This is a genomic window from Flavobacterium aureirubrum (assembly GCF_038739835.1).
GTDB classification, from domain to species: Bacteria; Bacteroidota; Bacteroidia; order Flavobacteriales; family Flavobacteriaceae; genus Flavobacterium; species Flavobacterium aureirubrum.
Genome location: NZ_JBCGDO010000005.1, coordinates 57,672 through 115,342, shown reverse-complemented (window position 1 = coordinate 115,342; position 57,671 = coordinate 57,672). Strand labels below are relative to the sequence as shown.

The 57,671-nt window shown below is 32.4% G+C and carries 63 protein-coding genes and 1 tRNA gene (2 of these 64 cut by a window edge); 32 read left to right on the top strand and 32 right to left on the bottom strand.

What is annotated here, in order from left to right:
* A protein-coding gene (locus WFZ85_RS05960) for an NAD(P)/FAD-dependent oxidoreductase (RefSeq protein WP_342695374.1) crosses the window boundary here: on the bottom strand, positions 1–408 show its 5' portion. It extends 897 nt beyond the left edge of the window; the window shows 408 of its 1,305 coding nt (coding positions 1–408); the start codon lies at positions 406–408; the stop codon falls past the left edge of the window.
* 7 nt (positions 409–415) lie between these two features.
* Entirely contained in the window at positions 416–736 is a 321-nt protein-coding gene (locus tag WFZ85_RS05955) for a rhodanese-like domain-containing protein (RefSeq protein ID WP_342695373.1), read from the bottom strand.
* Positions 737–901: 165 nt separating this feature from the next.
* On the opposite strand from WFZ85_RS05955, the gene WFZ85_RS05950 reads away from it, so the two are divergent.
* From WFZ85_RS05950 to WFZ85_RS05900, 11 genes are all read left to right on the top strand, one after another.
* Positions 902–1,366 (top strand): MarR family winged helix-turn-helix transcriptional regulator, encoded by a 465-nt coding sequence (locus WFZ85_RS05950; RefSeq protein ID WP_342695372.1) that lies wholly within the window; start codon positions 902–904, stop codon positions 1,364–1,366.
* 6 nt (positions 1,367–1,372) lie between these two features.
* The gene (locus tag WFZ85_RS05945; protein WP_342695371.1) at positions 1,373–2,005 is read left to right on the top strand and encodes an NAD(P)H-dependent oxidoreductase; all 633 of its coding nucleotides are present in this window, start codon (positions 1,373–1,375) and stop codon (positions 2,003–2,005) included.
* A 25-nt stretch (positions 2,006–2,030) separates the two neighbouring features.
* Complete coding sequence (locus WFZ85_RS05940; RefSeq protein WP_342695370.1) at positions 2,031–2,600, top strand: YceI family protein; 570 nt, start codon at positions 2,031–2,033, stop codon at positions 2,598–2,600.
* Positions 2,601–2,884: 284 nt separating this feature from the next.
* Positions 2,885–4,279 (top strand): anthranilate synthase component I family protein, encoded by a 1,395-nt coding sequence (locus WFZ85_RS05935; RefSeq protein ID WP_342695369.1) that lies wholly within the window; start codon positions 2,885–2,887, stop codon positions 4,277–4,279.
* 42 nt (positions 4,280–4,321) lie between these two features.
* Positions 4,322–4,891, top strand: a complete 570-nt coding sequence (locus WFZ85_RS05930; RefSeq protein WP_342695368.1) for an anthranilate synthase component II — start codon at positions 4,322–4,324, stop codon at positions 4,889–4,891.
* A 51-nt stretch (positions 4,892–4,942) separates the two neighbouring features.
* Positions 4,943–5,941, top strand: coding sequence for an anthranilate phosphoribosyltransferase (gene trpD / locus WFZ85_RS05925; protein ID WP_342695367.1), 999 nt, complete (start codon positions 4,943–4,945; stop codon positions 5,939–5,941).
* Positions 5,938–6,732, top strand: a complete 795-nt coding sequence (gene trpC, locus WFZ85_RS05920) for an indole-3-glycerol phosphate synthase TrpC (protein ID WP_342695366.1) — start codon at positions 5,938–5,940, stop codon at positions 6,730–6,732. The genes trpD and trpC overlap by 4 nt, the downstream gene beginning before the upstream one ends.
* A complete protein-coding gene (locus WFZ85_RS05915) occupies positions 6,722–7,348 on the top strand; it encodes a phosphoribosylanthranilate isomerase (protein ID WP_342695365.1) in 627 nt (208 codons plus the stop codon). Before trpC ends, WFZ85_RS05915 begins: the two co-directional genes overlap by 11 nt.
* Before the next feature lie 3 nt (positions 7,349–7,351).
* Entirely contained in the window at positions 7,352–8,539 is a 1,188-nt protein-coding gene (trpB, locus tag WFZ85_RS05910; protein ID WP_342695364.1) for a tryptophan synthase subunit beta, read from the top strand.
* A gap of 2 nt (positions 8,540–8,541) precedes the next feature.
* A complete protein-coding gene (trpA, locus tag WFZ85_RS05905; RefSeq protein WP_342695363.1) occupies positions 8,542–9,303 on the top strand; it encodes a tryptophan synthase subunit alpha in 762 nt (253 codons plus the stop codon).
* A gap of 186 nt (positions 9,304–9,489) precedes the next feature.
* Positions 9,490–9,837: a hypothetical protein gene (locus WFZ85_RS05900; RefSeq protein WP_342695362.1), complete on the top strand. Its 348-nt coding sequence runs from the start codon at positions 9,490–9,492 to the stop codon at positions 9,835–9,837.
* Position 9,838: 1 nt separating this feature from the next.
* Here the strand turns inward: WFZ85_RS05900 and yaaA are convergent, their stop codons facing one another.
* Positions 9,839–10,597: a peroxide stress protein YaaA gene (gene yaaA / locus WFZ85_RS05895; RefSeq protein WP_342695361.1), complete on the bottom strand. Its 759-nt coding sequence runs from the start codon at positions 10,595–10,597 to the stop codon at positions 9,839–9,841.
* A gap of 101 nt (positions 10,598–10,698) precedes the next feature.
* Between yaaA and WFZ85_RS05890 the strand changes: the two genes are divergently transcribed.
* Complete coding sequence (locus tag WFZ85_RS05890) at positions 10,699–12,126, top strand: L-serine ammonia-lyase (protein WP_342695360.1); 1,428 nt, start codon at positions 10,699–10,701, stop codon at positions 12,124–12,126.
* Between the two features lie 103 nt (positions 12,127–12,229).
* On the opposite strand, the gene WFZ85_RS05885 is transcribed toward WFZ85_RS05890, so the two are convergent.
* From WFZ85_RS05885 to WFZ85_RS05865, 5 genes are all read right to left on the bottom strand, one after another.
* Positions 12,230–12,667, bottom strand: a complete 438-nt coding sequence (locus tag WFZ85_RS05885) for a hypothetical protein (RefSeq protein WP_342695359.1) — start codon at positions 12,665–12,667, stop codon at positions 12,230–12,232.
* Between the two features lie 110 nt (positions 12,668–12,777).
* Positions 12,778–13,809 carry a porin gene (locus WFZ85_RS05880; RefSeq protein ID WP_342695358.1) on the bottom strand — a complete coding sequence of 344 codons (1,032 nt, stop codon included), beginning with the start codon at positions 13,807–13,809 and terminating at the stop codon, positions 12,778–12,780.
* A gap of 178 nt (positions 13,810–13,987) precedes the next feature.
* On the bottom strand, positions 13,988–14,530 hold the full coding sequence (locus WFZ85_RS05875) for a hypothetical protein (RefSeq protein WP_342695357.1): 543 nt from the start codon (positions 14,528–14,530) through the stop codon (positions 13,988–13,990).
* 134 nt (positions 14,531–14,664) lie between these two features.
* Positions 14,665–15,363, bottom strand: coding sequence for a hypothetical protein (locus WFZ85_RS05870; protein ID WP_342695356.1), 699 nt, complete (start codon positions 15,361–15,363; stop codon positions 14,665–14,667).
* A gap of 280 nt (positions 15,364–15,643) precedes the next feature.
* Positions 15,644–16,291 carry a hypothetical protein gene (locus tag WFZ85_RS05865; protein WP_342695355.1) on the bottom strand — a complete coding sequence of 216 codons (648 nt, stop codon included), beginning with the start codon at positions 16,289–16,291 and terminating at the stop codon, positions 15,644–15,646.
* A 35-nt stretch (positions 16,292–16,326) separates the two neighbouring features.
* Between WFZ85_RS05865 and WFZ85_RS05860 the strand changes: the two genes are divergently transcribed.
* Complete coding sequence (locus WFZ85_RS05860; RefSeq protein ID WP_342695354.1) at positions 16,327–16,683, top strand: hypothetical protein; 357 nt, start codon at positions 16,327–16,329, stop codon at positions 16,681–16,683.
* A gap of 14 nt (positions 16,684–16,697) precedes the next feature.
* On the opposite strand, the gene WFZ85_RS05855 is transcribed toward WFZ85_RS05860, so the two are convergent.
* The 11 genes from WFZ85_RS05855 to WFZ85_RS05805 form a co-directional block, all read right to left on the bottom strand.
* Positions 16,698–16,874: a hypothetical protein gene (locus WFZ85_RS05855; RefSeq protein WP_342695353.1), complete on the bottom strand. Its 177-nt coding sequence runs from the start codon at positions 16,872–16,874 to the stop codon at positions 16,698–16,700.
* Positions 16,875–17,122: 248 nt separating this feature from the next.
* Positions 17,123–17,332, bottom strand: coding sequence for a hypothetical protein (locus WFZ85_RS05850; protein ID WP_342695352.1), 210 nt, complete (start codon positions 17,330–17,332; stop codon positions 17,123–17,125).
* Between the two features lie 37 nt (positions 17,333–17,369).
* Positions 17,370–17,708, bottom strand: a complete 339-nt coding sequence (locus WFZ85_RS05845) for a hypothetical protein (protein ID WP_342695351.1) — start codon at positions 17,706–17,708, stop codon at positions 17,370–17,372.
* Positions 17,709–17,860: 152 nt separating this feature from the next.
* Complete coding sequence (locus WFZ85_RS05840) at positions 17,861–19,555, bottom strand: DUF262 domain-containing protein (protein ID WP_342695350.1); 1,695 nt, start codon at positions 19,553–19,555, stop codon at positions 17,861–17,863.
* A gap of 923 nt (positions 19,556–20,478) precedes the next feature.
* Positions 20,479–20,922: a nuclear transport factor 2 family protein gene (locus tag WFZ85_RS05835; RefSeq protein WP_342695349.1), complete on the bottom strand. Its 444-nt coding sequence runs from the start codon at positions 20,920–20,922 to the stop codon at positions 20,479–20,481.
* A 3-nt stretch (positions 20,923–20,925) separates the two neighbouring features.
* Positions 20,926–22,230 (bottom strand): ABC transporter permease, encoded by a 1,305-nt coding sequence (locus tag WFZ85_RS05830; RefSeq protein WP_342695348.1) that lies wholly within the window; start codon positions 22,228–22,230, stop codon positions 20,926–20,928.
* Positions 22,230–23,153: an ABC transporter ATP-binding protein gene (locus WFZ85_RS05825; protein ID WP_342695347.1), complete on the bottom strand. Its 924-nt coding sequence runs from the start codon at positions 23,151–23,153 to the stop codon at positions 22,230–22,232. The genes WFZ85_RS05830 and WFZ85_RS05825 overlap by 1 nt, the downstream gene beginning before the upstream one ends.
* Positions 23,154–23,427: 274 nt before the next feature.
* Positions 23,428–24,552 (bottom strand): molecular chaperone DnaJ, encoded by a 1,125-nt coding sequence (gene dnaJ / locus WFZ85_RS05820; RefSeq protein ID WP_342695346.1) that lies wholly within the window; start codon positions 24,550–24,552, stop codon positions 23,428–23,430.
* A 9-nt stretch (positions 24,553–24,561) separates the two neighbouring features.
* Complete coding sequence (locus tag WFZ85_RS05815) at positions 24,562–25,131, bottom strand: nucleotide exchange factor GrpE (RefSeq protein WP_342695345.1); 570 nt, start codon at positions 25,129–25,131, stop codon at positions 24,562–24,564.
* Between the two features lie 286 nt (positions 25,132–25,417).
* Positions 25,418–26,320: a TIGR01777 family oxidoreductase gene (locus tag WFZ85_RS05810; protein WP_342695344.1), complete on the bottom strand. Its 903-nt coding sequence runs from the start codon at positions 26,318–26,320 to the stop codon at positions 25,418–25,420.
* Positions 26,321–26,395: 75 nt separating this feature from the next.
* On the bottom strand, positions 26,396–26,848 hold the full coding sequence (locus tag WFZ85_RS05805; protein ID WP_342695343.1) for a DUF4442 domain-containing protein: 453 nt from the start codon (positions 26,846–26,848) through the stop codon (positions 26,396–26,398).
* Between the two features lie 221 nt (positions 26,849–27,069).
* Between WFZ85_RS05805 and WFZ85_RS05800 the strand changes: the two genes are divergently transcribed.
* From WFZ85_RS05800 to WFZ85_RS05785, 4 genes are all read left to right on the top strand, one after another.
* Entirely contained in the window at positions 27,070–27,399 is a 330-nt protein-coding gene (locus tag WFZ85_RS05800; protein WP_342695342.1) for a PadR family transcriptional regulator, read from the top strand.
* 5 nt (positions 27,400–27,404) lie between these two features.
* A complete protein-coding gene (locus tag WFZ85_RS05795) occupies positions 27,405–29,171 on the top strand; it encodes a PspC domain-containing protein (protein ID WP_342695341.1) in 1,767 nt (588 codons plus the stop codon).
* 2 nt (positions 29,172–29,173) lie between these two features.
* The gene (locus WFZ85_RS05790) at positions 29,174–29,914 is read left to right on the top strand and encodes a head GIN domain-containing protein (RefSeq protein ID WP_342695340.1); all 741 of its coding nucleotides are present in this window, start codon (positions 29,174–29,176) and stop codon (positions 29,912–29,914) included.
* Between the two features lie 114 nt (positions 29,915–30,028).
* Positions 30,029–30,868, top strand: a complete 840-nt coding sequence (locus WFZ85_RS05785; RefSeq protein WP_342695339.1) for a GIN domain-containing protein — start codon at positions 30,029–30,031, stop codon at positions 30,866–30,868.
* Between the two features lie 91 nt (positions 30,869–30,959).
* On the opposite strand, the gene WFZ85_RS05780 is transcribed toward WFZ85_RS05785, so the two are convergent.
* From WFZ85_RS05780 to trxB, 8 genes are all read right to left on the bottom strand, one after another.
* Positions 30,960–31,550 (bottom strand): tetratricopeptide repeat protein, encoded by a 591-nt coding sequence (locus WFZ85_RS05780; RefSeq protein WP_342695338.1) that lies wholly within the window; start codon positions 31,548–31,550, stop codon positions 30,960–30,962.
* Between the two features lie 11 nt (positions 31,551–31,561).
* On the bottom strand, positions 31,562–32,803 hold the full coding sequence (locus WFZ85_RS05775; protein ID WP_342695337.1) for a tetratricopeptide repeat protein: 1,242 nt from the start codon (positions 32,801–32,803) through the stop codon (positions 31,562–31,564).
* The gene (locus WFZ85_RS05770) at positions 32,776–34,971 is read right to left on the bottom strand and encodes an urea transporter (protein ID WP_342695336.1); all 2,196 of its coding nucleotides are present in this window, start codon (positions 34,969–34,971) and stop codon (positions 32,776–32,778) included. The genes WFZ85_RS05775 and WFZ85_RS05770 overlap by 28 nt, the downstream gene beginning before the upstream one ends.
* Positions 34,964–36,325 (bottom strand): type III PLP-dependent enzyme domain-containing protein, encoded by a 1,362-nt coding sequence (locus tag WFZ85_RS05765; RefSeq protein ID WP_342695335.1) that lies wholly within the window; start codon positions 36,323–36,325, stop codon positions 34,964–34,966. The genes WFZ85_RS05770 and WFZ85_RS05765 overlap by 8 nt, the downstream gene beginning before the upstream one ends.
* A gap of 10 nt (positions 36,326–36,335) precedes the next feature.
* Positions 36,336–37,397: an ATP-grasp domain-containing protein gene (locus WFZ85_RS05760; protein WP_342695334.1), complete on the bottom strand. Its 1,062-nt coding sequence runs from the start codon at positions 37,395–37,397 to the stop codon at positions 36,336–36,338.
* Positions 37,397–37,636 carry a PqqD family protein gene (locus WFZ85_RS05755; RefSeq protein WP_342695333.1) on the bottom strand — a complete coding sequence of 80 codons (240 nt, stop codon included), beginning with the start codon at positions 37,634–37,636 and terminating at the stop codon, positions 37,397–37,399. Before WFZ85_RS05755 ends, WFZ85_RS05760 begins: the two co-directional genes overlap by 1 nt.
* Positions 37,637–37,724: 88 nt before the next feature.
* Entirely contained in the window at positions 37,725–38,306 is a 582-nt protein-coding gene (locus tag WFZ85_RS05750) for a helix-turn-helix domain-containing protein (protein WP_342695332.1), read from the bottom strand.
* Positions 38,307–38,469: 163 nt separating this feature from the next.
* On the bottom strand, positions 38,470–39,414 hold the full coding sequence (gene trxB, locus WFZ85_RS05745; protein ID WP_342695331.1) for a thioredoxin-disulfide reductase: 945 nt from the start codon (positions 39,412–39,414) through the stop codon (positions 38,470–38,472).
* A 149-nt stretch (positions 39,415–39,563) separates the two neighbouring features.
* Between trxB and WFZ85_RS05740 the strand changes: the two genes are divergently transcribed.
* From WFZ85_RS05740 to WFZ85_RS05670, 15 genes are all read left to right on the top strand, one after another.
* Positions 39,564–39,638 (top strand) — tRNA-Pro (locus tag WFZ85_RS05740).
* A 120-nt stretch (positions 39,639–39,758) separates the two neighbouring features.
* The gene (udk, locus tag WFZ85_RS05735) at positions 39,759–40,367 is read left to right on the top strand and encodes a uridine kinase (protein WP_342695330.1); all 609 of its coding nucleotides are present in this window, start codon (positions 39,759–39,761) and stop codon (positions 40,365–40,367) included.
* A gap of 10 nt (positions 40,368–40,377) precedes the next feature.
* On the top strand, positions 40,378–40,725 hold the full coding sequence (locus tag WFZ85_RS05730; RefSeq protein ID WP_342695329.1) for an FtsB family cell division protein: 348 nt from the start codon (positions 40,378–40,380) through the stop codon (positions 40,723–40,725).
* 4 nt (positions 40,726–40,729) lie between these two features.
* Complete coding sequence (locus WFZ85_RS05725; RefSeq protein WP_342695328.1) at positions 40,730–42,088, top strand: methylmalonyl-CoA mutase subunit beta; 1,359 nt, start codon at positions 40,730–40,732, stop codon at positions 42,086–42,088.
* Positions 42,089–42,125: 37 nt separating this feature from the next.
* Positions 42,126–42,401, top strand: coding sequence for a hypothetical protein (locus WFZ85_RS05720; RefSeq protein WP_342695327.1), 276 nt, complete (start codon positions 42,126–42,128; stop codon positions 42,399–42,401).
* A 22-nt stretch (positions 42,402–42,423) separates the two neighbouring features.
* A complete protein-coding gene (gene scpA, locus WFZ85_RS05715; protein ID WP_342695326.1) occupies positions 42,424–44,577 on the top strand; it encodes a methylmalonyl-CoA mutase in 2,154 nt (717 codons plus the stop codon).
* 105 nt (positions 44,578–44,682) lie between these two features.
* Entirely contained in the window at positions 44,683–45,198 is a 516-nt protein-coding gene (locus WFZ85_RS05710; protein ID WP_342695325.1) for a YybH family protein, read from the top strand.
* 103 nt (positions 45,199–45,301) lie between these two features.
* Entirely contained in the window at positions 45,302–46,429 is a 1,128-nt protein-coding gene (locus WFZ85_RS05705) for a methionine aminotransferase (protein WP_342695324.1), read from the top strand.
* A 65-nt stretch (positions 46,430–46,494) separates the two neighbouring features.
* Positions 46,495–47,376: an SDR family oxidoreductase gene (locus WFZ85_RS05700; RefSeq protein WP_342695323.1), complete on the top strand. Its 882-nt coding sequence runs from the start codon at positions 46,495–46,497 to the stop codon at positions 47,374–47,376.
* A 149-nt stretch (positions 47,377–47,525) separates the two neighbouring features.
* Positions 47,526–48,293, top strand: a complete 768-nt coding sequence (locus WFZ85_RS05695) for a ParA family protein (protein WP_342695322.1) — start codon at positions 47,526–47,528, stop codon at positions 48,291–48,293.
* A 3-nt stretch (positions 48,294–48,296) separates the two neighbouring features.
* Complete coding sequence (locus WFZ85_RS05690; protein ID WP_342695321.1) at positions 48,297–49,196, top strand: ParB/RepB/Spo0J family partition protein; 900 nt, start codon at positions 48,297–48,299, stop codon at positions 49,194–49,196.
* Entirely contained in the window at positions 49,196–49,756 is a 561-nt protein-coding gene (locus WFZ85_RS05685) for a DUF5683 domain-containing protein (RefSeq protein WP_342695320.1), read from the top strand. The genes WFZ85_RS05690 and WFZ85_RS05685 overlap by 1 nt, the downstream gene beginning before the upstream one ends.
* On the top strand, positions 49,757–50,464 hold the full coding sequence (gene dapB, locus WFZ85_RS05680; RefSeq protein ID WP_342695319.1) for a 4-hydroxy-tetrahydrodipicolinate reductase: 708 nt from the start codon (positions 49,757–49,759) through the stop codon (positions 50,462–50,464). It begins immediately after the preceding gene.
* An 87-nt stretch (positions 50,465–50,551) separates the two neighbouring features.
* The gene (lepB, locus tag WFZ85_RS05675; RefSeq protein WP_342695318.1) at positions 50,552–52,099 is read left to right on the top strand and encodes a signal peptidase I; all 1,548 of its coding nucleotides are present in this window, start codon (positions 50,552–50,554) and stop codon (positions 52,097–52,099) included.
* 103 nt (positions 52,100–52,202) lie between these two features.
* Positions 52,203–52,823 carry a WbqC family protein gene (locus WFZ85_RS05670; protein ID WP_342695317.1) on the top strand — a complete coding sequence of 207 codons (621 nt, stop codon included), beginning with the start codon at positions 52,203–52,205 and terminating at the stop codon, positions 52,821–52,823.
* On the opposite strand, the gene WFZ85_RS05665 is transcribed toward WFZ85_RS05670, so the two are convergent.
* From WFZ85_RS05665 to ribH, 5 genes are all read right to left on the bottom strand, one after another.
* Positions 52,813–53,862 carry an endonuclease/exonuclease/phosphatase family protein gene (locus tag WFZ85_RS05665; RefSeq protein ID WP_342695316.1) on the bottom strand — a complete coding sequence of 350 codons (1,050 nt, stop codon included), beginning with the start codon at positions 53,860–53,862 and terminating at the stop codon, positions 52,813–52,815. The two genes, WFZ85_RS05670 and WFZ85_RS05665, sit on opposite strands and share 11 nt — an antisense overlap.
* Positions 53,863–53,907: 45 nt before the next feature.
* Positions 53,908–54,771: a rhomboid family intramembrane serine protease gene (locus WFZ85_RS05660; protein ID WP_342695315.1), complete on the bottom strand. Its 864-nt coding sequence runs from the start codon at positions 54,769–54,771 to the stop codon at positions 53,908–53,910.
* Positions 54,772–54,882: 111 nt separating this feature from the next.
* The gene (locus tag WFZ85_RS05655; RefSeq protein ID WP_342695314.1) at positions 54,883–55,644 is read right to left on the bottom strand and encodes a rhomboid family intramembrane serine protease; all 762 of its coding nucleotides are present in this window, start codon (positions 55,642–55,644) and stop codon (positions 54,883–54,885) included.
* Positions 55,641–57,491, bottom strand: a complete 1,851-nt coding sequence (mutL, locus tag WFZ85_RS05650; RefSeq protein WP_342695313.1) for a DNA mismatch repair endonuclease MutL — start codon at positions 57,489–57,491, stop codon at positions 55,641–55,643. Before mutL ends, WFZ85_RS05655 begins: the two co-directional genes overlap by 4 nt.
* A gap of 168 nt (positions 57,492–57,659) precedes the next feature.
* Positions 57,660–57,671, bottom strand: partial view of a 6,7-dimethyl-8-ribityllumazine synthase gene (gene ribH, locus WFZ85_RS05645; RefSeq protein ID WP_342695312.1) — the end only. 471 nt of this gene lie beyond the right edge of the window; the window shows 12 of its 483 coding nt (coding positions 472–483); its start codon lies beyond the right edge, outside the window; the stop codon is at positions 57,660–57,662.

Sequence of the window (57,671 nt, the reverse complement as noted above, 5' to 3'; positions counted from 1 at the left end):
GTTCAATGATTGCGGTATTGTTTTCATTGACATGGCATTTCGTTCTATTTCTTTATTACCAAAATAATTGGTTTTAGAACCAGTGGCAATGACTAAATAATCATAGTGCAAATCACCTATTTCAGAAATAACTTTTTGATTTACGGTATCAATTTCCTTAACCGATGTCAATCTAAAATAGAAATCTTTGTATTCCTGTATCACTTTCCTTATTGGATAAGCAATAGAACCAGCTTCTAATCCGCCAGTAGCCACTTGATACAACAAGGGTTGAAACGTATGATAGTTATGTTTATCCAGTAAAACTACCTGCAGATTTTTATTCCGTAGCTTTTTGGCTATTGCAATACCAGCAAAACCAGCACCAATGATTACAACGCGCGGATGATTTGAAGTGGGAATATTCATTTTTAAATTATTCTTCGCTTGAAAAAGCAACATCGCCTTTCCAATTCATAAAACCACCTTCGAGATTATAGGTGGTTTCAAAGCCCAATTGATTCATAATAGCACAAGCTTGAGCACTTCGTCCACCGGCTTTACAGTAAACGTAGTAATTTTTTGTTTTATCTAATTCCTCCAAAGCATAAATAAAACCTTGTCCTTTATAAATATCTATATTTATTGCTTTAGGAATAAAACCTTCGTCACATTCATCTGGCGTTCTTACATCAAGAATAACAGCATTTGAGTCTCTATCTAATTTTGATTTCCAATCTTCTTGTGATAAATTCATATTCATATAATTTGATTAACAAATATAGCGATTTTCAAAATGCTACAACTCATTTAAATTCGTCAAAAACTCGTAAGGAAAGATTAACAAAAAAATAACAGTTCATTTGTATATACAAATAAAAAATAAAATAAATTTGTATCTACAAATATTGTAAATGTAATTATGAAGATTGAGGAAATTATAAAATCAAATGTTGCTTTAAAGGATAGCAAAAAAGTAATGCTTAACATCTTCTATGCACAAAATGTGATTAATGATAAATTCAATGAGATATTGAAACCTTATGATTTATCAGGTGAGCAATACAATGTTTTGAGAATTTTAAGAGGTCAGAAAGGAAATCCTGCTAACATGTGCGTAATCCAAGAGCGAATGTTAGCCAAAAACAGCAATACAACTCGATTGATAGATAAATTGTTGCTTAAAGATTTAGTAACAAGAGATGTTTGCCCTGTGAATAGAAGAAAAATTGAAGTGCTTATTACGGCAAAAGGACTGGAGATTTTGGCAATTTTAGATCCTAAAGTAGAAGAACACGAACTTTTTTTCGCTCAAAATTTGAATGCAAAGGAATTAGAAAATTTAAATACATTATTGGAAAAATATAGAAACACAAATAAAAATTAATATACTATGAGTAATTTTATTAAAGATGCCAATTGGCGTTATGCCACAAAAAAGTTCGATGCCACAAAAAAAGTATCTGATGAAGATTTCAATACTTTGAAAGAAGCTATTAGATTAAGCGCTTCCTCTTATGGGTTACAACCATACAAAGTTTTTATTATTGAAAATCCAGAGCTGAGAGCAAAAATTCAGCCAGTTGCGTGGGGACAATCACAAATTATTGATGCTTCTCATCTTATCGTTTTTGCTAATATCACTAATTTTGGTGATGCAGAAATCGATGCAAGTTTAGCATTAACGGCTGAAACTAGAGGTTTACCATCTGATGCATTGAAGGGTTATGGCGACTTCATGAAATCTAAAATTTCAACACTTCCTGAAGAAACAAGGAATGTTTGGACCGCAAAACAAACCTATTTAGCGTTGGGCAATTTATTGAATGCTGCAGCAGAATTAAGAATTGACGTAACTCCAATGGAAGGTTTTGAGCCTGAAAAAGTAAATGAAATCTTGGGATTAAATAAACAAGGATTGAATGCCACATTACTTGCAACAGTAGGATATCGTCATGAAGATGATGCCACACAACACTATATTAAAGTAAGAAAATCAAACGACGAATTATTTATCACTTTATAATCTAATAACTAAAAACAAAGAAAAAATGAAAAATTTAAAGACAATTGCTTTAGCATTATTAGTAGTTTTAGCAACAACTTCCGCTACTGCACAGAACAAAAAAATCAACGTTGAAAAAAGTAAAATTAACTGGGTTGGAGAAAAAGTTACAGGAAAACACTCAGGTACTCTCGACTTCAAAGATGGTGTAATCATTTTCCAAAAGAACAAATTAGCTGGTGGAATTTTTACAGTAAACATGACATCTTTAACCGTAACGGATATCAAAGCAGGTGAAGGAAAAGAAAAATTAGAAGGCCACTTAAAAGCTGATGATTTTTTTGGTACTGAAAAGTTTCCAACTGCGAAATTGGAATTCAAAACTATTGCCACAAAATCTGCTGAACTATACACCGTAACTGCTGATTTAACAATCAAAGGAATTACAAAACCGATAACTTTTGACTTAAATGTTAAAGGAAATTCAGCAACCACTACGTTAAAAGTAGATAGAACTAAATATGATATTAAATATAATTCAAAAAGTTTCTTCGAAAGCATTGGAGACAAAGCAATCTACGATGAATTCGAATTATCAGTTGCTTTACAGTTCTAATAAATTGGGAAAAATTTTTATGAAAAAGCTAACCTCGAAAAAAAATTCGAGGTTTTTTTATTTTTTTATTTGATAATCAAAAACACTTGGTTACATTTGTATCAAGAACAAAAAAATGAATTCAAATTTAAATACAACTTGGTGGTGGAACATTTTACGTCAATCGTCGTGAACTGAACTGCTATAAGTATATTTTAAAACTAAATATCCAAAAGGCTTGTCAATCACGACAAGCCTTTTTTTTATGCTGCATTTATTTCAGCATCTTAATTAAAATTCAAACTATGAAAATATATCAATTACGTACACACTTTAAACAAATTCTAGCAGATACGATCACACCTGTCAGCATTTATTTAAAACTTAGGGATAAATTCCCAAATAGTATTTTGCTCGAAAGTAGTGATTATCATACCGCAGACAACAGTTTTTCATACATCTGTTGCAATCCAATAGCTACTATAAAAATCGAAAACGGAAAGCTGTCTAAAACATATCCTGATAATACCGGTGATGAAATCAAAATCGATTCTACTTGTAATATAGCCAATAGTATTCAAGAATTTGCCTCTCAATTTCAACCTAAAAAGTTAGATTTTAAGTTCATCAATAACGGATTATTTGGCTATATGGGTTACGATGCTGTCCAATATTTTGAAAAAATTACCATTTCAAAAAAAGAAAATGATCTTGCCATTCCAGAACTATTTTATGCAGTATACCAAAATATAATTGCTATCAATCATTTTAAAAACGAGGCATATATTTTTTGTCACAGCATCAACAATACCAATAACATCCAAGAAATTGAGCAATTATTGCAAACCAAAACATTTGCTAGCTATTCTTTTACCAAAGAAAATAAACCTATTTCCAATTTAACCGATGACGAATTTAAAACCCATGTTTCGTTGGCAAAAAAGCATTGTCATCGTGGTGATGTTTTTCAGCTAGTTTTGTCACGACGATTTACACAATCTTTCAAAGGCGACGAATTTAACGTTTACCGAGCGTTAAGAAGCATCAATCCTTCACCCTATTTGTTCTTTTTTGATTATGGAAATTTCAAAATATTTGGTTCTTCTCCAGAAGCACAATTGATTATTAAAAATAACCATGCCGAAATTCATCCTATTGCTGGAACTTTCAAAAGAACAGGAAATGATGAGCAAGATGCTGAATTAGCTAAAAAAATAGCAGAAGACGTTAAAGAAAACAGCGAACATGTAATGTTGGTTGATTTAGCTAGAAACGATTTAAGCCGAAATTGCACTGATGTCAAAGTGGAAAAATATAAAGAAGTACAATTCTTTTCCCATGTCATTCATTTGGTTTCTAAAGTAACCGGAAAACTTGTTGGAAGTTCAATGAAATTAGTTGCTAATACTTTTCCTGCTGGAACGTTAAGTGGCGCACCAAAACATAAAGCCATGCAATTAATCGAAAGTATAGAAAACAGAAACCGAACCTTTTATGGCGGTGCCATTGGTTTCATGGATTTTAAAGGCAATTTTAATCATGCGATAATGATAAGAACTTTTTTGTCTAAAAACCATCAACTACACTATCAAGCTGGCGCCGGAATTGTAGAAAGTTCCAAGGAAGAAAATGAAATGCAAGAAGTGTATAATAAATTGGGTGCACTAAATAAAGCATTGGATTTAGCAGAAACAGTTTAGTGTTCAGTGTTAAGAAATTAGTATTCAGCAATATAAAATACCATGAAAAAAATAGCAGTTATCGATAATTACGACAGTTTCACGTATAACTTAGTACATTACTTGGAAGATTTAGATGCAAAAGTAACCGTGTTTAGAAACGATGAATTCGAGTTAGAAGAATTACAATCATTTGAGAAAATAGTTCTTTCGCCTGGACCAGGAATTCCGAACGAAGCAGGTTTGCTTTTGGAAGTTATAAAAAAATACGCAGAAAGCAAGAGTATTTTGGGTGTTTGTTTAGGTCAGCAAGCCATCGGAGAAGTTTTTGGAGGTCATTTGATAAACTTAGAAAAAGTATATCATGGCGTGGCAAAACCTGTAACACAAACTGTAAAAGACGAAATACTTTTTAAGGGTTTACCGCAAATTTTTGATGTAGGACGATATCATTCTTGGGTGGTTTCAAATGACAAATTTCCCGAAGTTTTAGAGATAACTTCGGTGGATGAAAACGGACAAATAATGTCTTTACGTCACAAAACACTAGATATCAAAGGAGTTCAATTTCATCCCGAAAGCGTTTTGACACCTTTTGGTAAACAAATTTTGGAGAATTGGGTTACTAGTTAGTGTTCAGTCGTAGTTTGCATAATTCAGTTACCTTTTAAAATAATTTACAAAATGAAAACAATTTTAAATAGATTAATCAATCACGAAACGCTTTCACAAGACGAAGCGAAAGCAGTTTTGGTCAATATTTCCGCAGGTCAATACAATCCAAGTCAAATTTCGGCATTTCTAACTGTGTACATGATGCGAAACATCACTATTGAAGAGCTTTCGGGTTTTCGTGAGGCGCTTTTGGAACTTTGTATTCCAATTGATTTTTCTGCATACAACACCATCGATTTATGTGGCACTGGTGGTGACGGTAAAGACACGTTCAATATTTCTACTTTGGCGTCATTTATTACTGCTGGCGCTGGCATAAAGGTTGCTAAACACGGAAATTATGGCGTTTCATCTATTTCTGGTTCTAGTAATGTAATGGAAAGTCTGGGCGTGAAATTCAGTAATGACAGTAGTTTTTTGACGAAGTGCATTGAAGAAGCCAATATTGCGATTCTTCATGCACCACTATTTCATCCAGCTATGAAAAATGTGGGACCAATCCGAAGAGAATTAGGAGTAAAAACCTTTTTCAATATGCTTGGTCCGATGGTTAATCCTTCGTTTCCTAAAAACCAATTGGTTGGTGTTTTTAGTTTGGAATTAGCGCGAATGTACGCTTACTTATACCAAAATACGGATGTAAACTACGCCATTCTGCATGCTTTGGATGGTTATGACGAAATTTCGTTAACTGGCGATGCCAAAATGATTAGCCGCAATGCCGAAAACATTATCAACCCGTATGATTTTGAACTTTCCAAATTGCAATACGAAGACATTAAAGGTGGAGAAACCATTGCGAGTTCTGCAAATATTTTTATGGAAATTATCTCTGGAAAAGGCACCGATGCACAGCAAAATGTTGTTTGCGCCAATGCAGCTTTAGCCATCGCAACGGTGGAAAATTCACCAATTATTCATGCTTTCGCTAAAGCACAAGAAAGTTTACAATCGGGAAAAGCCCTAGAAAAATTACAAAAATTACAACAAATCAGCCAAGCATCATGACAATTTTAGATCAAATAATCGCTAGTAAAAAGAAAGAAATCGCTCTAAAAAAAGCAGTTGTTTCAACTCAACAATTGGAAAATAATGACTTATTCAATTCAAAAACTGTTTCTTTAAGCAAATCGATATTGAATTCACCATTCGGAATTATTGCCGAACACAAGCGTCGTTCTCCTTCAAAAGACATTATAAACACTAGTTTATCGGTTGAAGAAGTAGTTACAGGATATGAAAGTTCTGGTGCAAGTGGAATTTCTATATTAACAGATAATCAATATTTTGGAGGTTCATTAGATGATTTACTTTTAGCAAAAGCTTCAGTAAAAACACCTTTACTACGCAAAGAATTTATCATCGATGAATTTCAAATTTTAGAAGCCAAAGCGCATGGTGCCGATGCTATTCTATTAATAGCTGCAGTTTTAACGCCAACAGAAATCAAAATACTTTCTGAATTTGCACAATCGCTTGCTTTAGAAGTTTTATTGGAAGTTCACAGTTTAGAAGAACTGCTAAATAGCAGCATGCCAAGTCTTGATATCATTGGAGTAAACAATAGAAACTTAAAAACCTTCGAGCTAGATTTAAAAACCAGTATTGATTTGTTTGAACACATTCCGCAAGACTTTGTTGCCATTTCAGAAAGTGGAATTAACAATCCTAAAGATGTTTGGCAATTAAAAAATGTGGGTTTTCAAGGCTTTTTAATTGGAGAAAACTTCATGAAAACAAACAATCCTGGCGAGAGTTTGGGTCAATTCATCAATCAATTGAAAACAAATGGACATTAAAATTAAAATATGTGGGATGAAGTTTGATGAAAATACGCAACAAATAGCAGCTTTACAACCTGATTATTTAGGGTTTATTTTTTATGAAAACTCGCCTAGAAATAAGAAAAACAACATCCCAACTTTGGATAAAGCCATCCAAAAAGTAGGCGTTTTTGTGAACGCTTCTTATGACGAAATTGAAGTAATAGTAAAACAACACGAACTCAATTTGGTACAATTACACGGTGATGAAACGCCAGAACTATGTCAAGAAGTTGAAAATAATTTAGCTAAAGTAATCAAAGCATTTTCAATAGATAAACAATTTAATTTCAATATCTTAAATACTTACAACAAATCGTGTACTTACTTTTTATTTGATACTAAAGGTGATCATTATGGTGGAAACGGATTTACCTTTGATTGGACTATTTTAGCTAACTACCATTTGGACAAGTCCTATTTTTTAAGCGGTGGTATCGGACTAGAAAATACAAATGAAGTCAAAGAGTTTCTTAGCCAAAACTACGCCAAAAACTGTGTAGCCATTGATTGCAACAGTCAACTTGAAATTTTACCAGGTTTGAAATCGATTGAAAAAACAAAACAGTTAATCCACACTTTTAAAAAATAAAATATGCAAACGAGTTACAATGTAGATGAAAAAGGCTTTTATGGCGAATTTGGCGGCGCATTTATCCCAGAAATGCTTTATCCTAATGTAGAAGAACTTCGCCAACAGTACTTAAAAATTTCTGCAGAAGATAGCTTTCAAAAGGAGTTTCATTTTTTGCTACAAGAATATGTAGGAAGACCAACACCACTCTATTATGCGGAACGTTTATCAAAGCAATTCAATACTAAAATCTATTTGAAACGCGAAGATTTGTGTCATACTGGTGCGCACAAAATCAACAATACTATTGGTCAAATTCTTCTAGCGAAAAGACTAGGAAAAACCAGAATCATCGCAGAAACAGGCGCAGGTCAACACGGCGTTGCAACAGCTACTGTTTGTGCGTTAATGGGTTTAGAATGTATTGTTTATATGGGAGAAGTTGACATTGAACGTCAAGCGCCAAATGTAGCGCGAATGAAAATGCTCGGTGCCGAAGTTCGTCCGGCGACATCAGGTTCCAAAACCTTAAAAGATGCCACAAACGAAGCCATTCGTGATTGGATTAGCAATCCTATTGACACTTTTTACATCATCGGTTCGGTAGTTGGACCTCATCCTTATCCTGATATGGTTGCGCGATTTCAAAGTGTGATTTCGCAAGAGATTAAACACCAACTTCTTGAAAAAGAAAATCGCGAAAACCCTGATTATGTAATTGCCTGTGTTGGCGGCGGAAGCAATGCTGCTGGTGCTTTTTATCATTTTTTGGATGATGAAAATGTGAAGTTAATTGCAGTAGAAGCAGCAGGAAAAGGGATTGATACTGGTGAAAGTGCCGCAACTTCGGTTTTGGGCAAAATTGGAATCATTCATGGAAGCAAAACGCTTTTGATGCAAACACAGGACGGACAAATCACAGAACCCTACTCTATTTCTGCAGGATTGGATTATCCTGGTGTTGGTCCGATGCATGCTAACTTATATCAAACACAAAGAGCGGAATTCATCGCCATTACCGATGAAGATGCCATGCAAGCTGGGATTGATTTAGCAAAAACCGAAGGAATTATTCCAGCGATAGAAACCGCGCACGCTTTTGCTGTTTTTCATTATAAAAAGTTTAAGCCAAATGATGTTGTCGTTGTCAATTTATCTGGTCGTGGTGATAAAGATTTGAATACCTATATTAATTATTTTAAACTATAAAAATGGATCGAATTCAACAGGTGTTTTCAAAAAACAAAAAAATACTATCTATCTATTTTACAGCAGGTTTTCCGAAACTAAATGATACAAAAAGTTTAATAGAAAATTTAGCAAAAAAGAACGTTGACATCATCGAAATAGGCTTGCCGTTTAGCGATCCTTTGGCTGATGGACCTATTATTCAAGCCAGTTCAACACAAGCCTTGGAAAACGGCATGACATCAGAATTGCTTTTTGAACAATTAAAAGATATCCGTAAAACGGTAACTATTCCATTAATTATTATGGGATATTTTAATCCGATGCTGCAATTTGGAATAGATTCATTTTTAAAAAAATGCCAAGAAACTGGGATTGACGGCTTGATTATCCCCGATTTACCGCTAGAAATCTACCTATCGGAATACAAAGAACGATTTGAACATTATGGTATCGCATTGATATTTCTCATCACACCTCAAACCTCAAAGGAGCGAATTCGATTGATTGACGACAACTCTAATGCTTTTATCTACATGGTGAGTACAGCAAGTGTTACGGGAAGTAGAGAACGATTTGATGAAAACCAAATGAATTACTTTGAACGAATTTCAAATATGAATTTAAAAAACCCACAACTAGTTGGCTTCGGCATCAGTAATAAAACCACTTTTGAACAAGCTACAAGACATCAAAAAGGTGCAATTATCGGCAGTAGTTTTATTCAATTTGTGACTAAAAATGGAGTTGATACAGTTGATAATTTTATCGAAACTATTATTTAATTAAAATAGCATATACAATTGGAAACAAATATTTTAACTATTTGATATAGATTTTACTTATACTGCTTGAATTATGGCACTTTTTAACTTTAACCATTTAATTATTAACAATTTACATCATAAGAAGAACAATTTGTTAAATTTGTCTCATTCAAGTTAAAATTAGGAACTTAAAATCGGATAGATATGAGACTTTTTACTTCGCATGAAAAAAAAGTAATTGCCGAGCTTTGTAGAAAAAGTGAAGACATCGGCAACGACATTAACAAAGAAATTAATGAACTTTTTGAGGACTTAAAAACGGATTATGAGGAGAACAAAATGGTCTTACAAGAGTTTAGTGAATTTGTTGCCGAACTAGAAACCAAACTTTCTCCACAAGATATTGAAAAACTCCACTCCTTCTCGTCACGATTATATAAAGTAAAACGGTGCGCTAAAAAAGGTGTGGAAGCCGTTCGCGAAATAGCTAGAGATCAAAAGAGAGCAACAATCGAAACCGTTAGAGAATATCAGGAATATCTTTATGTATAAACTACCTTGTAAAAACTAACGAATTCCCTTTGCTTAAATTTGCATCAAATGAATAACCTTCGTAATTAAATCCTTTTAAATCGTCCATTGTTTCTGCATTAGTGTCTAAAATATAACGCACCATCATACCTCTTGCTTTTTTAGCAAAGAAACTAATCATTTTGAGCTTTCCGTCTTTGAAGTCCTTAAATTCGGGAGTAATTACTGGAACTTTTAATTTTTTAGTATCAACCGCACTAAAATATTCATTACTGGCGAGGTTTAAAAACAATTCGCCATTTTCCAATTCTGAATTCAAGGTTTCGGTTATAGTACTCTTCCAAAACTCATATAGATTTTTGTTTTTACCAATCGCTATAGCGGTTCCCATTTCTAATCGATAGGCCTGCATTAAATCCAATGGTTTTAACAAGCCATACAATCCTGATAAAATTCGCAGTTTGTTCTGCAAAACGGCTAATTTGCCTTCAGGCAAAGTATATACATCCAATCCGGTATAAACATCGCCATCAAAAGCGTAAACTGCTTGTCGAGCATTTTCTATAGTAAATGGCGTTTGCCATTCTTGATTGCGTTGCCAATTCAGTGTAGCCAATTTATCTGAAATAGCCATCAAAGCGGATAAATCACTGGGCTTTTTCTTTTTTAAGGTATTCTGAATAGTACTTGCTTCCTTTAAAAACTGTGGTTCAGTATAGGTGTTCGTTGGCACTACTTTTTCAAAATTCAAAGATTTAGCAGGCGAAATGACGATTTTCATAACTTTAATTTTAATAAGTCAAAAATACGATTAATTGTGATAACAAAAAACGATAGCAAAATCTTAATTCTATATATTTGCTTGATTAAATCGATATAGTAATGGAAGAATGCATCTCTGTTTTTGATATGCTTAAAATTGGTGTTGGACCATCAAGCTCACACACACTTGGACCATGGCGCGCCGCAGAACGATTTCTATCGGAATTAAAACTAGAAAATATACTTAAAAGTACAACTCGAGTTAAAGTTGATTTGTATGGTTCATTATCTTTAACTGGAAAAGGTCATGCTACTGATTTGGCAGTAATGCTTGGATTAGCAGGTCAAGATCCTGAATACATTCCTATTGTGAATATTGCTTCGATAATCAAAGAAATCGAAGATAAAAACGAAATCAATTTAGGCAATGAGATAGTAATTCCGTTTTACTTTTTACAGGACATCGTTTTCAACAAAAACTTCTTGCCTTTTCATGCCAATGGAATAAAATTTACTGCTTTCCTCGATGACAATAGCGAATATGAGTCTACCTTCTACTCTATTGGCGGCGGATTTGTAGTAAAAGAAGAACGCATTAATGCAAAGAAAAAACACCAAATAAAATGTGCATTTCCTCATCCAATTCAAAACGCTGCAGAATTATTGCAGTATACAATCAAGGAAAATAAATCAATTTCAGAAATTGTTTATGTCAATGAAATTTCGATGCGTCCTGAAGCAGAAGTGCACAGCGAATTAATGCGAATTTGGAATACGATGCTTGAATGCATGTTCATTGGTTGCCACAGCGAAGGAATACTTCCCGGCGGATTAAATGTGCGTCGACGCGCTTTTGATATGCACCAAGGATTAATAGGACTGGCGAATTATAATTCTCCTCAAGAATGGTTAGAAACAATTAGAAAAACAGAAGTTAAATTTCGACAAATCTTGAAATGGGTTTCCTGTTTTGCATTGGCTGTAAACGAAGTAAACGCAGCCCTAGGTCGTGTTGTAACCGCACCAACCAACGGAAGTGCTGGTGTTATTCCTGCGGTTTTAATGTATTATTTGGTTATTGAAAATCATAATGCGGGCGAAAAAGAAATCAAACAATTCTTGATGGTTGCTGGAGAAATTGGTAGTATTTTCAAAAAAGGTTCGACGATTTCTGCTGCAATGGGTGGATGCCAAGCCGAGATTGGGGTTTCCTCTGCCATGGCTGCCGCAGCACTTTGTGAAGTTATGGGCGGAACAACAGAGCAAGTTTTAATGGCAGCTGAAATAGCTATGGAACATCATTTAGGTTTAACTTGTGACCCTATTGGTGGTTTGGTTCAAATTCCGTGTATTGAACGCAATACTATGGGTGCCATCAAAGCCATTAATGCTGCCGAACTCGCCATGGAAACTGATGCCAAGAATGCCAAAGTTCCTTTAGACAAAGTAATTGACACCATGTGGCAAACGGCAAAAGACATGAATTCTAAATACAAAGAAACCAGCGAAGGCGGATTAGCCCTTTCTGTAAACATGGCCGACTGTTAATTAATTTTACACAAAAAGAAACGGAGACAACTGTTAAAGTTATCTCCGTGTCCAACTGAATAATTAAAAACCTTTTATCGTTCCGGTTTTGAAATATACTTCCTTATCGGGTGTATAATTCAATATTTCCGTTGGCATCTTTTAATTTTAGCTCATTAAGCGTTAAATTCATAATATCCTGCGTTGTAGATACGCCTTCAATAACCTTTGTTAAATTATTATTTGACCTAGAATTAATCCCTAAGTCAGTGAACAACGCACAAGGGTCAAGCGTTGAGTCATAGTTTCCTTCTTCTACCGTGTTATCCGATTTTAATCGCATGAAATCTTTTTCACAACCCGATTGATTTTGTGGCGCATCAATTAATGTTTCTGTTTCACCAATTAATGTTCCTACTTTACTAATCTCCCATTTGCCCGCCAAAGGAACCAATGTTTCCCCTTCGTTGTCGTCATCACTACATGAAGTAGCCAGTAATCCTAAACCACCAATTAATAAAGCAGCTAGTATACTTCTACTTTTAATGTTTACATTTTTCATAATTCCCTTTGTTATTTTGTTAGATACAAAGTTACTTGGGAAGCCAACGAAGCGTGTTACAGAATTATAGTTATTACTTGTATAAATCAATAAGCGTATTTTACAATTGCTTAAAATTCGAAAGACAAGCTTGTTGTCCAAAAGAAATTAGCGTTTACTGGTTCGGCATTAGTTTCAAATAGTTTTTCTTCACTGTTTAAAAAGCGTGCTTCTGTTCGTAGTTTAACTTTTGAATTGGGTAAATAATCAAAATTGAGAGAAAAACCCAGTGTTTTAAAAGGGTCATTGGTAGCAATTAGTACATTATTGTTATCTGCATAATATTCAACTCTACCTGCGGTTTGCCATTTACTAGTTATGGAATATTGAGTAATCAAAACTGGACTAAACCAGCTATTATTTTGCCATCCATAATCAAAACCTGCTATCGTACGCCACTTGTCGTTCCATTTTTTATCATAATAGATATTACTGAAATACCTCATGGAATAATCTGTACCATTAAACTCTTTGCCTATAAATGTGCTCCAATTCAACGTGGTATTTTCATCAGATTTAAATACTACTTGCGTTCCAATGGCAGGAACAACATCTTGTTGTGGTTTACTAATTCGTTGCCAGCCATTAGTAATAAAGAATGTATAATTCCATTTTTCCGATGATTTGTAATTATACTTTACACCGGTCATAAAATAAGGTGAATTCTCCGCTAAAATAGACCGAGTTAGTGTTAGATTATTATGTGAAACAGCGGTTTCAAAACCTATGTAACTTGGTAAAATCCCAACTTCAAGCGTATGTTTTCTATCGGTATCTAAATACAACCCAACAAAAGCCTCATTGATGATTTTCGTACTTTCATTCGCATAATTATCCTCTACATAAGTGCCAGCATGAAATGTCAAACTAGCATAGGCATTTTCATATTCCACTTTGGTACGCAACAACCCTATATTGATGTTAAACTCATTATGTCGATTATAGTTATACATAAAGGGAAGCTTTGCATCCGTGTTGGGGTTGTTAAAATCATACGAATAATAGGTTTCAGCAAATCCAGAAAACGAAATATGGAGCGCTTTGTTTTCTTGAGATAAAGTAATACTACTAACCAATACTAGCAGCAAAAAAATAGGTTTCATCAAAATGGAATGCCGTGGCAATTGGAATTAATATAATGTTAAAAAAACAAATATACATAAAAGGTACTCTAAGTTAATGACATACCTCATAAACAAGATTTTTAACTACATATAACCCTTACTCAAAGTGGTTACTAACTTTATAGTGGTTTAGAGAGGAATGGCTGTTGACTGTAGTTTATTTTTTTAATTCATATGGAACATTCGAAATCCAAATGTAATTTGAATTTGTGACTAAAGCTTCTCCAAAGCCAAGCTCTTTTCTGATTATATTTCTGTAACCTTGTAGTTCTTTCAAAACATATTGTGTTCCTAATATATCTTTTGGTTTCTCTTCCATCATTATCTTGACAAATGTGTCAATTGTTTCCTGGTTATCACAACTCAATATAAGATTGTTGTAACATTCTCTTGTTTCTTCTGCAGTTGCATATTGCTTTTCAATAGTTGAATCTAAAATAAAATTAGAGAGATATGCATCTATTAAATTTAATGATTTCAACAAAGCTTCATACTTTAGCTCCCGCTTTTGTTTTGAAATATCTTTTTGAATTTCTATCTCAGATTTAACTCCTTCAATTTGTTTCGTGATTGCACTAATATCTTCTTTTGTTGCTAAATTTTTCCCTTTTTCTTCCATATAAGATTTGATAAAAGCCAAATATAATCCTAACCCGATTATTATTATTTCAAGCACTATTTGAATTTCGTTTTGTGTCATAAGATTTACGTGTCTTAAATTACTGCCATCGTCAGACTATGAAAAAACCTCCACAATCTTTTTTGAAATATATAAAATACCTTTAAATTTTGCCTAAATATCTTTTTGTTCAAACCACTATTAGCAGAAGTTTTTTATAAATTTAATTTGGCTTCAGTATTCGAATGTTTGTTTATCCAGTTCTCAATTTCATCAAGTGATTTTAGATAATTTTTTATAAAAGTATCAAATGATATTTCTTTTCCTAGATTATACCAACCTTTAAGATCTTTAAAGTTTTTCACACTTTTATTTATTGATATCTTGATATATTCACTTTGATATTCGGGTTTTACTTCGACACCTTCAAAATATTCCATTGATAAAAATTCTAAACTATTGGCAATTTCTATTGGCATAAATGGATTTGTTTTAAACCTCATTATTTCATCCACATAATCCCTTAATTCAATTGCCTCGAGTATAATTTTGGCTTCTTTATTAAAATAATTGTTTAATAATAAATTCTTAATTTCTAACCTATCAACTGATACTGTTCCAACAAAAATCTTTAAAGTTTCAGTGTTTCTATAATTAATTTGAATTCTTGTCTTTTTAATATGTTCAAGAAGATCTAAAACGATTTCAAGTTTACGCTCAAAAATAATTTTCCTATAATTGAATCTATCATATAATAGCAAAGCGATTATTAAAGTGGAAAAAGATGTAGTAATTAATGTAATGTCTTTAACAACATTAGTATTGAACTCTGAACAATAAATTATTATACTAAGAATAACTAAGTAACTACCAGTAAATAGTATGATTAGGTTATTTGTAATGTTTTTGTTCATAATATTTTATTAAGTTCAGTTTTGTAAAAATCTCTGCTAACTAGCTTTTACACACGTATAAAATTCCTAGATATTATACTAAATTGTCATGCAACACAAATGTTCTCTCTGCGCATACTACATATTCCGCTAGCTACCTTCCAAAAATAGCAAAAATAGCAACACATAAACACGCCGCCCACTAGTCTAAAAATAATTCACAAAAAAAATTTCACAACCACAAAAAAACCCAACAGTCAAAACTGTTGGGTTCTAAAACATAAGCACTTCATGCAAAAAACTATTGCTTCGCCCGCATGCGCCCTACAATTTTAGTAATGTTATACTCATCCTCTACAACAGTACCAGCAAAAATCAACCTGCCTTTTTTAGCAATATTCGCAATAAAAGCATACAACTCCTTATATTGCCCTCTATTTTCATTCACTAAAGTCTTTCTAGCATTCAAAACACTGTTCTGCAACGTATTTTTTGCCGCCATACTCACTCGGTAATCCTCCAGTTTAGTAGGAAAATCAGCCGCCATACCCTCATCTACAAGCACCGTTTGATTAGCAACAATATAATCCGTCAAACCCTTCATCTGCAACAAAGCACCTTCAATATTATTGCGAGTCAATGCTTTTTTCAACGTTACAATCGCATCAGTAGGCAAGCCCGCATCCTTAAAATAGGCACTCAAAAAATTAAGTTCATTGTTAACCACATCGGCTTCTGCATAAAGCTCAACTGTCGCCTTCTTCTGCTCTTCCGTCAAAACTAGCGTTCCTTCAAGTTGCTTAACAATCGCCAGTTTCCCTCGAAACGCAGTGGCATAAGCACCATCTACCTTTGGAAATCGAACCTCAATCGCAGCCTGATCTCTTTCAAAACTTTTCATGATAAAATCACCTAGAGGAGCATACTCCTCAAATCTAATTGCACCCATAGTATAAAAATTTAAAGATTATAAACAAAGTAAAAATGTCAATCATAAATCATCATTTCTTAATTCTCTATCAAAAAAACCATAAATATATATATAAATACCTTACAAAAAACGTTACTTTACTCAAAACCGTCGTTACTCAATCTACCTACATCGTTACTCGGTCTACTTACATCGTTACTCGGTCTACCTACATCGTTACTCGGTCTACCTACATCGTTACTCGGTCTACTTACATCGTTACTTGGTCTACTTACATCGTTACTCAGTCTACTTACATCGTTACTCAGTCTACTTACATCGTTACTCGGTCTACTTACATCGTTACTCAGTCTACCTACATCGTTACTCAGTCTACCTACATCCTTACCTACTTAAAAAACAAGTACTAAAATACAAATTTTATTTAATAATGCCTAGTATCTACAATATGAATAATTTTCCATCCCGAAGCTTCGAGACTACCGTCCTTAAACAGCGTAAAAGCATTCACGCCCTTATGACTGAATTTCCCGTTAACATAAAACTCATAGGGAGTCCATGCATGTGCCATCTCACCATCCACTTGAATGGTATAGCTCAAAATCCGCTCTTCAATTTTCATATCCCGCGGGATAGTAGCAATCGTGATAAAAAACTCTTTGGCACTTTGAAAAATAAGTTCCGTGCCTTTCACGCCAGACAGTGAAAAAAACCTCCACACCCGAGCAATAGCGGACAGACGAAATAATCTTCCAAACAAATATACCTAAAAAGTACTAGATAACCTTTACTCAAAGTGGTTACTAAATTTATGATGGTTTAGAGAGGAATGGCTGTTGTGTGCTGTTATTATTTTCTTTTCCGTTGTCTTTCTCTGTCAGTTTCAAACATTAAAATTTCAATTGCTCTCAACGGCGATATTTCATATTTGAAATTTCTTTCAATTTCAAAATGCAAACTTCTATAATCTTTATGATTGGTGATTTCATTTAGTACTTTGATATATTCCATATATGCTTTTGGTTTTTCAATTCCATAAGTAGATTTTTTGCCAGTCACATATCTAAAAATTCGACTGTCCCAAATTGCATAAAGATTAGGGTTTATAAAATGTAAAAAGTTTTGACGTTCCAACTATAGAATTATTTACGCATTGCTTGATAATTTCCAATTCGCTTTCTGTCGCAGAATGTCCATTTTTAACACCATTTAGTATACTTAAAACTTCATCTACATTTTTCGTGTCCAGTTGTATAATTGTTGGCATCCAACCATAAACAAAATGACTTGCAATTATTAAATTATGCTTTTCAATCCAATCAAGGTTTTTAAAGTAACCTATAAATTCAATATAGGAATCGATATAAGAATCATTTTCTGTGAGTATAAAAGTTTCAACATCTTTTTTTAAATTTTCAAAACTTAAGTTTTTCATATTTTCAATTTTCGATTGTGCATGATTTCGAGGACAATATCAAGTAACTTTCTCTTACTATAACGGGTTTGGAAACATATAACCCTTATTCAAAGTGGTTACTAACTTTACGGTAGTTTAGAGAGGAATGGGTGTTGGCTGTAGTCCGTATTTTATTGATAATAGCTTTTCCATGCACTACATGCCCATTTTGCCATTTTGTCTTGATGTTTTCTCAAAACGATTGGTGTCCACTCAATGTAATTTAATTCAGTGTTACTCATTCTGAAAGAAGATGAACTGTACAAATGAAGTTTTTCTGAAAACACTTTATCACCTGCTTTTCTGTTTAAAGTTTCTTCAAGTAAAGTATAATTACCAATCATATAGATGTAATCATCTTGCTCATCAGCTGGAAAATTTGTTTCCCATTCAGCCGTAGGATTCTCAGGTAAAATATGTTCAATTGTTGATGTTGCATCCTCGAATTGATTTGAAGTTCCTGAAAGTGTATTTTCAAGTTCAACAAGAATATATTTCACAAGATTCTTATTACGTTTTGTACTTAAGAATTTTGTTGAAAATGCTTGAGCAAAACTTTCATCCTGAACATAAATTGATTTTAAAACTTCAAATGCTTGTGAAGCTTTAGTAATTTCATTTTTAAATATCTTTACCGAGAGTTTATTAAATATTTGCTCAATCTCATTGGTGTGTAAACCTGAGATAACATTATATCTAAAAGTGATAACATTTAATTCATGCAAAAGTTTTGTGAACTCTTCTTCTGAGAATTTTTGTTTAGTAATTAACATTAACGAATACCATGTAGATACACCAAAAAGATTCATTGAGCGAATATATCCTCTTTGGTCTTTATTCCACATTGGATCAGCTGGATTTTCAAATGCAGAATAAACAGGAGCCAATTGTTCTAATTCGTTCAATAAATCAAATACCTCTTTAGGAGTTTGGATTGAAGACTTTATAGAACGATAAAGATTAGAAATCCTAACTAAATCGTATCTTGAATTCCAATAGTGTCTCAAAAATGTGGGTAAGTCTGACTTTCCTAAAAAGTCGTTAATGCTTTGCCATCTGCGTTCCGTTTCTTCCAATTCAGAGCTACTTGATTCAAAAGCTTTTGAAAACAAATAATTTTTCAATAAATCTGAGGGAGACAATTTAACTCCTCTAGCATTAAGAGTTTCAAATACTTTGTATGCATTCAAATCATCACTTACATTAATGGTTGTAAATATTAATGAATTGGATATTTCATCATCAATTAACGTAGCTAATTCTTCTCCTGATTTTGAAGTTACTTTTCCTTTCAAGACTTGGTAGAAAAACTCATATGCATTCCATAATCTTCTTTGAGAAGGTTTTAATTTTCCTATAGCTGGTGGTTTTCTATGATTTAATAAATAACTTTTATAGAAATCATCATTATTTTTATTTAAGATTAGTTTAGGCGTAATCGTTAATTTTGATGTAGAAAAATTGCCTAAAAATTTTTCAGTAAGTTTATTTATTCTCGTTTCATTACTCTCTGAATTAATACCAGATTCAGACCATTCCTTAAGCAATCTTATTGCTGAAAGACACAAAATACTTAAAGTTGTGAAACGCTGTTGGCCGTCAATTATAAATGATGTTTTAGTTTTGGAAATATCTTCTTGAAAAACTAAATATCCCATATAGTGATATTTTTCTTTTGGTAAATCTAAAATGTCCATCCATAAATCTTCCCAATACTCTCTTTCCCATGAGTAATCTCTCTGATATGGTGGCACATGGAATGTTCTACCATTGGCTATTAAATCATTATAAGTAGCTGTTCCAGTGTTTAAAAGTATTGTTGCCATATTCTCTTTTTTTTGATTTGTAAAATTACGACAATATTCTTCTACAACAAAATCCTCGGTTTTTTCAAAAAGAAATTTTGAATTTCAGAATTATTCTGAAAATAAGTCAGGTTCACGAATTCTGTAGCTTTGGTAAGGCATTATAGAAAACTGATATATATTCCCTATAAAGTACCGACTATACGCCCAAAAACGGGTAAATAAGTCTGACATTCGTCCTACTTTTTACTTATTTCAAATATATTAAAATAGTACCATCCTTCAGCATGCTACTAGCTATTTCCTAAAAACAACCCAACTCCATCAAAAATAGCTAAAACAGATAAAAAAGAACGCTAAAGGTGCTCAGAAGATAAAAAAATGCCCTGAAACGGTCGCGCTCGATGCTATGAACTCAAAACTTTATAAACAGAACGCTGATCTTAATACAGAGAACTCTGAACTCAATACAGAGAACTCTGAACTTAATACAGAGAACTCTGAATTCGATACATAGAACTCTGAACTCAATGCAGAGAACTCTGAACTCAATGCAGAGAACTCTGAACTCGATACATAGAACTCTGCACTCAATGCAAAGAACTTTAAACTCAATGCAAAGAACTCTGAGCTCAATACTGAGAACTCTGAACCCAATACATAAAACTCTGCACTGAATACATAGAACTCTGAACTCAATGACGAGATTTCAGCACTCGAAACAGAAAACACCTAACTGGATACAAAGAACACAACACTAAATAAAAAAACCCGATTACCATAACTTAAATAAATAAGTCATAATAATCAGGTTGTAATTGTAATGGATTTATATCTTAAGCCGAGTTTCTACTGGCATTGGTATTTCCAAATAAGAAGCGCGTTACTCAGTCTACCTACATCCTTACCTACTTAAAAAACAAGTACTAAAATACAAATTTTATTTAATAATGCCTAGTATCTACAATATGAATAATTTTCCATCCCGCAGCTTCGAGACTACCGTCCTTAAACAGCGTAAAAGCATTCACACCCTTATGACTTAATTTTCCATTTACATAAAATTCATAAGGCGTCCATGCATGTGCCATCGCACCATCCACTTGAATGTTGTAGCTCAAAATCCGCTCTTCAATTTTCATATCCCGTGGTATAGTTGCAATCGTGATAAAAAACTCTTTGGCACTTTCAAAAATAAGTTCCGTGCCTTTCACGTCTTCCGCAATGCTTTGCAACAGCAATTTGGGATGGGAAACCGCCTTCATTTTTAACGAATCGCGTTGGTGAAAACCACTAAAAAAAGTTTCGATCGTGTTTTGCACTTCTTTCTTCTGCGCTGTTGTAGTAGCTACAACTAACAAAGCCATTAAACAAATTATTTTTTTCATATCCTAATATTTAGACCATTTATACAATTCTTTCCAAGTAGGTTTTTTGCCATACATCAATATCCCGACGCGATATATTTTTGCAGCAAACCAAACAACTAAAAAGAAGGTGGCAAAAAGTAATCCTAACGAAACCAGTATTTGCCAAAGCGGCACGCCAAACGGAATTCGCATCATCATAACGATGGGTGAAGTCAACGGTATCATAGAGAAAACAGTGGCCACAGTGCCATGTGGATCATTCATCACGGTAAAAAACCCAATATAAACGCCTAAAACCAAAGGCATAATGATGGGTAATAAAAATTGCTGCGAGTCGGTTTCGTTATCCACTGCTGCCCCAATCGATGCATAAAACGAACTATAAAGAAAGTAGCCACCAATAAAATAAAACACAAAAGAAAGCAGTATAGTGGCCACGGGCAAATTCCATAATTCGGCAGCATACAATTGCACTGTGCCGCCCATTTCGCTCTGTGCCGCTTGCAGTGCCTCTACTTCTGCTCCAGAGCTGACACCCATTGGAATACCAAAAACAGTAGAGAAAACCAGCAAAGCCACCAATCCTAACAACGCCCAAATTAGAAATTGAAGAATTCCCGCCAGCGACGTGCCAATAATTTTTCCCAACATCAACTGAAAAGGTTTAACAGAAGAAATAATAACTTCAATAATTCGGGACACTTTTTCTTCAATCACACTTCGCATCACCATATTACCATAAATAATTATGAACATCATAATCAAATAGCCAAAAGCGCCACCAATTGCAATTTTAATTTCATTTAACCCTTTCAAAGCCATTTCTCCCGAAGCTTTGGACAGTTTTATAGCAATATCCGACTTTGCCTTTTTGATAGCCAACGTATCCAAACCTGCTTTTTGATAATTTTCTAGCGTCAATTTTTTATTAATCACCTCTTCTATTTCGCTGGTAAAAAGCACACTCGGGCTATCATTAGAAATATATTGAAATCCTTCTTGAAAAGCTACTGCATCATCGGTTTTAGGAATTACTAATAGTCCTTCATAAGCCTCTGCCACAATGCTATCTTTTAAAACTTGAAGATTTACTTTAGAAAAATCGACATACTTATATTCTTCATCGCTTTTAAATTCATTGAAAAATTTACCCGATTGATCATGAATAGCAATAGTCTTCAAATCGGCTTTCATAGTACTTAAATAGCCCACAAAAGCAGCGATCGCAACAAACAACAACGGACTTAAAAAAGTCATTACAATGAATGATTTGTTTCGCACTTTGGCTATAAATTCTCTTTTTATTATCAATGATAATTTGCTCATTACTTATCGGTTACAGTTTTAATAAAAATATCGTTCACACTTGGAATTTTCTCAACAAAATGGGTTACTTGTCCTCTTTGTGTTAGTATATTTAATAATTCATTGGGAGACGAAGAGCCAATATTTACTTTAAGTTTAAGTTCGTCGTGCAACGATTTGAAATCGGTTTGAGCCATCGTAAATTTTTGAGACAAGTCATACATCAATCCTTCCACATTAGCAGTTACAATTCCTACTTCATAATCATTGGTTCTAAATTGTTTTTTAACATCCGTTAGTTTGCCTTCAATTAGCTTATTTGATTTATGAATTAACGCAATATGGTCACACATTTCTTCCACACTTTCCATTCGATGGGTTGAAAAGATAACCGAAGTTCCTTGTTTATTCAATTCAATGATTTCATCTTTAATCAAATTGGCATTAACAGGATCAAAACCAGAGAAAGGTTCATCGAGTATCAATAATTTTGGTTTGTGTAAAACAGTCACTACAAACTGTACTTTTTGTGCCATTCCTTTTGACAACTCTTCTACTTTTTTATTCCACCAACCTTCAATTTCTAATCGCTTGAACCAATAATCCAATTCGTGTTTGGCTTGCGCTTTTGTCAATCCTTTTAGTTGTGCCAAATACAAACATTGCTCACCTACTTTCATGGTTTTATACAAACCACGTTCTTCGGGCATGTAGCCAATGCTGTGCACATGAGTAGGATTAAGTTCTTCACCATCCAAGATAACCTGTCCGCTGTCGGGCATTGTAATTTGATTAATAATTCGAATTAGGGAAGTTTTTCCGGCACCATTTGGACCAAGAAGTCCATAAATACTGCCTTTAGGAACGGTTAAAGAAACGGTGTTCAGCGCAGTGTAGTCGCCATATTGCTTGACTACCTTGTTAACTTCAAGAATGTTGCTCATATTTATAAGGTCAAAAAAGTAAATATCAATCCCGATGTTTCGGTACAAAAATCTATAGCAATACTTCTCATCCTTTTTAATTTTTGATACGGTTATTGATATTGTTATTGCTATTGTTATTGAATTTTGTAAAAGTAAAGAATAAGTAAGCAATGGAGAATTTTTGTTACAAAAAAAAACCCACCCTAATTTTTACAAAAGGATGGGAAAAATTGCTATGAAAAAGAAATTACTTGTTTCCAAATAACAGTCAAAAGTAAAACTAATTTTTTAATTACGAAAACATATCTTTTACTTTTTCAAAAAAAGATTTATCGCCCTTTTCTGGATGGGGAATAAAGTTGTCATCATTGAGGTTTCTTTCAAAAAATTGACGTTGTTCTTTTGATAAAGTTTTAGGTGTCCAAACGTTTACATGTACCAATAAATCGCCACTTCCATAACTATTTAAACTTGGAATTCCTTTTCCTTTCAATCGTAAAATTTTTCCAGATTGTATTCCTTCTTCTAACTTAATTCTCACTTTTCCATTGATAGCATCTATTTCTTTAGAAGCTCCAAGTACCGCTTCTGCAATACTGATGTATAAATCGTAGTGTAAATTTTCGCCTTCACGTTTTAAAAATTCGTGTTCTAATTCTTCAACTGCGACAATTAAATCCCCTGCGATGCTATTTCCTGGTGCGTCATTTCCTTTTCCAGAAACTTTAAGTTGCATACCATCGACCACTCCGGCAGGAATTTTGATTGAAACGGTTTCGTCTTCTAGAACCATTCCTTGCGAGTCGGCGTTTGAAGGTTTGCTTTCTATAGTTTGGCCAGTTCCACCACAAACGTGACAAGTTGTAGCCGATTGCATTCTGCCTAAAATGGTATTGGTAACACGTAATACTTGACCTTGTCCGTTACATGTTGAACATGTTTTGTATTTTACACCAGCAGCTTGTACTTTGCGTTTTACTTTTACTTTTTTCTCCACACCATTAGCAATTTCCTCTAAAGTTAATTTCACTTTAATACGTAAGTTGCTTCCTTTAACTCTGCGTTGTCCACCAGAGTTTCCACCGAAACCGCCAAAACCACCACCGCCAAAAGCTCCACCAAAAATATCTCCAAATTGACTAAAGATATCGTCCATGTTCATGTGATGTCCACCACCGAAACCGCCGTTTCCGTCAAAAGCAGCGTGACCATATTGATCGTATTTTGCTTTTTTATCAGCATCACTTAAAACTTCATACGCCTCAGCGGCTGTTTTAAAGTTTTCTTCGGCTTCTTTATTTCCAGGGTTTTTGTCAGGGTGAAATTCTATGGCTTTCTTGCGATACGCTTTTTTTATTTCCTCTGGCGAAGCGCTTTTTGAAACGCCTAAAACTTCGTAAAAATCTTTCTTGCTCATAATTTCTTCTTATTGTCCAATCACAACTTTTGGAAAACGAATAATTTTGTCACCCAGTTTATATCCTTTTTCAATTACATCTACTATTTTACCTTTTAAATCAGGACTTGGCGCAGGAATTTGGGTAATTGCTTCGGCAAAGTCAGCATCAAAAACATCTCCTGCTTTAATATCAACTTGTTCTAAACCTTTTGAAACAAGGGTGCTTTTTAATTTTTCGTAAATTAATTCCACACCTTTCAATAGAATTTCATCCTCAGATTTCGAGATTTGGACCATCGCTCTATCAAAATCATCTAATACAGGCAACATGGCTTGAAGTACTTCTTGATTGGCAGTTCTAAACAAATCAATACGTTCTTTCGTAGTTCTTTTTTTGAAGTTTTCAAACTCAGCAAAAAGTCTGAGAAATTTATCTTTTTCATTTGCTAAATCTTCCTCTAATTTCGCTTCAATGCTTAATTCTTCGGCAGTTTCTATCTCATTAACAACGTTTTCAGTTTCATTTTCGATAACTTCCTTATTTGTACTTTCGGTGTCCATTTCTGATTTATTTTTAAAAATATTCTTGATTTTCATTTTTTTTAATTCTTACCACTGGTGAACAAAAGTACTGCCAAATATTTAAAAATGTCAAATTGTCATTGTTTTTGTTTATTTTGTTTATAAAGTCAAAAAAAATGAGTGAATGAAAAATTAAGAATTAATCAAATTTTAATAAAAAATTATGACTATTACGTTTTCGTTTTATTTACATTTGAATTAAAGGTTGTAATTCAATAACTAATAGTACTAGTTGTTAATTGTAAAATTATTAATTCAAGGTTTTTTATAAAAAAAATGCTGTCTGAAGACAGCATTTTTTTTAATATAAATTTCCTATTGCTACTTCAACATTGGGGAATTGAAATTGAAATCCGGCATCTTCTATTTTCTTTGAACTGAGTTTTTTACTTGAAAACAATAGATAAGACATTTCGCCTAACGATAATTTCATGACAAATTCGGGGATATTTGGCAACCACAACGATTTTTTTAAAGTTTTGGCTATCGTCTGTGTGAGTTGCTTATTAGAAACTGGCTGCGGAGAAACTGCATTATAAATTCCTTCTAGTTTATGTTCAATCACAAAATAATACATAGCCACCAAATCAGAAAGGTGTATCCAGGACTGCACTTGTTTCCCTGAGCCTAGAGCTGCACCAAAACCAAGTTTTACAGGTGCAACCATCTCTGGCAACGCACCACCTTTGTTAGAAAAAACAATTCCTGTGCGCAGTTTGCAAACTTGAATTCCCAACGTATTAAAAGTGTCAACGCTTTCTTCCCATTTTTTAACTACATTAGATAAAAAGCTGTCCTCGGAATCAATAGTATTTTCATCGTATATTTTTGAAAAACTTTCCGGATATATTGCTGTACCAGATGCTGTTACTACTTGTTTGACTTGATTGGGAACTTTTTTGACTAAATTAAAAAGTAGTTCGCTAGATAAAGTCCTACTTTCAATTATTTCTTGCTTGTAGGCTTTTGTCCAACGCTTTGCTATCGTCGCTCCAGCTAAATGTACAATTACGTCCACTTCATGTAAACAACGTTCGTCTATTTTTCCTTCTTGCGGATTCCAATAAAATCCTTGAAAATTTGGTTGATTGACAATTTTAGATTTTGAAGTTGTTAAAAAATGTACCGTATGTTTTTTTTCAAGTAGTAGATTTACTAACTCACTTCCTATCAATCCTGTTGCACCTGTAATTAAAATTTTCATCAATAAGTATTTTTACAAAATTACAAACAACATACTTATTACAAGACCAATTACAAAGGGTTTAACTTTTGTTTATTACTTTAATTTAATACTCCATTCAAAATTTAATTCAGAAACTTGCTCCATTTTTTCATTCACCCCAATGGATTTCATCCAAAATGTTTGACCGTCGCCAGTTGCAATTGTTCGTTGTATCGCTTCATCAATTAAATGACCATCATGGCATGAAAAAGTTATTATTCCTGTTGCTTTTTTAGTAAAGTTACCGTTATTGTTAGCTACTAACATGGAAATTTTTCTTCCACTATTCTTTATTTTCAACATGACCAATGCGCCTGTAGTGAGTTCAGCTGCCATGGCTTGCACTGCAAAATACATCGAATTAAATGGATTTTGATTGAACCATCGATGTTTTACTGCTACAACGCAAGTATCATTTGAAATTGATTTCACTCTCACACCACACCAAAAAGCAGATGGTAGTTTGAAAAATAAAAAGGTATTTAATTTTGATGGAGATAAATTCATTATGTCGCTATTTGCTTGTAAAAATACAACTTTACTAAAAAACTTTACCCTGTATTTAAAAGTTAATATTTTGTTAAATTTAAGTACTTTGTATTGCATAGTATCTTTTTTTGATTGTATCTTTGTATAAGAAATTAATAGCTTATCAATAGTAATTAAAAGCGGAACGTTTCATCATCAATCAAAAAACGAATAGTAATCAAAAAAACAAATTATGTATCATGAACATTGAAAACACAAAAGCTCAAATGCGAAAAGGTGTTTTAGAGTTTTGCATCTTATCAGTTTTAAAAGAAAAGGATGCTTATACCTCTGAAATATTAGACACTTTAAAAAACGCAAAATTACTTGTGGTAGAAGGAACAGTATATCCACTGTTAACTAGACTAAAAAACGACGGTTTACTCAATTATCGGTGGGAAGAGTCAACATCTGGACCACCGCGAAAGTATTATGGATTAACCGAATTAGGAAAAACATTTTTAACTGAATTAAACAGTACTTGGACAGAACTTTCTGATGCTGTAAACATCATAACCAATCAAAATTAACAATCATGAACAAAACAGTAAATATTAATATCGGTGGTTTATTCTTTCATATTGATGAAGATGCATACCAAAAATTAAGTCGGTACTTTGACGCAATAAAACGTTCACTTTCAAATTCATCTGGAAAAGACGAAATTATGAAAGATATTGAAATGCGTGTTGCCGAATTGCTCACTGAAAAACAAAAAAGCGACAAACATGTAATCAATAATAAAGATGTTGATGAAGTTATCGTAATAATGGGTCAACCTGAAGACTATCGTTTGGATGATGATAGCGAAGAAAAAAATGCTGGATCTAATTATAATACTACTAAAACAAGAAAACTCTATCGCGATAAAGACAGAGGAACTATTGCTGGGGTTTGTACAGGTCTTGGACATTATTTTGGGATTGATGCCGTTTTTATTAAAATTTTATTTTTGATTTTATTTTTTGGATTTGGAACAGGTTTTATTGCCTATATCATACTTTGGATTGCTATGCCTAAAGCAATAACTACCAGTGAAAAACTTGAAATGACAGGCGAACCAGTTACTATTGCTTCTATCGAAAAAAAAGTTAGAGAAGAATTTGATACTGTGTCCAATAAATTTAAAAATGCCGATTATAATAAAGTAGGCAACGAGATTCAATCGGGTGCAAATAAATTTGCGAACGGTGTCAGCGAAGTCGTAACAAATATTTTCAATGTATTTGCTAAAATTTTAGGTGCATTCATTGTTTTTCTGACTTCTATCTTCCTGATAGCTGTGTGCGTTGCATCAGTAGTTATGATTTTTTCCTCGTCAATGCCTGAAAACAAAGTTGTAGAATTTATCAGCACACCTTTAGGACTTGAAACACCTTTGTGGGCACAAGGAGTGTTATTCTTTTTAGCGGCAGGAATACCCTTATTTTTTATATTACTTCTTGGTTTGAAGTTATTGGTTACTAATTTAAAATCGTTAGGAAATGTCGCGCGATATAGTTTACTGTCTATTTGGATTATTGCTGTGGGGATTTTGATTGCCTTAGGAATAAATGAATTTAATCAACTAGCCTATTCAGGTAAATCAGTTCAAAAAGAAACTATTGGTATCACCGCCACAGATACAATAAAAGTGCAATTCAAATACAATGACTTTTTTTCAAAAAGTATAAACGAAAAAGATGATTTCAGGATTACGCAAGATTCAGCAGGTCATGCAATAATTTATTCTAATAATGTGCATCTTCACTTGAAAAGAACCGATAGAGTTACACCTTATATTCAAATTGAGAAAAAAGCGAATGGCAAATCGTTTGATGAAGCTAATGGTAGAGCTGAAAAAATAGCATACAACTTCAAAATTATTGGAAATGAAATACTATTGGACAACTATTTCTTAACAGCTACTGGAAATAAGTTACGAAATCAAAGAGTAGATATTTACTTATATTTACCAAATGGAATCGTTTATTATCCAGCGGAAAATGTAACAAATTACCTTAATGGTTCAGAATCAGATTTTGACTACTTTTATGGTCCCGAAGGCTATATGTATAAAGTTGAAAATACAGAATTAAAATGTTTGAATTGTCCATCAAATGAAAATAATTCAAGTACAACTGAAAATGGAGAAGAAATAGACATCCAAACTAATAGCTCTGTAAAAGATAGTACAGTAACTACAACTGTCAAAGTTAATGGACTAAACGTAATTATAAATGAAACTGCTTCGCCTGTTAAAAAGGAAAGCAACAGTAGACTATCGATTGGAAAAGACGGAACAATTATTAAAACTAAATAATCATGATTAAATTTATCCTTTTTAGCAGCAAAATATTCCTGACAATTATTGTCACAATACTACTCACATCGTGCAATTCAAAAATTGATTTCAATAATGGCATTGATGGTAATGGTAGCGTCACCAAAGAAGTAAGACGTGTTGAAAATAATTTTGAAAAGGTTGATATTAGTCGCGGACTAAATGTCACTATTGAACAATCAGACTCCTTCTTTATCGAAGTAGAGGCCGACGAAAACTTGCAAAATCATATTACAACTAAAGTTCAAAACGGAATTTTATACATTACATCAGACGACAATATAGATGAAGCAACTGCAAAAAATATTCTTGTTAGATTGCCCAATTTAAAGTCAATTGAAGCATCAAGTGGTTCAACAGTAAGTTCAAAAGGAATGATACAAGGAAATGACATTCGTATTGAAACTACAAGCGGAAGTTCAAACAAACTAAATTTAGAATATGATAATATTACTTGTGAGTCCACCAGCGGAAGTACTTTAAATATAACTGGAAAAGCTTTAAAGTTTAGCACTGTATCAAGTAGCGGAAGTAGTATTGAAGCAAAAAATTTACTTGCTAACGATGTAATTTCTCAAGCGTCGAGCGGAAGCACAACAGAAGTTCACCCACTTATAAGTTTAAATGCAGAAGCAAGTAGTGGAGGTTTAATTACTTTTAATTCTTCACCTAAAACTATCATAAAAAATGAAAGTTCTGGCGGAAGTGTTACAAAAGAATAAATTTATATAACATCTCAATGAAAATTGGGATGTTTTTTTTTCTATTTTTGACACAAGAGACACGTTCATACGACGATAAAAATGAACGATGTAAAACAATCATTATATAAATTTATGAAAAAAATAATAACACTATCCCTACTTTTTATCTCAAGTATAACATTTGCACAGAATAAAGAAAAAGTAAAAGGTTCTAAAATTGTTAAACTTGAACAAAAACAAGTCGAAAATTTCGAAAGTATAGAAGTAGAAGATAACCTAGATGTTTTTTTGGTTAAAGGAAAAGAATGTGGTCTTGAAATTGAAGCTGATGACAATTTAATCGAATTTATTGAATACAAACTTACTGGTAAAAATCTCAGAATATCAACATCAAAAGACCTTTCAAGCTATAAAAAATTGAGTGTTCGTATAACTTACACTGATACTTTTAACATGGTAATTGTAAAAGACGAAACCAATGTGACTGCTTTATCAGATATAGTTTTGAATACTATCACCTTTAAATGTTATGATTATTCCAAATTGTTTTTGAATGCAAAAACAAAAGATTTTACCTTGATGGCTAATGATAAATCCAAAGTAGAATTAAACCTAAATTCAGATAAAACTGCTATTGACTTAAGTAAAAATGCATACGTAAAGGGATTAATTTCATCTATTGACATGCGATTTGATATGTATCAAAAATCATCAGCCGAGATAGAAGGTGAGGTGGTTAATTTAAAAGTACGCCAAGATAATAATTCAGAATTTATGGGAAAAAAATTGATAACTAAAAATGCAATATTAGAAACTAATAATGATTCTAAGAACACCATAAATGTTAATAACATCCTAACCTTAAACGCATCGGGAACCAGTGAAATAAAGCTTTTTGGCGAACCAACTAAGATAGAAATTATTCGATTTATTGAAAATGCATCACTATTTAAAAAACAATTAGTTAAATAGTTTTCTTCCACAAAGGTTATTTTATAAGTATTTTTTTGGTATAGCATATTATTTTAGCAGACAAACTTTCCTTTTTATTTATAAATTTCAATTACTTCAACTGACTTAAGGTTTCTGTAGCTATAGTATCTGAAGGACTAATAATTAAAACATTATTATAAAAGGTTTTAGCATCATTTAATTTGCCTAAACTTAATTTTGTTCCAGCCATTAACAAATTGGCTGAATAATCAAAGGGATATAAATTAACAACTTTTGTAATCAATGTTTCCGCCTGTGTGTATTGCTTTTGGTTATATTTTGATAATGCTAAGTTATAACCAGCAGTATAATTAGTTGGATCAATTGTTAAAATTTTAGAATAATTGTCATCCAATTCTTTCCAGTTTTGATTGGCATAATAAACGTTTGCAAGGCCTAAATGGGCTTCAATACTTTTTCCATTTAATGAAATGGCCTGTTTATAAGCATCTATTGCAGATTTATAATTCTTTGCTGTAAAATACAAATAACCTAATCTTGCTGCACCAAAATAATTAGAAGATTCAGATTTTATGGCATTTATAGCACCATCATAATCTAATTTGTATTCTAACTCATAACTCTTAGCAAAATTTGCTTTGTTTTGTGAAAATACATTCACAGAAATAAAAATAATTAATGTTAAAAAAATACTCTTCATAAGGATACTAATTAAAATTTATAGATTAATGTTAAAAAATAATTGTTATAATTAAATGATAGATTGTCATAAGTTCTAATATTTTGTTCTTTTTGTGCTGTTATATAGAGATTAAAATTAGAATTAATTTGATAACCAAGCGTACTTGATAAGTTATATTTAATTTCGCCAGGAAAGTTATAAAAATATTTAGCATGATATAATGAAAATAAGTTGTTGTCTTTTTTTAAATAATCAAAGCCTAAAATAAATTTCTTATAGTAAAAAGTTGTATTTATTGCAATGGCTTGACCTTTAATATCTTCTGAAGTTTCATCCTCACTATTTTCGTCTTTTGATATAGTTCTATTATTCTGATTAATTTGATAAAAACTCGGTGAAATTGTCCAATAGAGATTTTGAGACAATTTTAATTTATAATGCAAGCCTAAACCATATTGAAAAGCTTTTTGTGTAATACTTTGATCAAAAGTATAATTAATTTCATTCTTGCCAAAGATATAGCCAATATTAGGACTAATCGTAAAATTTCTAATTCTTTTGCTTATGCTTAATGAACCATTATAAAAATTTGACTTTCCTTCATAATTAGTGTTATCAGAAATACCATTATAAGTAGCTTGTGTAAAATGTATAGCAGGATTGATTTGAAAATAGTTTTTTATATTTATAAATGCACCTAAATGTGCTTCCTGTTGTTTTAAATCACCTTGATTTATTTTTTGGGATATATAATTTCCTCCAATATCTAAAGTTGTTTGAGAAGTTAAATTTAATCCCATCATCAATGAGCCATAATTCAAATTACCACCTAAATTTTTATCTTCAATTACTTTTATACCTCCTTCTAATGCCAAATAATTCATAGTTTTTTGCGGAAAATGGATATTTGTGTAATTTAGATTAGCTGTGCTAAGTTTTTTTCTAAGAAAGTTGGCTTCTTGCACATATCCCTGTAAATAAAGCGTAAAAAAATATTCTAAATCTATTTCACGGTTTTTATTTATTTGATAAGATTGTTTAAAATATTTTTCGGCTTTTTTTAAGTCGTTTTTACTATAATATAATTTACCTAAAGTGCTAAATAAATCAGCATTATTTGAAGCTAAAATTCTATATTCTAGTTTTTCTAATTGTTCCCAATTTTGCTGATTGGTATAAAAATTTGCTAAAAAAACTAAATTCTCTTCTGTTTTTTGTGACCAACCTAATTGAAAAAGAAAAATTAAGCAATAGCCGAAATTTTTAAACATGATAAGTTGATGTTTTGATTGTTTTTTTGGATGTTTAAAGACTGTATAGTATCATTAAAAATGATTGTTTTTGATTGAAAATATTTTCTTTTATAATTGAAAAATGATGAAATTATTTTAGAATGTAAAACAATTTGACTCGGATTTTGTTCGTTGTCAATCTCTTTAATTTCATTATGATATTTTGCTTTTACGATTTGGATAAATGGTGCAAAACAATCAAAAAACCATTGTAAATATTTTGGAATAACAAAATTTGGAATAATCCAATCACTTACTTCTACTGATTTATAAACTCCAAGCAAAACTTTTTGATGTGCTAAATAAAATTGAAATAACTCAGTATTTTTTGAACCAAAATAATCATAGAAATAAAATAAAATACCATCATTTTTAAAATAAGCTATAGCTTGAGTGCTTTCGTCTAAAATGTAAGATTTATTATAAGCATCAATACCAAAAAACCATTTTTTATAATAGATTTTTTTGTTTTTTTCTACTTTCCATTCAATCTGGTGATTAGGTAAAAATTTAAAAGCATTTTTCAATAAATTATTAGGCAAAATATTTTTTACAACCTCATTCTTTTTAGGATAATCAAATGAATGAAACTTTTGACCATTTTCGTTTTTTGTTAAATAATAAGCAAAAGGATATTTTATCGTTTTAGCACCAATTTCGGGTGAAGTTTGAAATTGTAAATGGATATGTGGCTCAGGTGATCTACCACTATTGCCACATAATCCTATAATTTGACCCGCATAAACATAATCATCTAGCTTTACTTTTAGACTTCCATTTAATAAATGAGATATTTTAAGATAAAAATTATCTGATATTTTAATCACAACGCTATTTCCCCAATTGTTTAAAGTATTAATTTCCCCTATAGGATTGTCAATAATGTTTTCTAAAATGTTTACCACATATCCTGAAACAGGGGCAATCACTGGTGCCTCATAAGCAAAATAATCTTTTAGAAATGCACCATGATTTTTATATGTTTTATTATTGTTATCTACAATATCAAAATCAAAAGCATGTTTCCAATCGCCAAGATGTGTTACTTTTCCATCTATGCCTTGACTCATTCGCCATTCACCCATAATAGGTAGATACACATGAAAAAACGTATTAGCTTTAAATCTTAATTTAGAATAAAAATTTTTATATAAATTATCTTCAGGACTACCTTGTTGAAAAGCAACTAATTCAATGCTATTGGTCTTTTCTCTATATTTTAATACCGTTAAAAATAGCAAAACAACTAATACAAAAGGTAATGAATACAAGGGTGAATTAACTTTAATAAATAATGGATTCAAAGCACCAACTAACAAACATGAAAAAGAAACTGTAAAAAATTGCAGTAAAAAAACTTTAGTAGAAGGAATAATAAAAAAACCGCCAAGTGCTAATGCAACTAAAATAAAATTAAATCCTATAGTTTGAAAAACAAGCTCTTTAAAATCGCCTAAAAAATTCAAATAGAAAATTACACCTATACTAAATCCTAGAAGAACTAATAAAAAATTAATTCTTGAATAAAAAAAGATAATGACTAAAATACAAAATCCTATAAATTGACTTGGTATAAAAAAAATTGCAGCCAATGAACTTAAAAGAATTTTAAAATAATCAAAAAAGACATTAGAAATATTAATCCTAAAATAATTTATAAAATCTTTTAATAAAAAAAAATCATCACTTATATTAGTTGTTATATTTAAATGACCATAAGATTGTTGATTAATACTTAAAATATACATACAAATCAAAAATGGTAATACCAAAAAAGGTAAGCCTTTTTTACTAAAATAATAAAAAAGCCATACACTTAAAAATAAAGAAAGCGTAGTAAATAATAACAACAGCATTAAAAAGTCAAAACTCCATGAAAATCTTGAAGATAAACCCAAAGCAACTAAGACTGTATTAAAAGTAAAAGTACCTGTTTGAGCAAGTTGATTATCAAAATTAAAAAGTTTTGAAAGGGATAAAGCAATGAAAAGACTTGATAATACAACAAATGCTTTGATAGGAAAAGTAGCAATTAACAAAAACAAACAAAATCCCACCCATTTTTTATTGGCAAAAATAATGTTGGAAAAACTTAAAAGTATTCCTTCAATATAATAGATAAGATTTTGCTTAATTAATTTATTCATTTTCTATACTTTGCAAATGGGCTGGTTTTTTTTCATTTTGTTCTAAAATAGCTAAATCATCACTTGATTTAATCACATGAGTTTGACCTCTAGTATCAATTAAAACAACATTAGGTCTCAAGGCTATAAACTGCATACTTTGGGTTATACAATAGGCTCCTACATAATGAACTACAACTTGGTCGCTCTTATTTAACGGTGGTAAGTTGATGTTTTCTCTTACCACATCTATGTTCATACACAAAGGGCCATATAGCACTGTGTCTTCTGTATGATAACCAAATGGTTGAGCTGGTGTAATTTTATGATCATACCAAAAAGATGTAAACATTAAATTTACCCCAAAGTCCATTATAGTAGCTTTTCTTCCATCACTCAAGCGTTTATTAGCAATGACACTCCCCAAAAGAAATCCTGCGTCATCAATCAATGCTCTGCCTGTTTCAAGATATAAAAATGGTAATTCGTCATAAGGAAAGCCCATGTTTAATAAAGTATTACAAATAGCATCTGCAAATTCTGATATTTCTGGAATATAGTCAGCAGCTACTTGATAGCTTCCTTTTAAAGTGTTTTTAGACGGAAAACCTCCTCCTAAATCAAGATATTCTATTCTTTTATTGAATTTTTGTTTTATTCCTAATGCTAAATCTGATAGTTTAGAGGCTGCAATAGCATAAGCATTGGTACTTAGCATATAGGTGCCTATATGACAATGTAAACCTACTAAATTCAATTTGTCTGAAATGATAATTTTTGTGATAGCTTCCCATGCTTGACCACTTTCATAATTAAATCCAAATCTATCCCAAATAGGATAAATGCCAGTATCCATATTAACTCTAATGGCTACTCTAGGCTTTTTCTTCAAATTTTCGGCTATACGAGTTAATAGATACAACTCATCAAAATGATCGATATGAATTAAACTATCATTTTTAACAGCGGTGGTTAAATCATCTTCTGTTTTTTCTGGACCATTAAAAATAATTTTATTACCAGGCACACCATTATTAATAGCCTTGTCATATTCAAATCTCGAAACAACTTCTGCCCAAGAACCTTCTTGATGATAAATATTACAAACTGCATTCAAATAACAAGTTTTATAACTCCAAGCAAACTGCACTTTTGGATATCTTGTTTCAAAAGCCCTTTTGGCATCTTGATAGTTATCTCTTATTTTCTTTTCAGAATAAACAAAAGTAGGAGAGCCATAGTCTTTGATAATGTCTCTTACAGCTACACCGTCTATGTGTGTTAATGCGTTGTATTCAGTTTTTGTGCCAAATTTATTCATTAATCCTGTGTTTAATGATTTGATGATTGGTCTTTCGTATTTTAATTTTTCCATGATTTATAATTTAAAATTCGCCTAATGTACTAATTGTTTCAAAAGATTTTATATTTACTATTTGGTCATAAGAATATCTAATAAACATTTGACCTACTTCATATTCTTCATAATATTTACATTTGCCAGTAAGGGCTAAATTGACTACAGATTCTACTTGATTTTGACCACATCCTGTTGTTAAATAACACCATGCAGGAAATCTAGGATTTATTTCTATTAGATGGTAAACTGGTTTTTCATCTTGATATGTTTTGATAAACTCCAATTCAAATGGACCACGCCACTTGGTGTTTTTAACCATTTTTTTTGTTATTTTTATTAATTCTTGATCATCTAAAGACACACCTGCCCAAGCTTTGCCTTTATCAGTTATATACAATTTTCGCATGGGTACAGCACCAATTAATTTGCCTTTGCCATCACCTACGCCGCAAACATTTACTTCAGAACCATGAACAAATTCTTGTAAAATGATAGGCAAACCCCATTGACTACTGATTTTGTTAAAATATTGAATAGCTTGATCAATATTATAGGCTACTTTGGCATCATAAAATTTACCTTTTATTGCTAATGGAAAACCTAATTTTTCTGATTCAGTTGCAATTTCAGCAACTTTAACAATATTTGCAGATTTTGGCACATTGATTTCATTTTTTATACCATATTCATACAAACTTGTTTTTTGTCTGGCATTAAATTGATCCATGGTTGGCAAAACCATTTTTATATCATAAGTTTTTGAAATATAGTCTTCTAGTTTGATAAAGTTGAATAATTCTGCATCAAAGTTTGGAAACAGAAACTGAATGTTTTCAATATCATTAATATAAGCTAACCTTTCTAACAATATGTCTTGCCCTGCTGAAGGTAATGGAATTTGATAAGTCTTATCTACATATTCTTTTAAATAAATTAATGGTTCTAAAGTTTCATAACTTAATCCTATAATTCTTACGTCAAATGATTTAGCTTCTTTTAAACTTCTAATCACTGCAAAGCCTGGACCTGGTGAATCAATGGCATTTAAACCAGTTACAGCTATCGTATAAATTGGTTTAATTTTCATTAGTTAGATAATTTATAAGACTTTAAACTAAAGACAAAGTCTTCATAATCTTTATCAGCAGTGTTTTTTTCTACATCAAATTTATCAACTATTGATGAGATAATTTCTTCTTTATTTTTATTCTCTTTTAATAGAGAAACAATGTGAATAGCGGTATCATTTAATGTGAAAGAATCGCCAGTAGTAGGGTTAAACAAAAAGCCACTTTCACTTATGGCTACATTTCTTAATATACTCATATCTATTAGTTTTAAAAATTGATAATGCAAAGAAAGGGTGAGTTATCCAAAAAATATTTATAAAATTTTATTTAAAATGTATAAAATTTTAAATATCTTCTAAAGGTTTAATTTTTAAATCTTTATTGTTTTTAAAATCAGAAACTGTATAACCAGTTATTTTTTTAAATTGATTACTCAAATAATGAACACTACTGTAATTCATCATATAACTTATCTCACTTAAGTTATATTCGTTTCTTCTGATCATGTGTTTTACACATTCAATTTTCAATAAAATGATGTAATTTTCTAAAGTATAAGGCTGAAAATCAGAAAAAATCTTGCTTATTTTATTATATGGTAAACCTAACTTTTCACTTATATAATTAGATTTTTTAATCAATGAGTCTACATTATTTGCCATATAGATAAGTTCTATACAAGCAATTTTTATTTTTTCAACCAAAATGAGGTTTTCATCTTTAACAATAACAAATTCTAAATCTTCAATTTTTTTATAAATGTATTGTGAGGTAAGTTTAGTTTTGTCATAAAACAATGATACTTCTCCCAATAAAATATAATTTACAGTAACCCCATCTATGTTGTTAAAAACTAATTCTAATAGCTTTATTCCACTTTTGGTGTAAAGGTTTTTTAAATGAATGATGAGTTTTTCTTGTAACAAAATTTAAATAAATTAACATAATTGACTTGTGTTTCAAGAAGAAATACAAAAGAAGCACTTGTGGTAACCCAATAAATCTATTCTATAAAATCCTTATGAAACGAAATAATTATATAATAAACATCAAAAAAATTAAATTTTCAAAACCAATTATTTAGAATTACTACAAAGACGCTAAATATCTTTCGGCATCTAGAGCAGCCATACAGCCAGTTCCTGCGGCAGTTATAGCTTGTCGATACACATGATCGGCTGCATCGCCTGCTACAAAAACCCCAGTAATATTTGTTTTGGAAGTACCTGGATTATTAATTATGTATCCCGTTTCATCTAGTTTCAAATAGTCAGCAAAAATTTCAGTATTAGGTTTATGACCAATAGCGACAAAGAAACCAGTAGCAGGAATATCAAAAATAGTTCCAGTAGTTTTGTTTTTGGCTTTAACAGCAGTCACGACTTGACCATCACCAAGAACCTCAACCGTGTCGTGATTCATTAATATAGTTATGTTTTCTGTTTTGCGGACACGAGCTTCCATAATTTTAGAAGCTCTAAATTTATCACTTCGAACAAGCATGGTTACTTTTTTGCATAATTTTGATAAATAATGTGCTTCTTCACATGCAGAATCTCCTGCGCCAACAATTACCACTTCTTGATTTCTGTAAAAAAAACCGTCACAAACTGCACAGGCAGAAACACCACCACCAGTTTGTAAATAATGTTGTTCTGAAGGCAATCCCAAATATTTAGCAGAAGCACCTGTTGAAATTATAACCGTTTCAGCATGAATTTCCTTCGTATCATTTACCCATACTTTATGAATACTTCCAGAAAAATCAACTTTTGTAACCCAACCATCACGAACATCAGTTCCAAAACGCTGCGCTTGCGCTTGAATACCAACCATCATTTCAGGTCCAGTTATTCCTTCAGGATTTCCTGGCCAATTTTCTACTTCATTTGTGGTTGTTAATTGGCCACCAGGTTGAGTCCCTTGGTACAAAACAGGATTCATGTTAGCTCTTGCAGCATAAATTGCAGCGGTGTATCCCGCAGGTCCAGAACCTATAATTAAGCATTTTACTTTTTCAATTGTATCTGACATAAATTTTATTTTAATTTATATGCAAAGGTAACTTTTTAAAATGAAAAATATTATTCTAAAAAATCAGAAAAAGCTATGAAAAAATAATTTCCTATTATTCTTTGAATACGGAATATTACGATTATATTTGCAACCGAATTTAACTTTTTCGGGGTGTAGCGTAGCCCGGTTATCGCGCCTGCTTTGGGAGCAGGAGGCCGCAGGTTCGAATCCTGCCACCCCGACTTAATCCTTTCTAATATTTTTTTAGAAAGGATTTTTTTATTTGAATATTTATCGAAAAATAAAATTCCAATACGATATAATTTCTATTTTTGTTAGAAATCAAAACTAACACAACAATTATGCTCATTATTGGTATTGCAGGTGGAACGGGAAGTGGAAAAACAACCGTTGTACACCAAATTATGAATGAATTACCAGAAACCGAAGTCGGTGTTTTGTCACAAGACTCATATTATAAAGAAAATAATAACCTTAGCTATGAAGAAAGAGCTCTAGTGAACTTTGATCACCCGAGAGCAATTGATTTCGAACTTCTTGTTAAACACCTTCAGGATTTAAAAAAGGGTAAAACCATTGAGCAACCTGTTTATTCCTTTATCACTCATAATCGAACCGAAGATACAATAATTACTCATCCAAGAAAGGTTATGATTGTGGAAGGGATATTAATTTTGACAAATCCTGAACTTCGTGATTTATTTGATGTAAAAGTATTTGTTCACGCCGACTCTGATGAACGGCTTATTAGAAGACTTAAAAGAGATATTGCAGAACGTGGGAGAGATATGGAAGAAGTATTAAACAGATACCAAACTACGTTGAAACCTATGCACCAACAATTTATTGAGCCAACGAAAGCTTACGCCGATATTATTATTCCTAATGATAAATATAATACTGTGGCAATTGATGTGGTGAGAGCCGTCATAAACCAAAGAATTACGTAAATACTTACTGATGAGTTTTTTAAAAAATCTAACCGATGCCTATCCTATTCTCAAAATTTTGGGAAACAGATATATTATTGTGTTGGCTTTTTTTATTATTTGGATGCTTTTCATTGATAATACTTCGTATATGGAGCATCGAATTTTAAATAAAGAATTAGAAGAATTAGAAGACAATAAAAAATACTATCAGAATGAAATTAAAAAAGATGAAGAAAACATAAAACTTCTGAAAAATGATGATAATGTTGAGAAGTATGCTCGCGAAAAATATTATATGAAACGCGACAGCGAAGACATTTACATCATTGAATACGAAGAAGAAACGCTACCCGAAGAAAAATCAAAATCATTATAGTGCAATGGCAAATACATTATTTTCAGAATTTAATCCTGTGTCCTCTAAACAATGGAAACAACAAATTCAGTATGAACTTAAAGGCTTAGATTATAACGAAACTTTGATTTGGGAAAGTCCAGAAGGCATAAAGGTAAAACCATTTTATCATGCTGATGAAACAGAAGTAAAATTTCAAATAAATTCTGCGAAAAAAAAGTTTACTATTGTTCAAAATATTTATGTTCAAGATATCAAAAAATCAAATGAGCGCGCATTCAATTCTTTAAATCGCGGTGCAGAGAGTATTCGTTTTACAATTGAAAACGAAACTGTTTCTATTGAGGAATTAATGCAAAACTTACCTCTTGAAAAAACAACTTATTTTTTTTATTTGCCTTTCCTTTCAATCGATTTCGTAACTAAATTAAGTGAATTTGCAACTAAAAACAATGCTGATTTCATAATTCAATTAGATCCAATTGGTCAATTTTGCAAAGACGGAAACTGGTTTGAAAATATTAAAAATGATTTTGAAAAGCTAAATACAATTTCAAAACTTACCTTTTCAACAATCAATATCAAAGCAGGAATTTATCAAAATGCAGGAGCAAATATGGTGCAGCAATTAGCATATACTCTAGCTCATATCAATGAATATTTCAATAGAATTCAATTTATACATCAACCCGTAACGATTGAAATTTCAGTGGGAACAAATTATTTTTTCGAAATTGCTAAACTACGTGCGTTGCGTCTTTTATTCAAAACCTTAGCTACCGAATATAATCACAATTACGACTGTCACATTATTGTAACACCAACTAAGAGAAACAAAACAATTTATGATTATAACGTAAATATGTTGCGCACTACTACTGAATGTATGAGTGCAATTCTTGGTGGTGCCAACTCAATTTCAAATTTACCATACGACAGTTTGTATCACAAAGACAACGAATTTGGTGATAGAATTGCTAGAAATCAATTACTAATTTTAAAAAACGAAAGTTATTTTGACAAAGTAAGTAATCCTGCTGATGGAAGTTACTACATCGAAAACCTAACAGAACAATTAGCAGAAAAAGCATTACTGTTATTCAAAGAAATTGAAGATAAAGATGGTTTAATTACGCAATTAGTTGAAGGAAATATTCAAAAAAAGATTTCAGAAAGCGCTCAAAAAGAACAAGATTTATTCGATAGCGGGAAAGAAATATTGTTAGGAACCAATAAATATCCTAATAAAAATAACCGAATGAAAGATGATTTAGAATTATATCCATTTGTAAAACAAAATCCTCGAAAAACTCAAATCACTCCTATCATTGAAAAACGATTAGCTGAAAAATTAGAGCAAGCACGATTAAACGAAGAAAAATAAAAAACAGTAAACTTATAAGCTTAGAAAATAACTCGTTATGAAAATTTTTAACTTACAAATTGAAGTAGATAAAAATCGAATCGTTATAAAGGTACCGGATGAATTTATTGGTGGAAAAATTGAATTAAAAATAACTTCTGAAGATAAAAAAACAAAGTCGTTTACTACCTTGAAAGAAACTAAAAATAGTGAAATTTCAAATTTAACTAGTTATTTGAAAAGTACTAGAAGTGAAGATGTTCTTGATAGTTTTCCATCATGGTTCAACCCTGACTCTTTGAATGATATAAATGATAATATTGATGATATGTAATCAAGATTAACTCAAATAAAAAATGAGAAAAAATATCCAACATATAAAGTTAAAGTCAGAAGCAAAAAGTGTAGAATCGGAAGATAAAATTTTCCTCACTGCCGAAGGCATTGAAGTAAAACCAACATACTCCAAAGAAGACATTGAAAATTTGGAACACATTGGTTTTGGTGCTGGTTTTGCACCAAATCTTCGCGGACCATACGCAACCATGTACGTTCGTCGTCCTTGGACCATTCGCCAATATGCCGGATTTTCAACTGCAGAAGAAAGCAATGCTTTCTATAGAAGAAATCTGGCAGCAGGACAAAAAGGACTTTCGGTTGCTTTCGATTTAGCCACTCACAGAGGTTACGATTCCGACCACGAACGTGTTTTTGGTGATGTTGGAAAAGCTGGTGTTGCCATCGATTCAGTCGAAGATATGAAAATATTATTCGACCAAATACCAATGGATGAAATGTCGGTTTCTATGACTATGAATGGTGCGGTTTTACCAATTATGGCATTCTATATAGTTGCTGCTGAAGAACAAGGTGTTGCTCCAGAATTACTTTCGGGAACCATTCAAAACGATATTTTGAAGGAGTTCATGGTTAGAAATACCTACATCTATCCGCCAACGCCATCGATGAAAATCATTGCTGATATTTTTGAATATACGAGCAAAAAAATGCCAAAATTCAACTCGATTTCTATTTCGGGTTACCACATGCAAGAAGCTGGAGCAACGGCCGACATTGAGTTGGCATACACTTTGGCTGACGGTTTAGAATATATTCGAACAGGTTTAGCCACCGGAATGAAAATCGATGAGTTCGCTCCTCGCCTATCTTTTTTCTGGGCAATTGGAATGAACCATTTTATGGAAATTGCCAAAATGCGCGCTGGTCGAATGTTATGGGCAAAATTGCTAAAACAATTCAGTCCAAAAGATGAAAAATCATTGGCTTTAAGAACACATTGTCAAACATCAGGTTGGAGTTTAACTGAGCAAGATCCGTTTAATAATGTGGCTCGAACTTGCATTGAAGCCGCTGCTGCAGCATTTGGAGGAACACAATCCTTACACACCAACGCCTTAGATGAAGCGATTGCTTTACCAACCGATTTCTCGGCTAGAATTGCTAGAAATACCCAAATATTTTTACAAGAAGAAACCAAAATTTGCAAAACCGTTGATCCTTGGGCTGGAAGTTATTATGTAGAAAGTCTGACCAACGAAATAGCACAAAACGCTTGGAAACTTATTGAAGAAGTGGAAGAACTCGGCGGAATGACCAAAGCCATCGAAGCTGGTATCCCGAAATTGCGTATTGAAGAAGCTGCGGCAAGAAAGCAAGCTAGAATCGATAGCAGTCAAGATATAATTGTTGGTGTGAACAAATTCCGTTTAGAAAAAGAAGATCCATTACAGATTTTGGATGTTGATAACGATATGGTGCGCAAGCAACAAATTGAGCGTTTGACACAAATAAAAGCCACTCGCGATAACACCAAAGTAGCCGAATGTTTAGCAAAATTAACTGCTGCTGCAAAGAAGTCAACGGAAAATAGAACAGATCCTGATTTGCATCAGGATAATAATTTATTATCTTTAGCAGTAGAAGCAGCCAGAAACAGAGCCACATTAGGTGAAATTAGTGATGCTTTGGAAGCAGTTTTCGGAAGATATAAAGCACAAATTAGAAGTTTTAGCGGCGTGTACAGTAAAGAAATAAAAAATGACGAAAGTTTTGAAAAAGCAAAACAACTAGCCGATGCCTTCGCCAAGAAAGAAGGTCGTCGACCTAGAATTATGATTGCCAAAATGGGACAAGACGGACACGATCGTGGTGCGAAAGTAGTTGCCACAGGTTATGCTGACGTAGGTTTTGACGTAGATATTGGACCTTTATTTCAAACACCAAAAGAAGCTGCGAAACAAGCGGTAGAAAACGACGTTCACATTCTGGGAGTTTCCTCGCTGGCTGCCGGACACAAAACGTTAGTACCACAAGTTATTGACGAACTAAAAAAATACGGTCGCGAAGACATCATGGTAATTGTTGGCGGTGTAATTCCTGCGCAAGATTACCAATTCCTTTTTGACGCTGGCGCAGTTGCCGTTTTTGGTCCTGGAACTAAAATTAGTGAAGCTGCTATAACTATTTTAGAAGTCTTATTGAAAGATTAAAAAATTAGACTTGACAATTAATCATTTTTAAAAAAAATACTTATCTTTATATGCCCGTAATCTTGTTGTTTAACCTAGAATTAACAATCATTAAATCCTAATTTTATGAAAAACAAGATGTTAAAAACTATTTTTCTTAGTACAGTTTCAATTTTATTTATTGGATGTCAAGCCAAAAAAGACGAGCCTATTGCAATAGATAAAGAACAAATCAAAAACGAAATTCAGGCCATCGAAAACAAAATGGCGGAAATGTTTAATGATCGAAATGTTAATGCTTCGCTTTACTATGACGAAAATGCAGTAAGTTTTTCTCAAAACAAACCCCCGATTAATGGGAGATTTGAAATCGAAAAATCAATAAAAGAAGACTTAGCTGGTTTTCCAAAAGGATATCAAATTGCTTTTGTGGTCAATGAAATTTTTCCTTCTTCTGATGGTATACAAGTGGTGGAAATTGGCAATTATAGAGTTTCCGACTCTACAAGCACGGCACTTTACACAGGAAATTACATCGCTGTTTTTGAAAAAATAAATGGAAAATATTTGTGCATTAGAGATATGTCAGCATCTGATAGAAGATTGGACAGCAACATAGTAGCTGAAACAGAAAAAAAGTAAAATAACATTAGGTTCATATATTTAAAATAAGCATCTCCAAAATGAGGTGCTTTTTTTGTACCCAATTCATAAAAGTATTACTTTTAAGACTTATAAAAAAAGTATGTCAAAACTCCCTAATGTTGGCACTAGTATATTTACCATAATGTCACAAATGGCTGCGGAAAACAACGCTATCAATCTTTCGCAAGGATTTCCTAATTTTCCAGTTGATTTTAGGCTTACAGAAATACTTTCAAAATTAGCTTCAGAAAATGTTCATCAATACACTCCCATGAGTGGTTTACCTTCACTACTAGAAAAAATAGCAATACTGACAAAGCAATCTTATCAAAGAACTGTTTCACCAAAAGGAGAAATTCTCATCACAGCTGGTGCAACTGAAGGAATATTTGCCACAATTCAGGCTTTAGTAAAAGCGGGAGAAGAGGTTATAATATTAGACCCAAGTTATGACTGCTATGAAGCACCAATACTTTTGAGTAATGCCAAACCAATTCGAGTTTCACTCAATAGTGATTTCACCCCAAATTGGGAAAAGATAAATAATGTGGTAAATAAAAAAACAAAACTCATTATAATCAATAATCCACATAATCCAACAGGGAAAACGTGGTCAGTTGATGATTTTTTACAATTGGAAAAATTAGTCGATAGTTACCCTAATCTTCTCGTTCTTTCGGATGAAGTATATGAATATATTACTTTTGAAAAAAAACACATTTCTATAAATGAACGTTCTAAACTTTATGAAAGAAGTATCGTCATTTCTTCGTTTGGCAAATCACTTCATATCACCGGTTGGAAAGTAGGATACGTTATTGCGCCAGTAAACATCATGATTGAAATAAAAAAAGTGCATCAATTTTTGGTTTTTAGCGTTAGTAGTATTGCTCAACATGCTATTAATGAATATTTGGATATAGTTGATTTCAATAGTATTAGAACATTTTATCAGGAGAAAAGGACACTTTTTAGAAACTTAATGAGTGAAACCAAATTGGAACTATTACCTTGTGAAGGAACTTATTTTCAAGTGGCTTCCTATGCCGCTATCTCAGATGAGACAGATATAGATTTCACCAAACGATTAGTTACCGAATTTGGAGTAGCTACTATTCCAATTTCTACTTTTTATGCTAATGGTGACGACCATAAATGCATTCGTTTTTGCTTTGCTAAAGATGATAAAACCCTAGTGCAAGCAGCAGAACGATTGCTCAAATTATAATAAAAATTATATCTTTACGATAAATACTCATAGGCAGTAATTAAACTATATAAAAAATAAAAATTATGGATTTTTCAGCAAAAATGCTTCGCGATAATGCTTTAGCAGACAAGGTAATAGTAGTAACTGGTGGCGGAAGCGGACTAGGTAAAGCAATGACTAAATATTTCTTAGAATTGGGTGCCAAAGTAGCCATAACCTCGCGTGATGTAGAAAAATTAAAAACAACGGCACAAGAATTAGAAAAAGAAACTGGCGGAAATTGTCTTCCAATTCAATGCGATGTTCGCCATTATGATCAAGTAGAAGCCATGCTTTCCGAAGTATTGAAAACTTTTGGCAGTGTAGATGTTTTATTAAACAATGCCGCTGGAAACTTCATCTCTCCTACTGAGAGATTATCAGCAAATGCCTTTGATACCATCATTGACATTGTTTTGAAAGGTTCTAAAAATTGTACACTTGCATTTGGAAAGCATTGGATAGATAAAAAACAAACCAATTGTAATGTTTTAAATATTGTTACAACTTATGCATGGACAGGTTCAGGCTATGTTGTACCAAGTGCCACTGCAAAAGCAGGCGTTTTGGCGATGACAAGAAGTCTCGCAGTGGAATGGGCAAAATATGGCATACGAATGAACGCCATTGCTCCTGGACCATTTCCTACCAAAGGTGCTTGGGATAGATTATTACCTGGCGATTTAGCCGAAAAATTTGATATGGCAAAAAAAGTGCCGTTGCGACGTGTTGGTGACCACCAAGAATTAGCCAATTTGGCTGCTTATTTAGTTTCTGATTTCTCTGCTTACATCAATGGTGAAGTAGTAACAATAGACGGTGGTGAATGGCTTCAAGGTGCAGGACAGTTCAATATTTTGGAAAAAATTCCGCAAGAAATGTGGGATATGCTGGAAGCGATGATTAAGAACAAAGGAAGTAAATAATAGTGGTCAGTTCTCAGTTTTTAGTTGGCAGAAACACTACTGAACACTTAATACTGAACACTATGCACTTTTACCAGATTGTTAACAAAATTCGGTTGCCAAAGCCATAAATAATCGTATTTTTACCGTTCAAAATTTGTAAAAAATAAATGGGTAAAATCATTGCTATTGCCAATCAAAAAGGTGGTGTTGGAAAAACAACAACTTCGGTTAATCTCGCAGCATCACTAGGAGTTTTAGAAAAAAAAGTGTTATTAATTGATGCCGATCCACAAGCAAATGCGAGTTCGGGATTAGGGATTGATGTTGAAAGTATATCTATTGGAACATATCAGATTTTAGAACACAGTAATACTCCTGATGAAGCCGTTATTGCATGCTCTGCACCGAATGTTTGGGTTATTCCTGCACATATTGATTTGGTTGCTATCGAAATTGAGCTTGTTGACAAAGAAAATCGAGAATATATGCTTAAAGAAGCATTAGCAACAATCAAAGACCAATATGATTTTATAATTATCGATTGTGCACCATCACTAGGTTTATTAACTTTAAATGCTTTAACTGCTGCTGATAGTGTTGTCATTCCTATTCAATGCGAATATTTTGCATTAGAAGGTTTAGGGAAATTGTTGAATACTATTAAAAGCGTGCAAAAAATTCATAACCCAGATTTAGATATTGAAGGACTTTTATTGACTATGTTTGATTCTCGTTTGCGTTTATCAAACCAAGTTGTTGAAGAAGTGCAAAAACATTTTAATGATATGGTTTTCAAAACTATTATTCAGCGAAATGTAAAATTAAGCGAGGCACCAAGTTTTGGTGAAAGTATCATTAACTTTGATGCAACAAGTAGAGGTGCTTCTAACTACCTTAGTTTAGCAAATGAAATTATCAAAAAAAACAGTAACTAACCTATGGCAAAAGCAATACAAAAGCAAGCATTAGGACGAGGATTATCTGCATTATTAAAAGATCCTGAAAACGATATAAAATCTATTGGCGATAAAAATGCTGACAAAGTTGTTGGTAATATCATAGAATTAGATATTGATTCTATAGAAATTAATCCTTTTCAGCCAAGAACAAATTTCAACGAAGACTCGCTTCAAGAATTAGCTTCTTCGATAAAGGAATTAGGCGTGATACAACCGATTACAGTAAGAAAATTAGACTTTAATAAATACCAATTAATTTCGGGAGAAAGACGTTTACGTGCTTCAAAGTTAATAGGTCTGGCTTCTATTCCTTCTTATATCCGAATTGCAAATGACAATGAGTCGTTGATAATGGCATTGGTCGAAAATATTCAACGTCACGATTTAGACCCAATTGAAATTGCACTTTCCTACCAAAGATTAATTGACGAAATACAATTAACGCAAGAGCAAATGAGTGATCGTGTTGGAAAAAAGCGCTCAACCATTGCGAACTATTTGCGATTACTAAAATTAGACCCTATAATCCAAACTGGAATTCGAGATGGCTTTATAAGTATGGGTCATGGTCGCGCCATTATAAATGTTGACAATCAGGATATTCAAACTGATATTTATCAAAAAATAGTAAGTCAAAATCTATCAGTTCGCGAAACAGAAGCTTTGGTAAAAAATTATCAAGAAAGTTTAAAACCAGTTGTTGCTAAAACTAATAAAAGTGTATCATTCACTATTGACGAAAATCAAAAAAAGGAATTTACAGATTTTTTTGGTACTAAAATCGATGTGAAAATGGCCCGAAATGGGAAAGGGAAAATTACCATACCATTTCATTCAGAGGAAGATTTTAAGAGGATTATTAAACTAATAAAAAGTTAGTGAATAGGTTTTTATACATAGTTCTATTCTTTTTTATATTCGGAAATCAAAATCTATTTTCGCAAGAAATTGGCAACGCAATAATTGCAAAAGATACTACTAAACTAAGAGAAATAGATCCATTGCGACCTTCAAAAGCGGCTTTTTTCTCAGCGATTTTACCCGGATTGGGACAAGCATACAATAAAAAATATTGGAAGATTCCCCTAGTTTATGGTGCTTTGGGAACAAGTATGTATTTTTATCTAGAAAACAATAAAAAATATAACATCTATCGAGATGCCTATAAACGAAGATTGGCAGGTTTTAGAGATGATGAATTTGTAGGTATTTTTGATAACCAACGTTTGATTGCCGCACAACGGTTTCATCAACGAAATAGAGATTTATCGTTGATGGTTACAGCAGTTTTTTATATTTTGAATATTGTAGACGCAAACGTAGATGCGCATTTAATTCAATTTAACGTAAACGAAAAACTATCATTTGCACCAGACGTTTATCAAAGTGAATTTACTGTTCTACCTACAATTGGTTTAACATTTAATTATAAATTTTAAATGAAAATAGCACTTCTTGGATATGGCAAAATGGGCAAGGTAATCGAAAAAATTGCCCAAGAACGAGGACACGAGATTATTTTAAGAAAAGATGAAAGCAATTCATTTGAAGGACTTTCCAATGCTGATGTAGCAATAGATTTTAGTGTTCCTACTGCCGCTGTTAATAATATTTCTGCGTGTATAAATGCTAGTATTCCTGTCATTTCGGGCACCACAGGATGGCTTGAAAATTACCATGAAATGGTAAAATTGTGCGAAGAAAAAAACGCCGCTTTTCTTTATGGTTCCAATTTTAGCTTGGGTGTTAACTTATTTTTTGAATTGAATGATTATCTAGCACGGATGATGTCAAAATTTAAAGAGTACAAAGTTTCAATGGAAGAAATCCATCATACGCAAAAACTCGATAAACCCAGCGGAACCGCAATTTCATTAGCCTATTCTATAATCAATCACAGCGACAAGAACAGCTGGACTATTGAAAATCCTAAAGAAGACGACTTGTTTATTGACGTAAAAAGAACTGAAAACATTCCCGGAACGCATACTGTTACGTACAATTCAGACGTGGATTTTATAGAAATTAAACATGTTGCTCATAATCGCGAAGGATTTGCACTCGGAGCAATTATTGCTGCAGAATGGATTATTGGAAAAAAAGGCGTTTTTACTATGAAAGATGTACTCGATTTAAATTCCCAATAACCAATTATAAATTGTAACAAAACTCATAAAAAGTTAACTTATAACTTTTAAACACTTAAACTTTATTAAACTCATAAATTCAACATCATGATACTATTCCATTGGTTTATATTTTTCCTTTTAGTCCAATTTATTCATGGTTTAGGAACTTGGAAATTATATGAAAAAGCAGGAAGAAAAAGATGGAAAGCATTTATTCCTATATATAATTCCATAGTATTAATGAAAATAATTAATCGTCCAACATGGTGGACGATTTTGTTGTTTATTCCAGTGATTAACCTAATTATGTTTCCTGTAATTTGGGTCGAAACGTTGAGAAGTTTTGGAAAAAACTCCACTTCAGATACTTGGCTAGGTATCTTTACATTTGGTTTATACATTCTTTACATCAATTATACGCAAGAGGTTACCCATATTTCAGATAGAAGTTTGACCGCAAAAACCAAAACTGGTGACACTATAAGTTCGTTGCTTTTTGCTATTGTTGTCGCCACTTTAGTCCATACTTATGTGATGCAACCTTATACTATTCCAACTTCTTCATTAGAAAAATCGTTGCTTATAGGTGATTTTTTATTCGTGAGTAAATTTCATTATGGCGCACGAACTCCTATGACAACTGTTGCTGCGCCAATGGTTCATGATACATTACCAATTGTAAACACTAAATCCTATTTGAGTTGGCCACAACTTCCCTACTTCAGATTTCCAGGTTTTCAAAAAGTAGAAAAAAACGATATTGTTGTTTTCAATTGGCCAGCTGATACTGTATATAAATTTTTTGATACCTCAGGAAGAAGTGTGGTTAAACCTATCGACAAAAAATCAAATTACGTAAAACGTTGTCAAGGAACACCTGGCGATTCATTGCAAATTAAAAATGGGATAGTTTATATTAACGGTAAAGAATTGATACTACCAGCAAGAGCCAAAACGCAATATTCCTATTATGTTACCTATGATATGAATGTGCCACTAGATTTTGAATTTTTACTAAAAGATGTTGGATGCACTGATGGCGCAGGATTCAAAAACGAAGCTCGTGACACACTGTATATAAGAGCATTGACTTTTGAAGGTGCCAATAAACTAAGAAGTATTCCTGGAATAAAATCAGTGTCACAAGTAATTTCAAAAAATGGAGAAATGAATATTTTTTCAGGTACACCTAAATGGAATTCAGATAATTTTGGTCCAATATATATTCCAGAAGCAGGAAAAACGGTTGCTTTAAACTTAAAATCATTACCCTTTTACAAAAGAGTAATAGCAGTTTACGAGGGAAATGACTTGAAAGTTGTAGGCAACGATATTTATATCAATAATAAAATAGCCACTTCCTATACTTTCAAAAAAAATTACTATTGGATGATGGGAGATAACCGAAATAACTCTGAGGACAGTCGATACTGGGGTTATGTTCCCGAAGATCACATTGTGGGTAAACCAGTTTTTATTTGGTTGAGTTGGGACACAAACGGAAAAGGAATAAACAAAATTCGTTGGGAACGATTATTCACCACTGTTGGTGGCGATGGTCAACCACAGTCTTATTTTAAATATTTTCTTGGGTTACTAGTGTTGTATTTTGTGGGTGAATATTTTTGGAAAAAAAGAAAAAACGCAAAATAATAGTTTAAGAGTTTAAAGTTGTTTAGAGGTTTATATTGTTAACCGCGACCGCAAACTACCTTAAACCATATTAAACAACTTTAAACCATTTTAAACGAAAAAAATGAACATCCTAATTCATCCAAGCTATTTTCCTTCAATAAGTCATTTTGTGGCGATTGCAAAAAGTGATTTGGTCACGTTTGAAATGGATGATAATTTCCAAAAGCAAACCAACAGAAACCGAATGTACATTTATAGTCCAAATGGCATTCAGTTACTCAATATTCCTATAAAACATTCTAAAGAAGGTCATCAGAAAACTAGAGACATCAGACTTGAAACCGCTTTTGATTGGCAAAAACAACATTTCAAATCATTAGAAGCAGCATATCGCACATCACCTTTTTTTGAATATTTTGAAGACGATTTAGCTCCTATTTTTCAAAAGAAACATACCTTTCTGATGGACTTGAACTATGAAACCATGTCATTTGTATCAAAATGTCTAAAATTAGAGTTTGACTACAACGAAACCACAGAATACTTTCATGAGGTAAAAAACATGATTGATTTACGAAACCTGATAAATGGCAAAAAAGACAATTCAGTTTATGATACCTATACCCAGGTTTTTGGTGAAAAACATGGTTTTCTAAATAATCTCTCCATTTTAGATTTATTGTTCAATGAAGGAAGATACGCAATAGACTATTTAAAAAAACAAAACTTAGTTATTCTTTAAACGATAGTCTAGTCATTATCGGATAATGATCGGAATAATTAAATTCAGTAAAAGAACGGAAACTTTTAACCTTCATCGATTTGCTGGCAAAGATGTAATCAATTCGTGCAGGATAATATTTGAACTTATACGTTTGCCCAAAACCTGTTCCAGCTTCTTCAAAACAATCGTTCAAGTCTGATTTTATGTTTCTATATACATAAGAAAAAGCACTATTATTCATATCGCCACAAATAATAACAGGGTAAGTACACTCTTTTTTATGATTAACTAAAACTTCCGTTTGTTGCTCCTGTTTCTTGAAAGCATCTCTAATTCTTGTAAAAAGTTGTTGTGATTTATTTTGATCAATAACATCTACATGCTCCTGAATTTCGTTGACATCGGGTGAAATTTTAATAGATTGTAAATGAATATTATATACTCGTATAGTATCTTTTCCTTTCTTAATATCAGCATAAATAATATTGTTTCCTGCTTGAGGAATTTTGAAATCGCCTTGATTAAAAATAGGAAATTTTGAGAAAATGGCCTGTCCTGTTTTTATATTTTTCCCTTCCATATAAATAGCTTTGTATTTATATACTCTCAAATCTACTTTTGCATTTTGAGAATACTCTTGTATACAAAGAATATCTGGATTTTGTTCGTTGATGAAAGATAAAATAGTATCACCAATGGCTGGTTTTGGTATCCATTCAAAAATATTAAATAATCGAACGTTGTAGCTCATCACTGTAAAATCTTTTTCCTCTTCATCAGTAACACTGGATGAAAATTTATAAAATTTATTGATAAATGTAATCCCCAATAACAATACTAATCCTGATAAAACAAGCTGTCGCTTTAATTGTAGTAGCCAATACAAAAAAAACAAACCATTTAATATAAGAAACAGAGGTAATATTAAAGTAAGAACAGAGAGTAATGGAAATAGTTTGGGTGCTAAAAAAGGTAAAATATAAGCTACGAAAGTCAATACAGTAATTACTATATTAAAAACAAAAACTATTTTATTAAACCACGAGAGTTTCTTCATTTATATTTCTTATACTGAAAACTAGTTGGTATAAACTCCACATTATTACTTACCTGCTTTAAACAAAAATTGTTTTTCTTCAGCAGTCAAACTGTCATAACCTGATTGACTAATTTTATCTAAAATCTCATCAATTTGTTGTTGTGTTTTATCTTTGTATACAATTTTCGTTTCTCTTTTCACTTCCGGCTTTTTAGGATTAACGTGTACACTCTTAAACGTTCTTGTTTTCTTTTTACTAAATAATGAACCGCAAAACTCCGTCACCGAAAAGATAATTCTACTTAAATCGGTGCCATTTTCGAGTAATTTAATGTAAATATAACCAAAAAACGCACCACTTATATGAGCAATATGTCCACCAGTGTTGCTCATTTGAATTTGTAATAAATCAAGTATAAGCAAAACAGCGGTGATATGCCATAGTTTAACATTACCTATTAGTAGCAATCTTACTTCCATTAAAGGTTGATAGGTTGTAGTAGCAACCAAAATAGCCATTATCGCACCAGATGCACCAACCATACTACTCGAACTGTTAAGCAAATAATAACTTAAAACAAAAACAAAGCCAGCAAAAATAGCGCTCAGAAAATACAAACCAAGATATTGCTTTTCAGTAAAATAAGTTAAAAATAAACGACTAGTAAAATTTAAAACCATCATATTAAAAAACAGATGGAAAAATCCTTGATGAAAAAAAGCATAAGTTAGCAATGTCCATGGCTTGGTCACAATATCAAACGGCGCAGAGGAAACTGCCAACCAATCAGGGTAATAAAAAAATCCTTCTTTAAACTGATAAAACAAGGGAATAGACAACAAAAAAACACCCACATTCCAGTAAATCAGTTTATTGGTAATGCCTCCTATTCTATATTGTAGTTTTAAATCATTAATTATACTCATAGTCTTTATTTTTATTTAACCACTAAGTCCACAAAGTTTTACACGATGAACACAAAGTTGATTTCCATTACAGTGAGCTTAGTGCTCACTTTGTGTTCTTTATGGTTAAAACTAATTCCAACGATTGTTATTAAACTGATTTTTTTTCCAATACCACATCATTAAAAAACCAAATAAAGCACCACCAATGTGGGCAAAATGGGCAACTCCTGTTCCTCCACTTCCAAAAAGTGAACTACCTTTAAATCCCAAAAATAAATCTATCGCTATAATTCCTGGCACAAAATATTTAGCTTTTATGGGAACAGGAATAAAAAGCAAAGCCAGTTCCGCATTAGGAAACATAAAGGCAAAAGCCGTTAACAATCCATATATTGCACCAGATGCACCAACAGAAGGCGTGTTATATGAAAAATAGAATTGCTCAATTGTGGATAAAGGAACCAAATCTATTATACGGTCGTTATATCTTCCTTCCTTCAGCATAGCAGTAATAGCATCTTGCGGAATGTTAGCATTTTGGAGTACTTCTAATGCATGTTGATATTGTAAATAATTCACACCAGTATGCAACAGCGCTGCTCCAAGACCACATGAAATGTAAAAGAAGATGAACTTTTTAGATCCCCAAAATTGTTCCAGTGCGCTACCAAAAGACACTAAAGCAAACATATTGAAAAGAATATGCATCAAATTTGGCATTGGTGCATGCATAAACATGCTTGTTAACGGTTGCCAAAATCGAAAATTTGGATTTTGTGGTGGATACATCGAAAATAACTGATAGGCAACATCACCTACAAAATTAGACCCAATGTAAAATATAATATTAATTATCAGTAACTGCTTAACAGTATCGGTCATGCGCATCATAGGGCAAATTTTTTATCTAAATCTTCCACACTCATCGTGATGAAAGTAGGTTTTTGAAAAGGGGAAACATTAGGTTCTTTACAGGCAAATAGGTTGTGTACCAAATTTTCTTGCTCTCTTTCGGTTAAATACGTTCCTGTTTTTATGGCCAAACTTTTTGACATGGATTTGGCAATCATATCATTTTGTGAAAAACTACTATCCGGAATTCCGTCCTGCAAATCGGTTAATAAATCATCCAAAACGATCGAAGCTCTGCTTTCTGATATAGTAACAGGCAAACCAGAAACTATTATAGAGTTATCGTTTATAGTATCAAAAATAAAACCCAAATTTTCTAAAGATAATTTCAATTCGGTTATTAAATGAATTTCACTTGAAGAAAAATACAATTCCAAAGGAAACAATAATTGTTGGCTCGAAGCTTGTTTAACCGTCATATTAGTCAAAAATTCTTCATACAAAACGCGTTCATGAGCACGCTTTTGGTTTATAATGACCATTCCCGATTTTATCGGACTAACAATATATTTTTTATGGATTTGGTAGGTTCGTTTTACTTCTTGGTCAATATCGGCCTCTTCAAATAAAGAGGAAGTCACTGCATCATTTTCAAAAGTAATTTCGGCTAATTCTTGACCAGCTTGCTTTAATCCTACATACAAACTTTCCCAATTGGGTTTTAACTCTTGTTTTCTATATTGCGAAGAAGATGAAAAAGAACCTCGTGATGGTTCGGTAGAAAAAGGATTAAAATCACTATTTACAGCAATCGTTGGATATTCAGCTTCTTTATTTTGATATTGATAAGGCGTGTCTAAATTAGGATCGCGATCAAAATCTAAAACTGGCGCTACGTTAAATTGTCCCAAACTATGTTTGATGGCCGAACGCAAAATGGCATACAATGCATGCTCATCATCAAACTTTATTTCTGTTTTTGTGGGATGAATGTTAATATCAATGGTGTGTGGCGGAACATCTAAGCACAAAAAATAACTTGGTTGCGCGCCATCTTTTAGTAACCCTTCATAGGCAGACATTACCGCATGATGCAGATAACCACTTTTAATAAAACGATTATTGACAAAAAAGAACTGCTCACCTCTATTTTTCTTTGAAAATTCGGGTTTACCTATAAAACCATCAAGTATGACAATTTCTGTTTCTTCATTTACTGGTACTAATTTTTCATTAGTTTTTCCTGAAAAAATATTGACAATTCGCTGTCTGAAATTGGATATCGGCAAATTGAACATTTCGCTTCCGTTATGATACATCGCAAAGTGTATGTTCGGATGTGCCATTGCCACGCGCTGAAACTCATCCACAATGTGGCGTTGTTCTACCGTTTCCGATTTCAAAAAATTACGCCGCGCAGGAATGTTAAAAAACAGATTTTTAACCGCAAAAGATGTACCTTTTGGTAAAACCGCTGGTTCTTGTGAGATTAATTTACTGCCTTCAATAATGATATGAGTTCCAAGTTCTTCTTGATCTTGCTTTGTTTTCATTTCAACATGCGCAATGGCAGCTATAGAAGCAAGTGCTTCTCCGCGAAACCCTTTGGTGTGCAGTGAAAATAAATCTTCGGCATGGCGAATTTTAGAAGTGGCATGACGCTCAAAACACAAGCGCGAGTCAGTTACACTCATACCCACACCGTTATCAATAACTTGAACAAGTGATTTACCAGCATCTTTTATAATGAGCTTTATATCTGTAGCTTTAGCATCTACAGCGTTTTCTAATAATTCTTTTACTACGGATGCGGGTCGTTGCACCACTTCGCCAGCGGCAATTTGATTGGCAACATGATCTGGTAGTAATTGAATTATGCTCGACATTGGGTAGTGTTCAGTATTCAGAAATGAGTATTCAGCTATAAAATTTAAACAGCAAATTTAGGGAAAAACTATGGTGATTTTTAGTTAATCCTATGCTAAAAAATAAAAAAACCTATTCATTAAAGAATAGGCAAGAACTCATTTATTGTAAAGTTAATTTTTTCGTAATTACTTGGTCAT

Bases quoted from the DNA above. Each gene is read 5' to 3' on its own strand.
- WFZ85_RS05840 (WP_342695350.1), bottom strand. From the start codon at position 19,555: ATGGCAACAATACTTTTAAACACTGGAACAGCTACTTATAATGATTTA.
- WFZ85_RS05705 (WP_342695324.1), top strand. From the start codon at position 45,302: ATGTCAAAACTCCCTAATGTTGGCACTAGTATATTTACCATAATGTCA.
- WFZ85_RS05710 (WP_342695325.1), top strand. From the start codon at position 44,683: ATGAAAAACAAGATGTTAAAAACTATTTTTCTTAGTACAGTTTCAATT.
- WFZ85_RS05760 (WP_342695334.1), bottom strand. From the start codon at position 37,397: ATGAAAATTAAACCAATTTATACGATAGCTGTAACTGGTTTAAATGCC.
- lepB (WP_342695318.1), top strand. From the start codon at position 50,552: ATGATACTATTCCATTGGTTTATATTTTTCCTTTTAGTCCAATTTATT.
- WFZ85_RS05950 (WP_342695372.1), top strand. From the start codon at position 902: ATGAAGATTGAGGAAATTATAAAATCAAATGTTGCTTTAAAGGATAGC.
- WFZ85_RS05880 (WP_342695358.1), bottom strand. From the start codon at position 13,809: ATGAAACCTATTTTTTTGCTGCTAGTATTGGTTAGTAGTATTACTTTA.
- WFZ85_RS05695 (WP_342695322.1), top strand. From the start codon at position 47,526: ATGGGTAAAATCATTGCTATTGCCAATCAAAAAGGTGGTGTTGGAAAA.
- WFZ85_RS05915 (WP_342695365.1), top strand. From the start codon at position 6,722: ATGGACATTAAAATTAAAATATGTGGGATGAAGTTTGATGAAAATACG.
- WFZ85_RS05795 (WP_342695341.1), top strand. From the start codon at position 27,405: ATGAACAAAACAGTAAATATTAATATCGGTGGTTTATTCTTTCATATT.
- WFZ85_RS05665 (WP_342695316.1), bottom strand. From the start codon at position 53,862: ATGAAGAAACTCTCGTGGTTTAATAAAATAGTTTTTGTTTTTAATATA.
- WFZ85_RS05755 (WP_342695333.1), bottom strand. From the start codon at position 37,636: ATGAGTATATTAAGAAATGTAGCCATAAGTGAAAGTGGCTTTTTGTTT.
- WFZ85_RS05810 (WP_342695344.1), bottom strand. From the start codon at position 26,320: ATGAAAATTTTAATTACAGGTGCAACAGGATTGATAGGAAGTGAGTTA.
- WFZ85_RS05935 (WP_342695369.1), top strand. From the start codon at position 2,885: ATGAAAATATATCAATTACGTACACACTTTAAACAAATTCTAGCAGAT.
- dapB (WP_342695319.1), top strand. From the start codon at position 49,757: ATGAAAATAGCACTTCTTGGATATGGCAAAATGGGCAAGGTAATCGAA.
- trxB (WP_342695331.1), bottom strand. From the start codon at position 39,414: ATGTCAGATACAATTGAAAAAGTAAAATGCTTAATTATAGGTTCTGGA.
- dnaJ (WP_342695346.1), bottom strand. From the start codon at position 24,552: ATGAGCAAGAAAGATTTTTACGAAGTTTTAGGCGTTTCAAAAAGCGCT.
- trpA (WP_342695363.1), top strand. From the start codon at position 8,542: ATGGATCGAATTCAACAGGTGTTTTCAAAAAACAAAAAAATACTATCT.
- WFZ85_RS05700 (WP_342695323.1), top strand. From the start codon at position 46,495: ATGGATTTTTCAGCAAAAATGCTTCGCGATAATGCTTTAGCAGACAAG.
- WFZ85_RS05775 (WP_342695337.1), bottom strand. From the start codon at position 32,803: ATGTTTAAAAATTTCGGCTATTGCTTAATTTTTCTTTTTCAATTAGGT.
- WFZ85_RS05835 (WP_342695349.1), bottom strand. From the start codon at position 20,922: ATGAAAAAAATAATTTGTTTAATGGCTTTGTTAGTTGTAGCTACTACA.
- WFZ85_RS05865 (WP_342695355.1), bottom strand. From the start codon at position 16,291: ATGGGTGCAATTAGATTTGAGGAGTATGCTCCTCTAGGTGATTTTATC.
- WFZ85_RS05730 (WP_342695329.1), top strand. From the start codon at position 40,378: ATGAGTTTTTTAAAAAATCTAACCGATGCCTATCCTATTCTCAAAATT.
- WFZ85_RS05790 (WP_342695340.1), top strand. From the start codon at position 29,174: ATGATTAAATTTATCCTTTTTAGCAGCAAAATATTCCTGACAATTATT.
- WFZ85_RS05900 (WP_342695362.1), top strand. From the start codon at position 9,490: ATGAGACTTTTTACTTCGCATGAAAAAAAAGTAATTGCCGAGCTTTGT.
- WFZ85_RS05805 (WP_342695343.1), bottom strand. From the start codon at position 26,848: ATGAATTTATCTCCATCAAAATTAAATACCTTTTTATTTTTCAAACTA.
- WFZ85_RS05800 (WP_342695342.1), top strand. From the start codon at position 27,070: ATGAACATTGAAAACACAAAAGCTCAAATGCGAAAAGGTGTTTTAGAG.
- WFZ85_RS05955 (WP_342695373.1), bottom strand. From the start codon at position 736: ATGAATTTATCACAAGAAGATTGGAAATCAAAATTAGATAGAGACTCA.
- WFZ85_RS05815 (WP_342695345.1), bottom strand. From the start codon at position 25,131: ATGAAAATCAAGAATATTTTTAAAAATAAATCAGAAATGGACACCGAA.
- WFZ85_RS05945 (WP_342695371.1), top strand. From the start codon at position 1,373: ATGAGTAATTTTATTAAAGATGCCAATTGGCGTTATGCCACAAAAAAG.
- WFZ85_RS05930 (WP_342695368.1), top strand. From the start codon at position 4,322: ATGAAAAAAATAGCAGTTATCGATAATTACGACAGTTTCACGTATAAC.
- WFZ85_RS05830 (WP_342695348.1), bottom strand. From the start codon at position 22,230: ATGAGCAAATTATCATTGATAATAAAAAGAGAATTTATAGCCAAAGTG.
- WFZ85_RS05770 (WP_342695336.1), bottom strand. From the start codon at position 34,971: ATGAATAAATTAATTAAGCAAAATCTTATCTATTATATTGAAGGAATA.
- WFZ85_RS05725 (WP_342695328.1), top strand. From the start codon at position 40,730: ATGGCAAATACATTATTTTCAGAATTTAATCCTGTGTCCTCTAAACAA.
- WFZ85_RS05870 (WP_342695356.1), bottom strand. From the start codon at position 15,363: ATGAACAAAAACATTACAAATAACCTAATCATACTATTTACTGGTAGT.
- trpB (WP_342695364.1), top strand. From the start codon at position 7,352: ATGCAAACGAGTTACAATGTAGATGAAAAAGGCTTTTATGGCGAATTT.
- WFZ85_RS05875 (WP_342695357.1), bottom strand. From the start codon at position 14,530: ATGACACAAAACGAAATTCAAATAGTGCTTGAAATAATAATAATCGGG.
- trpD (WP_342695367.1), top strand. From the start codon at position 4,943: ATGAAAACAATTTTAAATAGATTAATCAATCACGAAACGCTTTCACAA.
- udk (WP_342695330.1), top strand. From the start codon at position 39,759: ATGCTCATTATTGGTATTGCAGGTGGAACGGGAAGTGGAAAAACAACC.
- WFZ85_RS05765 (WP_342695335.1), bottom strand. From the start codon at position 36,325: ATGGAAAAATTAAAATACGAAAGACCAATCATCAAATCATTAAACACA.
- WFZ85_RS05660 (WP_342695315.1), bottom strand. From the start codon at position 54,771: ATGAGTATAATTAATGATTTAAAACTACAATATAGAATAGGAGGCATT.
- WFZ85_RS05845 (WP_342695351.1), bottom strand. From the start codon at position 17,708: ATGAAAAACTTAAGTTTTGAAAATTTAAAAAAAGATGTTGAAACTTTT.
- WFZ85_RS05720 (WP_342695327.1), top strand. From the start codon at position 42,126: ATGAAAATTTTTAACTTACAAATTGAAGTAGATAAAAATCGAATCGTT.
- WFZ85_RS05860 (WP_342695354.1), top strand. From the start codon at position 16,327: ATGTCAATCATAAATCATCATTTCTTAATTCTCTATCAAAAAAACCAT.
- WFZ85_RS05670 (WP_342695317.1), top strand. From the start codon at position 52,203: ATGAACATCCTAATTCATCCAAGCTATTTTCCTTCAATAAGTCATTTT.
- WFZ85_RS05780 (WP_342695338.1), bottom strand. From the start codon at position 31,550: ATGAAGAGTATTTTTTTAACATTAATTATTTTTATTTCTGTGAATGTA.
- mutL (WP_342695313.1), bottom strand. From the start codon at position 57,491: ATGTCGAGCATAATTCAATTACTACCAGATCATGTTGCCAATCAAATT.
- yaaA (WP_342695361.1), bottom strand. From the start codon at position 10,597: ATGAAAATCGTCATTTCGCCTGCTAAATCTTTGAATTTTGAAAAAGTA.
- WFZ85_RS05890 (WP_342695360.1), top strand. From the start codon at position 10,699: ATGGAAGAATGCATCTCTGTTTTTGATATGCTTAAAATTGGTGTTGGA.
- WFZ85_RS05885 (WP_342695359.1), bottom strand. From the start codon at position 12,667: ATGAAAAATGTAAACATTAAAAGTAGAAGTATACTAGCTGCTTTATTA.
- scpA (WP_342695326.1), top strand. From the start codon at position 42,424: ATGAGAAAAAATATCCAACATATAAAGTTAAAGTCAGAAGCAAAAAGT.
- WFZ85_RS05690 (WP_342695321.1), top strand. From the start codon at position 48,297: ATGGCAAAAGCAATACAAAAGCAAGCATTAGGACGAGGATTATCTGCA.
- WFZ85_RS05825 (WP_342695347.1), bottom strand. From the start codon at position 23,153: ATGAGCAACATTCTTGAAGTTAACAAGGTAGTCAAGCAATATGGCGAC.
- trpC (WP_342695366.1), top strand. From the start codon at position 5,938: ATGACAATTTTAGATCAAATAATCGCTAGTAAAAAGAAAGAAATCGCT.
- WFZ85_RS05655 (WP_342695314.1), bottom strand. From the start codon at position 55,644: ATGATGCGCATGACCGATACTGTTAAGCAGTTACTGATAATTAATATT.
- WFZ85_RS05940 (WP_342695370.1), top strand. From the start codon at position 2,031: ATGAAAAATTTAAAGACAATTGCTTTAGCATTATTAGTAGTTTTAGCA.
- WFZ85_RS05785 (WP_342695339.1), top strand. From the start codon at position 30,029: ATGAAAAAAATAATAACACTATCCCTACTTTTTATCTCAAGTATAACA.